The sequence below is a fragment of the Frankia sp. Mgl5 genome (genome assembly GCF_023242985.1).
In the GTDB taxonomy this organism is placed as follows: Bacteria; Actinomycetota; Actinomycetes; order Frankiales; family Frankiaceae; genus Parafrankia; species Parafrankia soli.
In genome coordinates this window covers 1-57671 of the sequence record NZ_JALKFY010000827.1, presented here as the reverse complement: position 1 = coordinate 57671, position 57671 = coordinate 1, and the positions used below count along the sequence as shown (strand labels likewise).

Genomic DNA, 57671 nt, shown 5'->3' with positions numbered 1-57671 from the left:
TCCCGCTCGCCGTCGGCCAGCGAGCGGACCAGCGCCCGCATCTGCCGGATGCCGCTGGGGTCGAGGCCGTTCGTCGGCTCGTCCAGGATGAGCAGGTCCGGGTCGGAGAGCAGCGCCGCGCCGATGGCGAGCCGCTGCTTCATCCCGAGCGAATAGGTGCGGAAGGCGTCGTCGCCGCGGCCGGCCAGCCCGACCTCGTCCAGGATCGCGTCGACGCCGGCCGGGTCCTGCCCGGCGAGCACCGCCAGCGACGCGAGGTTGCGGCGTCCGGACAGCGTCGGGTACAGCGCCGGACTCTCGATCAGCGCGCCCACCCGGGGCAGGTACCGGGCCGGCTCGCCCAGCGGCTCGCCGAGGACCGTCCCGCTGCCCTCGCTCGGCCGGACGAGGCCGAGCAGCATCCGCAGCGTCGTGGTCTTGCCCGCCCCGTTCGGGCCGACGAACCCGGCGACCACGCCGGTCGGCACGGTGATGTCGAGATTCCGGACGACCGTCCGCCGCCCGTAACGCTTGGTCAGCCCGCGGACGTCGATCGCGGCCGGGGGGCCACCCGGGAGCCCGGTGCCCCGGAGGCCGTCCGGGATCTCGGTGAGCGGGGGGTCGACCACCGGGGCCCGTGTCCGGGCGTCCAGGCCGGGGGTGCTCGTCGTTGTCGTCATGCCGATCAGACTGGCCGTAGCGCGATCTCGCGTCGTCCGGCGACGATCGTCATCTGTCTGCGCAGCCGGACGCACTCCCGCGTACGCGGTCGTACGCACTTCGCGGTGCCGAGGCCGCGCCTGGTCGTCGTCTGTCCTCGACGCTGCTCGCCGGTCGTCGCCGGTCGTCGCCGGTCTCGGCCGGCGTTACGGTGGTGGGCGTGGAGACTCCCGGCGCCTCATCTGCCCGGGCCTGGCGGAACAGCCTGCCCCGTAAGCGGATGGCGGCCGGGGTGCTGTTCGTCGACGGCGCCGGCCGCGTCCTGCTGGTGTGCCCGACATACCGGCCCGGATGGGATCTGCCGGGCGGTGTGGTCGAGGCGGACGAGGCACCCCTGGCGGCGGCCCGCCGCGAGCTCGCCGAGGAGCTGGGCTTGGACCGCGCCCTCGGGCGGTTACTGGCCGTCGACTGGGTACCGCCCGGTCCGGAGCGCACCGAGGGTCTGATCGTGGTGTTCGACGGCGGCGTGCTGACACCGGACGAGGCGGCCGGCATCCGACTGCCGGCCGACGAGCTCGCCGCCTGGTCGTTCGTGACGGCGGACGAGCTGCCCGGCCTCATGACACCGCTGCTGGCGCGGCGGGTGGCCGCCTGCCTGACAGCGCGCGCCGGCGGCGCGACGATCTACCTCGAGGACGGCGCGCCGCCGAACTGACGCACCGCCGGGACGTACGCCGCTGGTGCGAGCGTCGTCCCCGGCGATCAGCCGGCCAGACCTGCCTGGTTGGCGAGGACGGCGAGCTGGGCGCGGTCCCGGGCGGAGAGCTTGACCATCACCCGGCTCACGTGGGTTCGTGCCGTCGCCGGGCTGATGACGAGCCGGGCGGCGATCTCGTCGTTGGACAGGCCCAGCCCCACCAGGCCCATCACCTCGCGTTCCCGGACGGTGAGACTGGTCAGGTCCACGGCGGCGGGCGCCGCCGGGCGCCGGGCGAACGTCTCGATCACGCGGCGGGTGATCGTGGGGGAGAGCAGCGACTCGCCGGCGGCGACGACCCGGATCGCGCGGAGCAGGTCCGCGGGCTCGGTGTCCTTCAGGACGAACCCGGACGCGCCGTTGCGCAGAGCCTCGAAGACGTACTCGTCCAGCTCGAACGTGGTGACCATGACGACGCGGGTGTCGGTCAGCGCGGGGTCGGCGGTGATCGCGCGCAGGGCGGCGAGGCCGTCCAGGACGGGCATCCTGATGTCGAGGAGGACGACGTCCGGGCGGGTGCGGCGGACCAGGGCCAGCGCGGCCTGGCCGTCCTCGGCCTCGCCGGCGAGCTCGAGGTCGTCCTCGGTCTCGATCAGGACCTTCAGCCCGAGCCGGATGAGTGGCTGGTCGTCGGCGACCACGACCCGTATCACCGAGCCGCTCCGGAGCGGTGGGGCGCGGCGTCCGGGGTCGAAGCCGGCCCCGGATCCGGGACCGAAACCGAGGTCGAGGCCGGAGCTGGAGCTGGAGCTGAGCCCGAAGCGGAAGCCGCGGTCGCGGACTCGGTCGCGGACTCGGTCGCGGCGGAGGCCGGGCTGGCGGGCGCGGCCGGTGTGGGCAGGACGGTGCGTACGCTCCATCCTCCCCGCGGACACGGGCCCGCGGTCAGGGACCCGCCGAGCTCGTCCACCCGTTCGCGCAGGCCACGCAGGCCGTGCCCGGCCGAACGGACGAGCGGGCCACCGCCGGCGGGCAGGTCGGCGCTCCGCTCGGCGGGCTCGTCGACGATCTCGACCTCCAGCTGATCCGGGGCGGAGCGGAGGGTTACCCGGACGCGGGCCGGGCCGGCATGGCGCAGCACGTTCGTCAGCGACTCCTGGACGATCCGGTAGGCGGCGAGATCGACCTCGGTGGGCAGGCCGGTGAGATCACCATCGGTGACCAGGTCCACGGCGATGCCGCACAGCCGCACCTCGGAGACCAGCCCCGGCAGCCGGCTCAGCCCGGTCAGCGGGGTCCGCAGCGCCTCGCCGGGAGTGCTCCCGACTTCCGGGGAACCCGTCGGAGTGCCGGACAGGGAGGAACGGTCCGGACACCCGGTGCCCGTGCTGGCCGTGGTGCCGGTGCCGGTGCCGGTCGCGGTGCCGGCCCCGGTCGCGGTGCCGGTTCGGGCGTCGCGGGCGCGGGTGAGGGCGAGGGTCGCCCGCAGCTCGTCCAGCGCGTCGACGCTGGTGCGGCGGATCGCCTCCAGCGCGAGCTGCGCCTGCTCCGGCCGCCGGTCGAGCACATGCAGGGCCACCGCGGCCTGGAGCGAGATGATCGAGAGCCCGTGGCCGACGACGTCGTGGACCTCGCGGGCCATCCGCAGCCGCTCCTGCTCGATCCGCCGCCGGGTGGCCTCCTCCTCCGCCCGCGCCGAGGCGAGTCGGCTCAGCCGCAGCAGCGCGCCCAGCAACGCCGGGATGAAGGCCACGCAGAGAACACCGATGCAGGTGTAGGCGAGGTCCCACCCGCTGTCGAGATAGCCGCGGGTGAACGACACGGTGCTGGCGAGCAGCAGTACGACCGCGCACGCCTTCGCCGCGCGGCCGGCCGGCCGCGCGGGCACCCGCACGCCCACGGTGAAAGCGGCCGCGGCGACCGCCAGCGTTGGCGGCCCGTGCGGATAGCCGACGGCGGTGTAACCGCCGATGATCAGGGTCTCGGCGGCGAGCAGGACCCGCGGGGCGTACCTGCGCAGCGGGAAGACGGCCACCGCCAGCGCCAGGAGCAGATAGGCGACCCCGTCCAGAGCGTGCCCGGGCGGGATCTGGTCGTGCGCCGCGTTCGTCGAACCGACCAGCAGGATCAGGCCGACGACGGCGGTGGGCAGGACGTCGCCGGCGACCACGGTCCCCGCTCGGCGGGCCCGTCCGGCGGGGATCCGCGCGATCAGGGCGCTGCCCGGGTAGCGGGGGAAGCCCTCGAGCCCCGCGACGGCCTCCAGACGGTTCCACAGTCCGCGCGCCGCGGTCAGCCGGGCCGCCAGGCCGCGCACCCCGGCCCGCGGCGGGCACTCGGCCCGCGGTGGGTGCTCAGCTCGCCGGGCTCCCTCCACCGCTCCGACGGTAGCGACCCCGGGCCGGGCGGTCATCCGCCCGCGGACGTATCCGCTCGTACCCGAGCCGACGTACGGCGCCGGTTGGCGCACCCGCCCCGGTGCGCCTCGGAACAGCTGCGCCGCGGAACACCAAAACCGTCGGCGGTGCGCCGCGGACGGTTGGCGGCGCCAGGCATGCATGCGGCCAAGCCGCTATGCACGGTGCCGAGCAACCGCGGCGGTTGAGTGACAGCCAGGACTCACTCAACCGCCGCGCATCGCCGGGCGGCGGGGGTTGCCTGCATAACTGGGATTCCGTGGCGCGCCGGTGGCCGCCGTGGTCAGCGGCGGGCGGGGTCGCGCTGCTCGAGGCGCAGGCGGAGGCCTTCGGGGGTCGCGACGACGTCGGCGAGGCGGGTGCCCCGGGGGAAGGAGGGCAGGAGCACGACCGGTTCGGCGAAGACCGCGGTGTGCGCCGGAGTCATCAGCTCGCCGGGTAGTCGCTGGTTGCCCAGGACAATCTCCTCGGGCACCAGTGCGAGCCGGCCGTCCCGGACGAGGGGGGTGCCGATGATCCGGACCGGCAGCGAGCGGTCCGGCAGTTCGATCTCGGTGCCGATGGAGAGCCGTTCGTCCCCGCCGTAGGTGATCTCGGTCCACCGGGTGGGGGATGGCCGCCGCACGCGGCACCCGTCGCCGACGCCGCCACGACCCCCCAGCCCACCGAAGCCCGCCAGATCGTCGAAGCCGTCGAGATCGTCGAAGCCCTCGATGTCACCGAGCCGGTCGAGGGCGTCGAGGATGTCGGGATCGTCGGCGCAGCCGGCCGGGAAGGCGCCCCCGTCGCCACCCCTGACCGTGCCTCGGGCCCGGCCGTCGGCACCGTCCCGGGCCCGGTCGGGGCGGACGACCGGCCCGCAGGAGTCGCCGAACACCCCGGCGTAGCCGCCGAACAGCGACATCAGCGCGAAGGACGGGTCGTCCCAGGTGTTGCCGTGGGCGTCGCAGCCGCTGCGCAGGCGGCGCAGCTCGCCGTAGGTGGCGGTCGCGGAGAGCTCCAGGGTGGACGGCCGTCCGGTGGCGGCGTTGAGCAGGTACGGGAAGCTCGGCGGGCGCACGCGGACCGTCGCGCCGAACTCGCCGAGACGTCCGCCGAGGCGGCGGCTCGCCCGCGACACGGCGATCCGTGCCGCCAGCCGGTCGGCGAGGGTGCCCACCACCGCGCCGCAGATCACCGCCAGCACGGCCGCCTCGGTGCGGGAGCGGCGGACACCGCGCCGCGCGGCCCGGCCCTCGACGGCTGGACGCCGGTCGACCGGGCCCCGGGCGGTCGTGGATGGGCGCGGGCTGGTGGCGGGTGGCGTGGCGGGCGGCATGGCGGCTCCTCGAAGATCCGTGCTGGAGGCCAGGTGCTCGTGTTCGTCTGATCACGCTCACGTCGGCCGGGCTCGGCTGGGTCCTGAGCCGAGCGCACACCGTCCGCCTGTGAGCCGGATGCGAGAAGAAACAGAATTACCTGTGCACCCACTGGTACGTCAGGAGGCCGTGTCAGACCTCACGTCGACCCGGGTGCGCCGCCCAGGGCCAGCCGGCGACTTCGTCCGGACCGCCCTTTCCGCCCCTTTCCGGCGGGCCGGGACGGGCCGTCCGCGGCAGGTCAGGCCAGGTCAGCGGGGGTCTGGTCGGAAACGCCCCCGGGCAGGTACACCCGAAAGGTCGTGCCCCCCTCGGGGGTGCTGCTCACCTCGGCGCGGCCGCCGTGCGCGGCCGCCGTGGCCGCGACGATCGACAGCCCGAGGCCGCTGCCGGAGCGGCCCCGGGCCCTGCTGCCGGCCGCCCGGTAGAACCGGTCGAAGACGTGCCGCGCGACCTCCGGCGGCATGCCGGGCCCGCCGTCCTCGACCGCCAGGACGGCCGCGCGGTCCTGGGCCGGGGTGGCCGCGTCCCATCCGGTGACCCGAACGGTCACCGTGGTGCCCGCGGGGGTGTGCACGCGGGCGTTCGTCAGCAGGTTGCCCAGCAGCTGGCGCAGCGCGTCCGGATCACCGAGGACGTGCCGGCCGGCCTCGGGACCGGCCTCGACCTCGACGGTGACCAGGCGGCCGGGGTCGACGGCCCGCAGGTTCGCCGCCGTGTCCTCGGCGATCGTGACCAGGTCGACGTCCACCCGGTCGCGGGGGCGCAGCTCGTCGAGGTGCGCGAGGTAGAGGAGGTCGTCGACGAGGGTCTGCATGCGGGCGGTCTCCTCGGCCACCCGCCGCAGGGTGTCGTCGGTCTCGGCCGGCGGGACCATCCCGGCGCGCAGCAGGTCGACGTAGCCGCGGATCGAGGTCAGCGGCGTGCGCAGCTCGTGCGAGGCGTCGGCGGCGAAGCGGCGCAGGTTGTTCTGGGAGGCGACCCGGGCGGTGAAGGCGGCCTGGATCTGGCCGAGCATGATGTTCAGCGCCCGGCTGAGCTGCCCGGTCTCCGAGCGCGGCGGGCCCTCCGGCACCCGGCGGGACAGGTCGCCGGCGGCGATCGCGGACGCGGTGCTCGCGACGACGCGCAGCGGGCGCAGGCCGCGGGTGAGCAGCAGCCAGGCCAGCGTGGCGATGGCGGCGAGCACGACCAGCGCCGCGACCGCCGCCGCGACGACCAGCCGGCGCAGGGTGTCCCGGACGGTCGCCAGCGGCTGGGCGATCAGCACCTCGCCGCCGGGGACGTGGTCGAGCACCGCGCGGTACCGCTCGCCACCGTGGGTCACGGTGAACGGGGTGCCGTCGGCCGGCGGCGCGGCCTTCCCCGTGGCGATCCCGGCGAGCAGCGGTTGGGAACGGTCCGCCGGACCCGCCACCCGTAGGATCTCGCCGTCGGTCCGGCGGGCCTCCACCACGTAGTCGGTGGGCGCGATCGCCCGCTCCAGCACGGGCCGGCTGCCCGTGGGCGCCCCGGCCAGCACCGCGGCCAGCGGCAGCCGGGTGACCTGCTCGACGGCCCGCAGCCGGACATCGACGCGGTCGACGAGGTAGCCGCGCAGGGCGACGACCGTCGCGACGATCGTCAGGATGAGGCCGGTGGCGGTCAGCGTCACCAGGCCGAGCATGAGCTTCAGGCGAAGCGTCATCGGGAGTGCTCGGGCGCGGCGCCGGGGCCGGGGCCGGGGCCGGCGGCGGGGGCGGGGGCGGGGGCGCGCAGGGCGTAGCCGAAGCCGCGCTGGGTGTGGATGAGCGGCGGCCCGTGCTGGCCGAGCTTGCGCCGCAGGTAGCTGACGTACTGGTCGACGACGGTCGGTTCGCCGTCGAAGTCGCGGTCCCACACCGCGGCCAGGATCTGGGCGCGGGAGAGCACCCGGTTCGGGTTGTGCAGGAAGTAGCGCAGCAGGGAGAACTCGGTGGGGGAGAGCTCGACCGGCTGGTCCGCCCGGCGTACCAGGTGGGCGTCCGGATCGAGCTCGACGTCGGCGTAGGTGAGCAGGCCCGGCGCGGGCGACGGCTCCGGTGCGGGACGGCGGGTCCGGCGCAGCACCGCCCGCACCCGCGCGATCAGCTCCTCGACGGCGAACGGCTTGGTGATGTAGTCGTCGCCGCCGTAGGTGAGACCGGTGATCTTGTCCCGGTGCGCGTCGCGGGCCGTGAGGTAGACGACGGCTACCTCCGCCCCGTCCGCGCGTAGCCGCCGGCACACCTCGAACCCGTCGGCGTCGGGCAGCATGACGTCCAGGATCAGCAGGTCGGGCTGGTCGGCGGCGGCTCGGGTGAGCGCCTCCTGGCCGGTGGCCGCCGTGACGACGTCGAAGCCGTGGAAGCGCAACGCCATCCGGACGAGGTCGACGATGTTGGGCTCGTCGTCGACGACCAGGACCCGGGGGGCCCGTGGCGGCGTGGCGGTGTCCTCGCCGAACCGCGGCGGCCGCGATGCGTCCCTCATTTCACCCATCCTCGAACAACCGGCGTCCGGGCACGCGCCCCGGTGTGGCGGGCCGGCGGGGGCACGGCGTGCACCGAGGAAACCCGCACGACGTGAGAGGAACGTGTGAGACCGCGCCGACGCCGACGCCGACGCCGGTGCGGTGCGGCTGCGGTGCCGGAGCGTCAGCGGCGGTGGACGGGCGCCGCGGTGTCAGCGGCAGTCGACGACGCAGGTGGGCACGGGGACCGGGGGGAGCCGGAGGTCGAGAACCGGCTCCTGGCGGTGGCCGCCGCCCGGGCGCGGCCGCGGGGAGCGCGCGGATCCCGACGCCCCGGCCGGGCGGGTGCCCGCCGTGGACGTCGAGCCGGCCGGCCGGGTGCCCGAGCCGTCCGCCGCGACGGTCTCGTCGCCGGCACCCGAGCCGGGCGGCGCGGTCCCCTGCTGCTTGGTCCCGGAGCCCGAGCCGGGCGGGCTCGGAGTGCCGGAGGCGGTGCCGCCGGTGGGTGTCGTCGTCGGGGCCGGGGAGGGGCACGGAGTGCCGGAACCGCCGTCACCGGCCTGGCAGGACCGCGCCGCGGCGGTGGATTCCGGGCTGCCGCCCTTCTGACTGAGCAGAATTGCGACCAGCAGGACGATTCCCGCCAGCACTCCGAACGCCGCCTGGATCGGGGAGATCCGGCGCGCGGATCCGCGATGCTCGCTCACTGCGCTCCGTCCGTTCCGTCCGTTGTCGGGCTGATGCGACCGGATGATCCGGCCGACACGCCACGGACACTACGGATGTCGGGCAGCAGTTACGAACAGCGCCCCCTTGTTCCCCCGGGTCGGCTGTTCCCCCGGCTCAGCCGACCGGAACCGCCGCGGTCTGCTGCTCCTGCTGCTCGCGGCCCTCGCGCGCCGCGCGGCGGGCCTGGGCGGCGGCCTTCTTCTCCTCCTGCCGGGTGGCCAGTGCGTCGAGGCCGGCCATGAACGCGCCGATCTCGTCGCGGGCCTTCGCGGCCTCGCCGGACAGCCCCTCCAGCTCGAGGAGCTTCCAGTGCCGAAGGATGGGCGAGACGACGTCGTCGTGATGGATCCGCAGGTCGTAGATGCCCGCCTGGGCGATGTAGCGGGCCTTGCGGCCGAAGTCGCGGATGCCGGTGCCGGGCATCTGGAAGTTCACGATCTCGTCGCGGATGACCGGGACCATGCGGTCGGGCGCCAGGCCCAGCGCCGCGGCCACCAGGTTCCGGTAGAAGATCATGTGCAGGTTCTCGTCCGCCGCCACCCGGGTGAGCAGCTTCTCGGCGATCGGCTCGCCGGTGACCCGCCCGGTGTTGCGGTGGCTGACCCGGGTGGCCAGCTCCTGGAACGACACGTAGGCCATGGCCTCCAGCGGGGTCTTGCCGCCGGAGTCGTAGCCGCGCTGCATCTGCAGCATCCGGTCACGCTCGAGCGTCACAGGATCGACCGCCCGGGTCACCAGGAGGTAGTCACGCATGGCCATCGCGTGCCGGCCCTCCTCGGCGGTCCACCGCCCGACCCACGTCCCCCACGCGCCGTCGCGGCCGAACGCGACGGCTATCTCGCGGTGATAGCTGGGCAGGTTGTCCTCGGTGAGCAGGTTGACCTCGAAGGCCATCTGGGCGGCCTCGGACAGCGAGGACTGGCCGGGCTCCCACGGGGTCGTGTCGAAGTCGCGGCCCAGGCTCCACGGCACGTACTCGTGCGGCATCCACTCGGCGGCGAGCCCGAGATGCCGGTTGACGTTGGTCTCGGCGACCGGTTCCAGCTCACGCAACAAATCGATGTCCGTAGGTGATCCCATAGGTGAACTCTTCCATCGCGCCTTGATTCGCCGCCATGGCCGCAGGGTGTGGAATCCAGGGACGGATCTGTTCCCTGGAAACAGTTCCGGCTGGCTACCGTCCGACCGGTCAGGGACCATCTCGCCATCCCGGGACAACTCGGGGACGAAATGGGGTCCCGCGGAACGCGGAACGGTGCGCCCGGCGTCAGCCGAGTCCGGCGTCAACCGAACAGTGCGCTGAGGATCTTCGGAGCGCCCGACTCGCGGTCGACGACCAGCCAGGGCGCGACCCAGCCGTCGGCGGCCAGCGACAGGTAGATCTGGGCGCAGCGCGCCTGCAGGCCCGCGTCGCTCTCGAAGGTGTCCAACGCCCGGGCGGTGTCCTCCGCCGCGCGGGCCCGCGCCCCGGCCCGCGCCGTCTCCACCGGGACGTCCAGCAGCACCTGCAGGTCGGGCCGGGGCAGGCCCAGCCGCGTCAGCTCGAGTTCGGCGATCCAGTCGAGGAACTCGGCGCGCTCGGGGGCGGGCAGCCGGGCTGCTCCGTAGGCCGCGTTCGAGCCGAGGTAGCGGTCCACGATCAGCACGTCGTACGCGGCCACGCACCTCGCCAGCTCGGGCAGGGCGTTCGCCCGGTCGAGCGCGAACAGCAGCGCGGTCGCGCGGGCCGAACCGGCCAGGCCGGCAAGCCGTTCGTCGCCGTCGAGCATCGCCCGCACCGCCGTGCCCAGCGGGCCCGCGGCATAGCGCGGGAAGGCGAAGGTGCCGGCGGTGCGCCCGGTCGCGGTCACCGCCTCGACCAGCCGGGACGTCAGCGTGTTCTTGCCCGCGCCATCGACCCCCTCGATCGCCACGATCATCGGGCCGCCCGCCTGCCCGGTGCCGGCCACGCCGAGGTCGCAGGGGTGGCCGAGGTGCTGGTCATGCTGGTCAGTCCCGGTGCTGGTCATTAATCCTCAAGCGTAGCGGGAGCCGGCGCGGTGACCCGGGGACCGCCCGACCGGCCGGAGGAACGCGACGACGTGACGGCGGTCGTCTCGCGCCCCGGCTCCGAGAGGCGGTAGACGCGCCGGGCGTTGCCCGCTCCGATGAGCTCGGCGACGCGCCGGGCGTCGTCGTCGGTCCAGTCGCCGTCCGCGATGCCGTCGCCGAGCACGGTGGACAGGGCCTGCCGGAACAGCCGCGCGCCGAGCAGGTAGAGCTCGGCGAGCCCGAACGCGTCGGTGGAGAACAGGAACCTGCTGAACGGGGCGAGCTCGAGCGCCTCGGCCAGCAGCGCCGGGGCGCGGCGCCCGACGTTGTGCACGGCGAGCCCGACGTCCAGGTGGACGGTCGGGAAGACCTGGGCCAGGTACCCCGCCTCCCGGTGGTAGGGGTAGCAGTGCAGCAGCATCACCGGCACCCCGGTCGGCGCGAGGGCCCGCAGCAGGCCGGTGAGCAGCAGCGGGTTGCACCGGTGCAGGTCGAGCTCGGCGTCGCCGTACCCGACGTGGATCTGCACCGGCAGGCCGGCGTCCACGCCCGTCCAGATCAGGAACGCGTGCAGCACGGGGTCGGCGAGCCGGATGGGGACGCCGCGGCGGATCAGGCCGAGCCAGTCGCGGACGGCGGCCGCGACCTCCCGGTCGGTGGGGCGGGTCGCCGGCAGGTCGAGGCCGACCCGGTAGGCGGCGACCGACTTGAGGCCCACGGTCGTCGGGCTCGCGCCGGTCACCCGCTCGCGGACGGTGTCGGCGAAGTGGGTCACCCCGAGCTGGCCGGTGAGGATGTCGACCGCCAGCGCCTCGGCGAGGCGCTCCAGCCGCAGGATGTCGTGGCCCGTCCCGCCGCCGGCGGTGGCGAGCTCGGTCGCCGACGTCAGCGGCTCGGGCAGGTAGCCGGCGTCGACGCAGAACGCGCCGATGCCGGCGGCGCGCAGGAAGCGCCGGTTGACCTCCTCGACGCCGAGCTCCCGGCGTCGCGCGAGGTAGACGTCCGGCGCGGCGTGCCGGGGCAGGTCGAGGACGGGGGCGCACCAGCGGCGTACGGCGAACCCGATGTGGCTGTCGAAGAGGGTCGTCCCGGCCGGGCCCGGCTCGTCGGCCTCGGTGAGCATCCGCTCGAAGTCGGGGCGGTCGAGGTCGCGCAGGAGCAGCCCGTGACAGTGATGATCGACCAGGGAGAGGCTCTCCACGCACGGCAGCACCACATGATCGTGCCCGTTTCACTGCCCGCGCATGCCTGCTGACGGAGGTTAGTCGGCCACCGGCACTCACCGTCAGTCACAGCCTGTGGATAACTTGTGGATTAATGCCCTCGGTCTGGGGACAACCGAACCGCGAAGCCAGCATGTCTGCTGTCTACCGGGGATTTCGGGTGTACCCGCCTGTGGACGGTGCCGGTGTGCGACCGGGCCTGTTCTCGGGGATCATGCCGGTCATGAACCACCACGCGGCTGAGTCGGTGGCGGCCGAACTGACATCCCGGGACGTCGTGGCGGTCGCGCTCACATGGGTGGACAACGCCGGCATCACCCGGATGAAGGGCGTGCCGGTGAGCCGCCTGGCCCACGCGGTGACGCACGGCGTGGGCGCGTCACCGACCTTCGACGCGTTCCTTGTCGACGACTCCACGCTCGTCACCCGGTACGCCGGCGGACCGGTCGGTGACCTGCGCCTGCGCCCGGACCTCGGCCGGCTCACCCGCCTGCACGCACAGCCCGGCTGGGCCTGGGCGCCGGCCGACCGCTTCGACCTCGCCGGCCGGCCGCACGCGCAGGACTGCCGGGCCTTCGTCCGTGCCCAGACCGCGCGGTTGGCCCGGCGCGGGCTGCGCTGCCGCGCCGGGTTCGAGATCGAGTGGACGGTCTCCCCGGCCGGCCGGGATGACTTCGCCCCCGCCTGCTCCGGGCCCGCGTACGGGATGACCCGGGTGGTCGAGCTCTCCGACTACCTGAGGGATCTGGTCGTCGCCCTGACCAGCCAGGAGATCGCCGTCCTGCAGATCCATCCGGAGTACGCCGCCGGGCAGTTCGAGGTGTCGGTCGCGGCGGAGGACCCGCTCGGGGCCGCCGACACCGCCGTGCTGACCCGGGAGACGGTGCGGGCGGTGTCCCTGCGGCACGGGCTGCGGGTCTCGTTCTCGCCCAAGGTCCTCGCCGGCAGCGTGGGTAACGGCGGTCACCTCCACCTCAGCCTGCACCGCGACCGCGACCGCGACCGCGACCGCGACCGCGACCGCGGCGGGGACGGGGACGCGGGCGGCGACGGGGACGGCGGCCGCGCCGGTGAGGTCCGTCGCTCCGGCACCGGCGGGACGAGTCTGATGTCCGGCGGGACGGGACCGTACGGCCTCACCGCGCCGGGCGAGGCGTTCGTCGCGGGCATCCTCGGACGGCTGCCCGCCCTGATGGCTCTCGGCGCCCCGAGTGTGGCCTCCTACCTGCGCCTCGTGCCGTCGCACTGGGCCGGGGCGTTCGCGTGCTGGGGCCTGGAGAACCGGGAGGCCGCGATCCGGCTGATCGTCGGGGCCGAGGGGGAGCCGGGGACGGCGAACGTCGAGGTCAAGTGCTTCGACCTGGCCGCGAACCCGTACCTGGCCGTCGGCGGAGTGCTGGCCGCCGGGCTCGCCGGCCTGGAGTGCCTCGATGATCCGCGCCGGGGGGGCGCCGCCGTCCTGCCGGAGCCGGTCGGGTGCGATCCGGCCAGCCTGGACGACTCGGAGCTCGCCCGACGCGGGATCCGCCGGCTGCCGACCGGGCTCGGCGAGGCGGTCGCCGCCTTCGAGGCGGACGAGGTGCTGCGCGACGCCCTGGGCACCGAGCTGCACGCGACGCTCGTCGCGGTCCGCCGCGGCGAGATCAAGCTGTTCGCCGGAGCGGATCCGGCCGAGATCGCCGACCGGCTCCGCTGGCGTTACTGAGCCGACCCTCCGGTGTTTCCGGGCCGATCGGTCGGCGTCGGGCCGGGCGCGGCGACCGTGCCCGGCCGGTGACGCAGCGCGTGTGGACGGTTCCGTGCCTGACGGCGTGGTTGGGTACCACCGAGTCACGGGTAGGCAAACCCATGCCCTCGGGTGGCGTCACATGTCACGACCTTTGGCGCCCGGCGGGGAATCCGCCCAGAATTGGCGGACCTCGGTCTGTGTGAGACGTACCGCCGACGTTCGTGAGGAGCCGCGCGTGCGCAAGGTACTGGTGGCAAACCGCAGTGAGATCGCGGTTCGGGTGTTCCGGGCCGCGCACGAGCTCGGGTTGCGGACGGTGGCCGTCTACACCCCCGAGGATGTCTCCGCGCTGCACCGCACGAAGGCCTCCGAGGCCTACGAGCTGTGCGAGCCGGGTCATCCGGTGCGTGGCTACCTCGACATCGACGCGCTGTTGCGGGTCGCCAAGCAGGCGGACGCCGACACGCTGCACCCGGGTTACGGGTTCCTGTCGGAGTCGGCGGTGCTGGCGGAGGCATGCGCGGCGGCTGGCGTGACGTTCGTCGGCCCGCCGCCGGCCGTGCTGCGGCTGACGGGTGACAAGGTGGCGGCCCGTAACGCGGCGATCGCCGCGGGGCTGCCGGTGCTGCGGGCCTCGGAGCCGCTGCCGGACGGCGTCGGCGCGCAGGAGGCCGCGGCCGAGGTCGGGTTCCCGCTGTTCGTGAAGGCGTCGGCGGGTGGTGGCGGGCGCGGGCTGCGTCGGGTGCTGCGTCCGGAGGACCTCGCGGAGGCGGTGGCGAGTGCGTCGCGCGAGGCGGCGGCCGCGTTCGGGGACGGCACGGTCTTCCTGGAGCAGGCGGTGGAGCGGCCGCGTCATGTCGAGGTGCAGGTCTTCGCCGACAACTACGGGAACGTGATCCACCTGTTCGAGCGGGACTGCTCGGTGCAGCGCCGGCACCAGAAGGTCGTCGAGATCGCCCCGGCGCCGGCGCTGGACGAGTCGACCCGGGACGCACTGTGTGATGCCGCGGTGCGCTTCGCCCGGCATGTGGGCTATGTGAACGCCGGGACGGTGGAGTTCCTCGTCGGGGCCGACGGCGCGTTCACGTTCATGGAGATGAACCCGCGCATCCAGGTCGAGCACACGGTGACCGAGGAGGTCACCGGTGTCGACATCGTCGCCGCGCAGCTGCGGGTCGCCGCCGGGGAGAGCCTGACCGACCTGAACCTCACCCAGGACGCGATCGCGCTGCGGGGCACCGCGATCCAGTGCCGGGTGACGACCGAGGATCCCTCGGACGGCTTCCGCCCCGACACCGGGACGATCACCTTCTACCAGTCGCCGGGCGGGCCCGGGGTCCGCCTCGACGGCGCCACCTACCCGGGGGCGGAGGTCAGCCCGTACTTCGACTCGCTGCTGGTGAAGCTGACCGCGCGTGGTTCGACGCTGGAGAAGGCGTCCCGGCGCGCCCGGCGGGCGCTGGGCGAGTTCCGGGTCCGCGGCGTGCGCACCAACATCGAGTTCCTCGGCCGGCTGCTCGAAGACCCCGACTTCCTGGCCGGCGGGGTCACGACCTCGTTCATCGACGAGCGCCCCGGCCTGGTGAACGCCCTCGACGACGGGGACGCGACGAGCCGCATGCTGGCCCGGCTGGCGGAGAGCACGGTGAACGGGCATGCCCGTCCGGCGGGGGTCGCCCTGACGGAGCCGCGCACGCTGCTCCCGCCGCTGCACCCGACCGACACCCCGGCGGCCGGGTCGCGTCAGCTCCTGACCGAGCTGGGGCCGACCGGGTGGGCGGCGGACCTGCGGGGGCGGACCGCGCTGGCGGTCACCGACACCACGCTGCGTGACGCGCACCAGTCGCTGCTGGCGACCCGGCTGCGCAGCTTCGACATCCTGGCCGCCGCGCCCGCGCTCGCCGAGCTCACCCCGAACCTGCTGAGCCTGGAGTGCTGGGGTGGAGCCACCTACGACGTCGCGTTGCGCTTCCTCGCCGAGGACCCGTGGGAGCGCCTGACGGCGGTGCGGGCGGCGGTGCCGAACATCTGCCTGCAGATGCTGCTGCGCGGGCGCAACGCCGTCGGCTACACCCCCTACCCGGACGACGTCGTGCGCGCGTTCGTCGCCGAGGCGGCGGCCGCCGGGCTCGACATCTTCCGGATCTTCGACGCGCTCAACGACATCGAGCAGATGCGCCCGGCGATCGCCGCCGTGCTGGAGACGAACGCCGTCGCCGAGGGCACCCTGTGCTACACCGGCGACCTGACCGACCCCGGCGAGCGGATCTACACCCTCGACTACTACCTGCGCCTGGCCGACCAGCTCGTCCAGGCCGGCGTGCACGTGTTGGCGATCAAGGACATGGCCGGGCTGCTGCGCCCGGCCGCCGCCCACGCGCTGGTCGCCGCGCTGCGGGAGCGCTTCGACGTACCCGTCCACCTGCACACCCACGACACCGCCGGCGGCCAGCTCGCCACCCTGATCGCGGCCAACGAGGCCGGGGTGGACGCCGTCGACGCGGCGGCCGCGCCGATGTCCGGCGGCACCAGCCAGCCGAACCTCTCCGCCCTGGTCGCCGCCACCGACCACACCCCGCGGGCCACCGGCATCAAGCTGGGCGCGCTGTCGGCGATGGAGTCGTACTGGGAGGCCGTGCGCGATCTCTACTCGCCGTTCGAGGCCGGGCTGCGCGCCCCGACCGGCGCGGTGTACCGGCACGAGATCCCCGGCGGGCAGCTAACCAACCTGCGCCAGCAGGCCATCAGCCTCGGCCTCGGCGACCGCTGGGCCCAGGTCACCGAGTGCTACGCGATCGCGAACGACCTGCTCGGCAAGCCGATCAAGGTCACCCCGACCAGCAAGGTCGTCGGTGACCTGGCGCTGTTCATCGCCGGCGGCTCGGTGGACGTCGACCGGCTGCGTGAGCATCCCGAGGAGTACGACCTGCCCGCCAGCGTCCTGGGCTACCTGGCCGGCGAACTCGGCACACCCCCGGCCGGCTTCGCCGAGCCGTTCCGGGAGCGGGCGCTGGCCGGCCGCCGTCCCGAGCCGCCCGCGGCCACCCTTGCCACCGAGGACGCCGCCGCGCTGGCCGAGCCCGGCGCCGGCCGGCGGGCGGCGCTGTCCCGGCTGCTGTTCCCCGGCCCGTGGAAGGACTACCGCAAGGCCGTCGCCACCTACGGCGACTCCTCGGTGATCCCCACCGAGGCGTTCCTGTTCGGCCTGGTCCCCGGGCGCCCGGCGAGCGTCATGCTCGAACCCGGAGTCGAGATCATCGTGACGCTGGAGACGGTGGGCGAGCCGGACAGCGCCGGCATGCGCACCCTCTACCTGCGGGTCAACGGCCAGCCCCGCCCGGTTCGGGTCCGCGACAACTCGATCAAGGCGACGGCCACCGCGGCCCGGCGCGCCGACCCGTCCGACCCGACCCACGTCGGCGCCGGCCTGCCCGGGATCGTCACCTTCGCCGTCGCGGCCGGCGACGAGATCGAGAAGGGCCAGAAACTCGCCGTGGTCGAGGCCATGAAGATGGAGGCCGCGGTCACCAGCCCGGCCGCCGGGAAGATCGCCGAACTGGTGCGCGCCAGCGGCGAATCCGTCGAGGTCGGCGACCTGCTCCTGATTCTTCGCCCCTGACAGCACGTTGCCCGCTGGCAGCCGCACTACCCCGTAGCTAGTCGATCTTCATAGGTTAGGGGCTTATCCTTGGGTCGAGGCTGTGATCTTGAAAGCTTAGGAGTTTTCCTGCGACGCGCACCGGGGCTCGGCCCTGGCCGCCGAACCTCGGTGCGCCGACCCGTGACGGACGTCGCGCCGGGACCTTTCACGCCTACCACCCCGACCCGCTGATGCCGAGACCGCTGACCCTGGACGAGCGCGTTTTCGACGCCGAGGAGGTTTTCGAGCTCCTGATCACCGCTGAGCGGCGGTTGGCCAGCACCCGGTGGGACACCCGGGCCTCAGAGCCGGTGCGCGCCGTGCCCGGAGCGGCCCGGGCCGCCGTCCGCTGACGGGCTCGCCCCACCGGCCGGGCGGCGCAGCCGGGACGGGTGGAACACCCAGGCGCGCATCAGCAGGAACCGGACCACCGTCGACGCCAGGTTCGCCAGCACGAGCACGCTGACCTCCGGGAACCGCCCCGGGGAGTCGCTCGCCGCGTGCAGCGCGGCCAGCGAGCCGCTGGTCAGGAGCAGCCCGATGGCGAAGACGAACAGCCCCTGCAGGTGATGGCGGCCGGCGTCGCCGCGGCCGGTGACCCCGAAGGTGAGCCGGCGGTTGGCGGCCGTGTTCGCGACCGCCGTCACCAGCAGCGCGATCAGGTTCGCGGCCTGGGCCCCGGTCGCGGTGCGCAGCAGCACGAACAGCACCAGGTAGGCCAGTGTGCTGGCGATCCCCACCCCGGCGAACCGCAGCAGCTGCCCGGTCAGCCCGGCGGGCACTCCGATCACCGTCGCCCGGTTGCCGACTGCTCCGGACGCTGCCGCTCCGGCCGCCGCTGTTCCGGGAGCTCCGGCTCCGGGAGCTGCTCCGGGAGCTGCTCCGGGGGCTCCGCCTGCGGCCACTCCGCCTCCGCTCGTGGTCGTTCCGGGCCCGGTCGTTTCGAACCGGGCCGGCTGGCCCATGCCCGTGCTGGGCGTCCAGGTCAAGGGAGCACGCCCGAACTCGTGCCGCAGCTGGGCGACGGGTAGCGCACCCGTCCCGAGGGCCCGGGCGAGCCGGGCGACGCCCTTCAGATCCGCCATCGCGGTCGCGAGGACGTCCACCCGGCTGTCCGGGTCGTCGACCCAGTCCACCGGGACCTCGTGGATGCGCAGGCCACACCGCTCGGCGATGACCAGCATCTCCGTGTCGAAGAACCATCCGGTGTCCTGGACCAGCGGCAGCAGGCTCGTGGCGACGTCCGCGCGGATGGCCTTGAAACCGCACTGGGCGTCGGTGAACCGGGCGGCGAGAGTGCCGCGCAGCAGCAGGTTGTAGCAGCGCGAGATCACCTCCCGCTTCGGGCCGCGCACGACCCGGGACGACCGTGAGAGCCGGGTCCCGATCGCGAGGTCGGAATGCCCCGAGATCAGCGGGGCGACCAGGGGGAGCAGCGCGGCCAGGTCCGTCGAGAGATCGACATCCATGTAGGCCAGGACGGGCGCGGCGGAGGCGCCCCAGGCGGTACGCAGCGCCCGGCCGCGTCCCTTCGCTTCCAGGTGGATCACCGAGACCTCGGGAAGCTCCTCCGTCAACGCTCGGGCGATGGCCAGCGTGGTGTCGGTGCTGGCGTTGTCCGCGACTGTGATCCGGAACGGATACGGAAAGGCCCCCCGCAGGTGGGCGTGCAGCCGGCGCACGCAGGGCGCCAGGTCGTTCTCCTCGTTGTAGACCGGGACGACCACGTCGAGCACGGGCTGGCCGGCCGGGAGCAGGCCGGCCCGCGGCCTGGGCACCAGGTCGGTCCGTTCCGCCGTCACCGCGTGGGAGCTGATCACCCTGCCACCGCTGGTCCTGGCATCCGTCGTCATGTTGTTCACGGTCCGCCCAGGGCCTGTGCCCGGCGTGTGTCATCCCTGTGCCCCCGCTGTGAGACCAGCCCCCCCGGGCCGGGCCGGGCCGGGCCGGGGGGGCTGGTCTGGGCGCCTCGGTGCGCCGGCCGTCGGCGGGCTTCGGTCTGGCGGTGAAGGCCCCGGGTCCGTTTTGGTGCTTGGCTACTCGCCGTTTGGTTTCTTTCTCGCCGTTTCAGACGGCATTCCCGGCGAAATTCGCCCTGAAAGGGCGAGCAAGACGCGAAACGGCGAGCAGGCCACCCCGATGTTCGGGGTTTTTGTCCGATAGATGACGGTCTGGCCTTGCCGTGGTGGTGCGGGCTGTGGCTCCGCTGCTCGTGAGCGCGGGACCGCCCCGACACGCTGGCTGGAGTGGGGCCCGCGCCCCGCCCCCGTCTCCCTGGACCGGGCGCAACGATGTGTGGCGGGTGGGTGAGTCCATGGACTCACCCACCCGCCACGGTTGTGTCGAGTCGGGGTCAGGCTGTGGTGGTGCCGCTTGTGGTGGTGGTTGGGGTGGTCAGGTTGTAGAGGGTTGCGCCGTCGACGGCGGTGGCGGTGAAGTTGGCCGCGACCCAGGAGGCGATGTCACTGGACGCCCGGCTTCCGCCGTTCTGTCCGCCGAAGCCGCCGCCGCCGATGAAGTAGTGGATGCGGCCGTCCGCCACGTACTGCTTGAACTGCTCGAGAGTGGGGGAGGGATCGCTGCCGTTGAAGCCGCCGATCGCCATCACCGGATCGCCGCTGGCGAGCTGGTAGCCGGCCGCGGTGTTCGACCCGACGGACGCCGCCACCCAGGTGTAGGACGAGGCGTCCGCCTTCAGCAGCGCGAGGACCTCATCGCTGGGCTTACCGGCGTCGAGCAGGCCGCCCATGCCGCCGCCCATGCCACCGGGTCCGCCCTGCGTGCCGCCCTGAGTCGCCCCGCCCTGAGCCGTGCCACCCGGCGTGGTACCGCCGGGGGCCGTGCCGCCGCCGGGGACCTGCGTCGTGCCCTGCTGGGCCCCGCCGTTGCCGCCGCCGGGACCGCCGAACAGTTGCCGTCCGCCGCCGCCACCCGGCCGTCCGCCGCCGCCCGGGCCGCCGAAGCCCGAGCCTGCCGGACCCGCGGACGGGATGGAGCCGGTGTGCGGGGTGGCCGCGGTCGCGACCGAGTAGCCGAGCGGTCCGAGCAGCGCCGCGACCAGCGCGGCCGCGACGACCACCAGCCGGGCCGCCCGCGGCAGCCGGGAGAGCACGATGAGCAGCAGCGCCGCCGCGAAGCCGACGATCAGCACGACCCAGCGCATCCACGGGTTCCAGTCGGGTGTGCGGTCGAGCAGGACGTAGGACCACAGCGCGGTCAGTACCAGGATTCCGGCCATGGTGGCCGCGGCGATCGGGTGCTCACGGCGGCGCCACAGCGTCGCGGCTCCCATGCCGACCACGGCGCCGACCGCCGGGGCGAGCGCGACCGTGTAGTAGGCGTGGAAGATGCCCTGCATCTGGCTGAACACGATGCCGGTGACCAGCAGCCAGCCGCCCCAGACCGCGAACGCGGCCCGTCCGGGATCGGTGCGGGGAGCGCGCCGGGTGATCCACAGGCCCGCCACCAGCAGAGCGAGCGCGGTCGGCAGCAGCCAGGAGATCTGCGCGCCGACCTCGGAGCCGAACATCCGGCCCCAGCCGGTCGCGCCCCACATGCTGCCGCCGCCACCACCGGCGCCGCCCGGTGCGCCGCCACCGCCGACGCTGCCGGACTCGTTACCGGTCAGCCGGCCGAGGCCGTTGTAGCCGAGAGTCAGCTCCAGGATGCTGTTGTGCTGTGACCCGCCGATGTACGGGCGGGCCGAGTCGGGGACGAGCTCGACGATCGCGATGAAGATCCCGGACGGGACGATCAGCCCGAGCGCGCCCGCTCCGACCTGCCACAGCCGCCGGGTGAACCGCGTCGGCGCGGTGACGAGGTAGACGAGGGCCAGCACCGGGACGATCAGCAGCGCCTGCAGCATCTTCGTCAGGAAGCCGAAGCTGACGAACACCCCGGCCCAGACCAGCCAGCGGGTACTCGCGGTCTCGACGGCGCGCAGCGTCGCGTACGCCGCGGCGACCAGCAGCAGGACGAGCAGGGCGTCCGGGTTGTTGAACCGGAACATCAGCGTCGCGACCGGGGTGATCGCGAGGACGGCCCCGGCGAGCAGCGCCGCGCCGGCGGGGAAGGCCCGGCGCACCGCGGCGTAGAGCAGGCCGACCGTGGCGACGCCCATCAGCGCCTGCGGGACGAGGATGCTCCAGGCGTTCACCCCGAAGACGCGCGCGGAGAGTGCCATCACCCAGATCGAGGCCGGGGGCTTGTCGACGGTGATGGAGTTCCCGGCGTCCGAGGAGGCGTAGAACATCGCCTTCCAGCTCACCGAGCCGGCCTGGACCGACGCCGAGTAGAAGGCGTTCGCCCAGCCGGAGGCACCCAGACCCCACAGGTAGAGGACAGCCGTCGCCACGAGCAGCCCGAGCAGCGCGGGCCGCACCCACCGCGGGTCGTCGGGACGCCCCCGCGCGAACCGGCCGATCCGCCCGTCGCCGGCCAGATGCCGCCCGGGCGCCGCGCCCGCCCGCCCGGGACCACCGGCGGGCCGGTGCGTGCCCGGAACGGTCGCGTGGTCAGCCCCCGCGTAGGCCGCGTGGTCAGCCCTCGGGTAGGCCGCACGGTCAGCCCTCGCGTAGGCCGCGTGGTCGAACTGGTCGGTCGGCGGTGACGGCGTCGGTGAGGTCGGCATAAGGATCAGGGTCGGACGTCGACCTTTCCCGACCTTGTGCCCTGCCTGTGTATGGGCTGTGGGTCTGACCCGCTGGGTTCAGGTGCCTTCGTCAACAGAGGCGAGAACCCGGCGCGGGTCGGCGGCGAACCGGGGTAGTTGCTCCCTGGCCGCGGTGTGCAGTATCTCGAGGTCGACAGACCAGTAGCCGTGGACGATCCGGTTGCGTAGCCGGACAGGCTGCTTCCAGGCGACGTCGGGAAAGCGCCCGGTGATCTCGCCGGAGAGCTGGCTGGCGGCCTCGCCGAGCACGGTGAAGTTCCACAGGAGCGCGTCGCGACGTTGGCGGTCCGCCTCCAGACCACTAATGGTGATCCCGTCGGTGAGTTTCTGTACCTGATCGGCCGCTTCGATCATCTCACCGAGAAGGAGGACGTCACGCCGCATAAACAGGCCGTGCCTCAGCCAGGACGGACGAGCGTAGCAACGGGTGGAGCCCGCGGATGGAGACCAGGTCGACGGGCCGTCCGAACAGGTCGGTGAGGTCATCGGCGAGCTGCTCGATGTCCCAGCCCAGCCGCCGGCCCGGCCGAAGGGTGTACAGGATGTCGATGTCGATGTCGCTGTCGGCGGTCGCTGTGCCGCGCGCTTGTGAGCCGAACAACTGGAGTTCGGCGATCCCGTAACGATCGCAGATCGCCGCCAAGCGGGCCACGTCGATCTCCACTCCCGCGATGGATCTCACCAGGCAAGGGTAGCCGCCCGTAACCGCAGGTCGCTGGCGCTGGCGGCGACGCGGTCCGCGATCGCGGTACGAGCCCACCAGTGGACACCCGCAGCCCATCCCGCGCAGCACACCGCAAGAGCCTGCGACGGGCCGCTGGGGCAGCGGTGTTACGAGTTGCCTGAGCCAGTCCAGGTGCTGGTGACACAACTCGCTTCGAGGGGCGCACTCCGGTGGACCGGGAGACACCGCATCCGCCGGTGCGCCGCCCCGCACCTCAACGCCGCTAATCACGTTAAGTGTCATTATTTGCACCCAGGGTACGCTTGACGGTCACCCGGAAGCCCAAACTTCATGGCCTTGCGCTATAGCCGGGTGAGATCAACCTTGACCGGGAAGGGCGCGACCGCGTCGACGACGCCCTGGAAGACCTGGCCGTCGCGGTACGTCCCGGTCGCCGGGTCAAGGGCGCAGGTATGGACGACCGGGACGCCGGCGGGGGGCTGCTCGACCCGCCAGTAGTACGAGATTCCAGCTCGCGCGTACTGCTCGGCCTTGACCCAATGCCTTTGGGCCTGCTCGGGTCACGTATGGGACAGTCGCCGCGTGGCCGAACTTGATGAGGTGGGCGTGCCGTTCCGGTGGGATCTGGTCACGCCCGACCAGCTCGGCTCACTGCTCGACGGATCGGCCACGCCGGACCTGTGGTTCCTCGACGAACTCGTCATGTGCGCGGGCAAGGTGGTGGCGCGAAGCGGCAACGGTGACCTGGTGTTCGTCGGCCGGTCGCTCGACTCGATGTTCGACCTACTCGGTGGAGCGTTCGCCGAACTGGCCGGAGGGCCACAGCTGATCCGCTTCCCGCTGTCGTTCGCCCAGACGGCGTGGACCGGAAGTGGCTGGACCTACCGACCCCTCACCACCGCCGACCTAGCCCAGGCCCGACGCATCCTGGAAGCCCTCGGCATCACGCCACACGCCCTGGCCCGCCGCGCCCGGCCGATCACCTTTGTCGACGTCGTCGGCAGCGGCTCAACCTTCCGACACGTCTTCGACCTGCTCCGTGACTGGGTCGACGACGAACGGGAATCCTGGCCTGTCATCCGCCGCAAACTGCGGTTCGTCGGCGTCACCGTACGCACGAAGACCAGCCCCAACACCTGGCGCTGGCAGCAACACGCCCCCTGGACGAGGCAACTGCCGGCCACCGCCGTCATCAACGTGTCGTTGTCCCGCGGCTTGTCGTCGTACTTCGGCCACATCCAGGACAAACTCACCCGTAGCTTCCGGCCCGAGCACTGGAGGGCGGAAACCGACGGCGCCGGACACGACGAGCGCACCCGAGCCGCGCTCGCGGAGGCCGTAGCCCTCGTCGCGCACGGCCGCAGCCGCTCCGGTCGACAAGCCCTCGCCGGTGTTCTCAGCGGCGAACCGACCCTGTCCCAACTATGGATGCGCACCCTGGTCCGCCAGCTCAACCGCGGCTGACCAGCGCGTTCAACTGCATCACCTGTGAGGAGTGGTCCCTGCGACCGTCACGGCGGGATCGGCGGCGTCGGGTGCGCAGCTGTCGACGGTGCCTGGCGGGTCGACGGTGTCCGGCGGGTCGAGGGTGCCCGGGTCGGGGGCGTCCAGGGGCAGGACCACGGTGAAGGCGGTGCGGCCGGGACGGCTCACGGCCGCGACCCGTCCGTGGTGCGCCTCGACCACCGCCGCCACGATGGACAGCCCGAGTCCGGTGCTGCCGGCCGCGCGGGAACGCGAGCTGTCCCCCCGCGCGAAGCGCTCGAACACCTTCGGGAGCAGCGCGTCCGGGATTCCCGGCCCGTCGTCGATCACCGAGAGCACCGCGGACGGCTGGTCCGCCCCAGGCTTGTTCGGCCCCGAAGCGGAAGGCCCCGGCTCGACGGTCAGCCGGGCCGTCACGCGGCTGCCCGGCGGGGTGTGCGTGCGGGCGTTGGCGAGCAGATTGGCGAGGACCTGGTGCAGCCGTGCCGGGTCGCCCGCCACGGCGACGGGCCTGCTGGGCAGGTCCAGCTCGAAGCGGTGCTCGGGCGCGGCCACATGGGCGTCGCTGACCGCGTCCACCACGAGCCGGGAGAGGTCGACGGTCTCCCGCACGAGCGGGCGTCCGGAGTCGAGGCGGGCCAGCAGCAGCAGGTCGGAGACGAGCGCGGTCATCCGCGCGCTCTCGGACTCGACCCGGCCCATCGCGTAGGCGACGTCCGGCGGGACGGTGTCGCGGGTCCGCCTGGTGAGCTCGGCGTAGCCGCTGATCGCCGCCAGCGGTGTGCGCAGCTCGTGGCTGGCGTCGGCGAGGAACTGACGCATCCGCGTCTCGCTGGCGTGCCGGGCCGAGAAGGCCGCTCCGATGTGGCCGAGCATCCGGTTCAGCGCCGCGCCGACCTGCCCGACCTCCGTCCGGGGGTCGGTGTCGACGTCCGGTGCCACCGCCATGAGGTCGACGGCCCCCCGGTCGAGCGGGAGCTCGGCGACCCGGCTCGCCGTCGCCGCGACCCGGTTCAGCGGCCGCAGCGTGACCCGGATGATCGCCGCGCCCGCGACGCCCGCGGCCAGCACCCCCAGCGCCGCCACGATCGCGCCGGCGATCCCGACCTCGGTCAGGGTCGCGCTGACCTCGCTCATCGGCACGCCGGTGACGAGCACCGTCTGCCCGTTGGGGTCGAAGTGCGCGACGAGGCGGTAGTCGCCCCGGTCGGCGATCGCGCGGGTGTGCTCCTGGCCGTCGAGCGGGATCTGGGCCACCACGGCGGCGTCCACGCCGGTGAGCGGCTGCACGTCGCCGTCGCTGTCGATGACGGCGACGGCGGCGCTCTCGATCAGGGAGGTCAGGTCCGGGGCCGCCGAGCCCGGCGGTGGCGCGCCCCGCAGCGCCTCGCGCGCCGAGCCCTGGGCGGTGGTGTCGGGATCCCGCAGTTCGAAGACCGCGCCGAGGGTCCCCGGCGGCAGACCGCGAAAGTCCAGGAACTGGTTCACCCGCTCGTCGGCGGTCAGGTCGGGCCTGGGCTGGGTCAGGCCGGGTGTGCCTGCGCCCCCCGGGCCGGCGTTTCCATAGCCGGGCAGCAGAACCAGACCGGACTGGCTGGTCGGCCCCCATCGCCGGCTCGCGTCCTCCAGCCGGTTGTCGAGCTGCTGGACGAGCACCCCGCGCAACGCGACCGCCGTCACGAAGACGATCACCGTGGACATCACGGCGAGCAGCGCGAGGAGCAGCGCGAGCAGCCTGGTACGCAGCGACCAGCCGGCCGGGCCGCGCCGCCGGTGGGTGCCGGTGGTGCCCGTGGGGCCGGCGGTGCCCGTGGGGCCGGTCATCGTCACGGGCCCGGTCAGGTCGCCGGCCGGAGCACGTAGCCGGCGCCGCGCATTGTGTGGATCATGGCGGGCCGGCCGGCGTCGATCTTCTTGCGCAGGTAGGAGACGTACAGCTCGACGACGTTCGCCTGGCCGCCGAAGTCGTAGTTCCACACCCGGTCCAGGATCTGCGCCTTGCTCAGCACCCGGCGCGGGTTGCGCATGAAGAAGCGCAACAGCTCGAACTCGGTCGCCGTGAGGCGGATCTCGCGGCCGGCCCGGGTGACCTCGCGGCTCTCCTCGTTCATGATGAGGTCGCCGACGACCAGCACGGCGCCGTCCCAGATCGTCGAGCGGTGCAGCCGGCGCAGTAGCCCGCGCAGGCGCGCGACGAGCTCCTCCAGGCTGAACGGCTTGGTGACGTAGTCGTCGCCGCCGGCGGTGAGGCCGGCCACCCGGTCCTCGACGGCGTCGCGGGCGGTGAGGAACAGCACCGGTACCTCGGGGCTGTCCGCGCGCAGCTTGCGCAGTACCTCGAGGCCGTCCATGTCGGGCAGCATGATGTCGAGGACCACCGCGTCCGGCCGGAAGTCGCGGGCTACGCGCAGCGCTCCGCGCCCGTCCTGCGCGGTGCGCACTTCCCAGCCTTCGTAACGCAGGGCCATGGACAGCAGCTCCGACAGCGTGTTCTCGTCGTCGACGACCAGAATGCGGGGGCTCGACGGCTGCATTCCGTCAGCATGGGATGCATTCCTGTGGGCTTCCTGAACATCTCCTGTGGGTTGGCTGTGCGCCCGCGCGGGCGACGCGGTGGCCGGGCCCGCTGCGGTGGGCACATAACCAGCGCTCAGCGTCGTCACAGGCTGCGCACAGGTTATCGGCGAAATCTCCTCCCGACGGCGGTGACCGACCCGCCGGGACGAGGAGTTCGGACATGAGCCACGTCGGGCCCGACGACCCGCCCGAGTCCTCGCCGTCGAGCGGGGCGGCCCCGTCACCGGCGGGAGGGAATCCCCAGCCGCCGTCGACGAACGGGCCGCCGCAGGCGAGCACATGGCCGGCGCCGCAGGCAGGCGGTGAGCCGGCGCCGCAGGCGACTGGGAGTCACGCGGTTGGAAGCGGGGCCTCCCAAACGCCCGGCTGGACCGGGTCGCCGGCCTGGAGCGGGCCGCCGCCGCCGTCGCCGGGGCCGGCCCCGGGCGAGGCCTCGTCCCGGGCGGCTGCCTCTCCCGGCGCGCCGGTGCCCGGCGTGAGCCCGCCGCCGTGGGTGGCCTCGGGTGCGCTGCCCCGGTGGAGCCTGGGCCGGACGGCCGTGGCCGGAGCCATCGCGCTCGCTCTCGCCGTCGGCGCGGCGGCCGCGGTCAACGCCAGCAGCCTCGGCTCGGACGGAGCCGGCGGCGGCCCCGGCGGCCTGCGCGGCGGGCCGTTCCAGGTCATGAACCCGGCCGGATCGGCGGTGACGGCGGGCGGCACCGGCACCGGTTCGCTGCACGGGGAGTACGTCACCGCGGACCGCTCCGGCGGCTACACGACCGTCCGGACCCAGTCCGGCGAGGTCACGACAGTGCAGCCCACCGCCGTCACGGTGCGCAGCACGGACGGCTTCACCGCGACATACACGGTCACGGACGAAACGCTCGTGGACGGCCGCACGGGTGGGATCGGCAACGTCGACGTCGGTGACACCGTCGGGGTCACCGCGACCGTGCCCGATGACGATCCGGCCGACGGCACCCCGTCGACGGCCACCGCGACCGCGACCGCGATCGTCGAGGAGGCCACCGACCAGGGCCAGGGGCAGACCCAGGGCCAGATTCCGAGTCAGGGTCAGGGGCAGGGTCAGGGTCAGGGCCAGCCGCCGGGCGGAGCGGGCGGCCTGACGGGGCGCGGCGGGCTGGGCGGGGGCGCGTTCCCCGGCTCGCCGCCGGGGCAGGGTACGGCGTCGGGCGGGACGGACCCCACCGTCCAGGGCGGGGCCGCCCCGGTGCCGCCGTTGCCTGGTATGGCAGCCCCGCTCGCGCGGCAGACCGCCCTCGTCCCGTCAGCCACCCGGCTGGAGGGTGGGCGGGGCGGCACCGAGACCGGCACGGCCGTGGCCACCGCCGCCTAGTTCTGGAACATCATGATCAACCGTGGCCCGCGGTGGCCGCGTCATCGACCCGACCCCGAACCCCTGCCCGGGCCCGAACCCCTGCCCGGGCCTGTCCCGGCGGATGTCGTCGGGACGACGTCATCGTGTCCGTGTGGCCCGCTACGGGTGTCAAGCCGCGCCTACAGTGGACCAATGGCCGTTCGTGTAGTCCTCGCTGAGGACAACGCCCTGCTCCGGCATGGTCTGGCAACGCTGATCGAGCGTGCGGACGGCCTGGAGCTCGTCGGCACGGCGACCGATCGGCCGTCCCTGGAACAGGCGGTGCGCGACCACGATCCGGACGTGGTGGTGACCGACATCAGGATGCCGCCGTCCCGTTCAGACGAGGGCATCAAGGTCGCCGGGTGGCTGCGGCGGGAGCGCCCGGCGGTCGGCGTCGTCGTCCTCAGCCAGCACGCCGAGGCCACCTACGCCCTCGCCCTGCTCGAGGGCGGCTCGTCCGGGCGGGCGTACCTGCTCAAGGAGCGGGTGGCCGGCGTGGACGACCTGCTGCGGGCCATCCGCGCGGTCGCGGCCGGGGAGTCGGTGATCGACCCGGCGGTGGTGGAGGGGCTGGTCGCGGCGAACGCGCGCCGCCAGCACACCGAGCTGGACCGGCTGACCCCGCGCGAGCGGGAGGTGCTGAGCCACATGGCCCAGGGCTGGAGCAACGCGGCGATCGCCGGGACGCTCGTCCTGTCCGAACGGGCGGTGGAGAAGCACAGCAACTCGATCTTCGCGAAGCTCGGCCTGACCGACGAGCCCGACCTGAACCGGCGGGTGAAGGCCGTCCTGCTCTACCTGCACTCGGGGCATCGCCCCGCAAGCGGGTCGACGGGGAAGGTAGCCACACCGACCTGATGACATGGTCGCACCCTTGGGCACCGTGAGCCGCACGGCGAGACTGTGTCCATGAGCTCCCCTCCGGCGGTCTCCGTGCTGGTCGTTGACGACCAGCGGCCCTTCCGGCTCGCCGTGCGCGCGGTCCTGCGCCGTGCCGCCGGTTTCGTCCTCGCCGGTGAGGCCGAGACGGGCGAGGACGCGCTTACCGCCGCCGCCGAGCTGCACCCTGACCTGGTGCTCATGGACGTCAACCTGCCCGGTATCGACGGCGTGGTCGCCGGCGCGCGCATCCGCGAGGACGCGCCCGACACGGTCGTCGTCCTGTGCTCGACGTACGGGCGGACGGACCTGCCGGCGGCCGTCGCGGCCAGCGGGCTGGACTACCTGTGCAAGGAGGACCTGGCGCCGAGCGTCCTACGCGAGATCTGGAGCCGGCGCACCACGCCGTCCGAGCCGCCCCGATAGCCGGCCGCCCCGATACGGGGCCGGCCCGTGCGGGGGAGTCACTCCCCGCGCAGGACGGCCCCCGGCAGCAGCCGCCACGCGCGCCAGGCGGGCAGGGCGGCGACGAGCAGGCCGACGGCGATCGCGGCCGGCGGGAGCACGGCCAGCATCCGTACCGGGATCGCCAGGTCGGCGGACACCCCGGTCGCGGTCGCGATCTCCCACCAGACCAGACGTCCGATCAGCATTCCGGCCGGCAGGCCGACGGCGACGGCCAGCGCCGCGCTCACACACGAGGTGGTCAGCGGGATGCGGGCCGTCTGGGACGGTGTGAAGCCGAGGGTGCGCAGGATCGCGAGCTCGCCGTGGCGGCGCCGCCAGGTGGTTCCGGCGGCGTGGCCCGCGGCGGCCACGGCCAGCGCGGCGAGCACGGTCTGGAGCAGGGCCGGGAGCCGGCCGATGCCGCCCAGGTTGGCGATCTCGGTCGGCGGGCGGCCGACGTCCAGCTCGTACTCGGTGCCCAGCGCGGCGGCGAGGTTCACCGGGTTCACCGGGTCGACGGCGCGGACGAGCGCGCTGCGCAGCGGCTGCGTCCGCTGGACCCGGGCGAGCGTGGCCGGCTCGACGAGCATGCTCTCGCCGAGCCGCTCCCCGCCGGGGACGGGGCCGACCCCGATGCCGACGACGGTGAGCACGGCGTGCCCGCCGTCGTTCGCCGCCACGCTCACCGTGCTGCCCACCCCGAGGTCGAACCGCTGGGCGGCCCGCGGGCCGAGGACGACCTCGTTCAGGCCCCGCGGCGCCGCACCCTCGAAGATCGTCCATCCCACCGCCCCGGTGGACGTCACCGGGCCGGCGCGCGTGGTCGCCTTCGGTGCGAGGGAATAGACGGCGACGTCCTCGCCGGGGCTGGTGTCCCCCCGCCCGATCGCCCCGGGGCCGGCGTCGCCCGGGCCGTCGCCCTGTATGGGGTCCGGCGCCCGCAACGCCCGGCCCTCGGCGTCGACCTCGATGGTCGCGGTCGAGGCGTCGAGCATGCTGACGGCGGCGACCCGGGGGTCGGCCGCGAGCCGGTTGACGATCTCCGGGCGCGCGTCGGTGATCTCCAGATCCGCGTTCCATCCGTACCGCTGCGGCTCGTCGACCAGGCGGTTCATGCCGGCGGCGATCGTCGCGGCGGCGACCAGCCCGGTCACCCCGATGGCCGCGCCCGCGACGGCGGGCCGGCGGGTGGCCGGCGAGCGGTCCCGGCGGCGCCCGAGCGCGAACGCGGTTCCGATCCACAGCCAGACCGGGCCGCGCATGCAGGCCGCGCCGCGGGCCAGCGGGGATCCGGCCCCACCCTGGCCCGTCGCCGCCGGTGCCGCCGCCGAGCCGACCGGTGACAGGGACGACACGGCCGGCAGGGGTGACAGGGCAGACGAGCCGAACCGGGCCGCCGGCCCGAAGGCCCCGGCCGCCAGGGCGGCCATGCCCAGGCGGGGCACGAGGGGTCCCGGGTCGGCCGGGCGACGTCCGGTTCGGGCCGCGGTGCCGCCGGCGAGCAGGAGGGTGATGAGCAGGCCCGCCGCTCCGGCGCCGCACACCAGCGCGACGTGCGGCGCGTAGCCCGGGTGGGGCTCCACTCCGGCGAGTGGCCCGAGCGGTTCCAGCAGGCCCGCGATGAGGGGGCCCGCGGCGGCGGTCACCCCGGCCAGCCCGGCGGCGGGCAGCGCCGCCAGCGTCCGCGCGCCGGCGCGGCCCAGCCCGGTCAGGCCGAGCACCGCCTCGATGCGCTGGGCGTGCGCGCTCGCCGCGTGGTGCCGGTAGAACGCCTGCCCGGCGGCGGCGAGGCCGGCGACGCCGACGACGGCGGCGAAGACGACCAGCCCGGTGACGAGGACGCGCTGGGTCGCGGCGATGCGGGCGTCACCGTCGGTCGCCGGCCGGGACACCTGCAGCGCGGGGAACTCCCCGGCCAGCGGGTCGCGCGCCAGGCCGTCTCCCAGCCGCCGCAGCGCCGTGCTGACGGCCGCGACGGTCCGCGGGCCGGGCTCGAGCCGCAGCATGACCGCGGTGGAGACGGGATCGAGCCGGCTTGCCAGCGCTGGGCTGACGGCCAGCGGCATCTGCCGGGCGTTCTCGCCGGCCATCCTGGTCAGGCCGGTGATCGTCAGTTTCAGGACGGGCCCGCCCGGGGTGCCGAAACCGGTGTCGAAGCTGAGGAAGTCCGACGGCGTCAGCAGCCGCAGCCGCAGCGTGTCGCCGACGCCCACCCCCCACCGGGCGGCCGCCCGCTCGTCGAGGACGGCCTCGTCCGGCGCGGCCGGGTCATACCCGTGACCACGGACCACCACGGGCTCGTACAGGCCGCGGTGATCGGCCGGGCCGCCGATGATGCCGATGTAGGCCAGCGACGGCTGGTCCTCCAGCCGCCCGACCATCCCGACGCCCGCCCACGCCTGCGCGACCCCCGGGATGGCGGCCACCCTGCGGGCCAGCTCCGGATCGTCGCTGAAGTAGCTCACCTGGAGGTCCGCGACCGAGGAGGCGCGCTCGAGTCGGTCGTGCGCCGTGGCGGTGCGCCGGACGAGCGCCGCCGTCCCGGTGACCACGGCGACGACCATGCCGATGAGCACGCCGAGGGCGACCAGTGCCGCCCACCGCCGCCGCAGCTCACTGCGCGCGATCATCCCGATCACGCCGAGGACGGCCATCAGCCGCCACCCACGGGCACGACGCCGATGACGCCCGTCCCGGAGCCGGGAGACGACTCCCAGCGCAGCGTGCCGCCGATCGCGCCGATGCGGTCCGCCATGTTCGTCATGCCGTGGCCACGCGCGGAGCTCTCCGGTTCGAAGCCGGCGCCGTCGTCCCACACGGCGAAGGTGAGCGACCCCTCCCGCTCGCCGAGTGTCACCTCCACCGAGCTGCCGGGGGCGTGCTTGGCCGCGTTCTGCAGCGCCTCCAGGCAGCAGAAGTAGACGGCGGCCTCGACGTCCGGGGGGTAGCGGCCGATGTCGTCGGCCCGCACCGTCACGCCCACCGTGGAACGCTGCCCGGCGGCCCGCAGCGCCTCGGTCAGGCCCGAGGACCGCAGCAGCGGCGGGTAGATGCCGTGCGCGAGGTTGCGGACCTCGGTGATCGTCTCGGTCACCTGCTCGGCCATGGCGGTGAGCAGCTCGTCGGCGGCGGCCAGGTCCTCGTCGCGTTCCGGCGCGCCGGGCCCGGACCCGTCGCCGTCGTTCGAGTCGCCGTCGTTCGAGCCGCTGCCGTGCGAGCCGCTGCCGTCCGAGTCACCGTCCGAGATGAGGTCGCGGACCAGCCGGAGGCCGACGGCGAGCGAGACCAGTTGCTGCTGCGCCCCGTCGTGGAGATCGCGCTCGATCCGGCGCCGCTCGGCGTCCGCGGTGGCGACCAGGCGGGCCCTGGAGCCGCGCAGCTCTTCGTTGGCGTGCCGCAGGTCGGTGAGCGCGTCGCGCAGGTTGGCGTCGAGCTGGCGGTTGTGCAGGACGGTGCCGACCCGTGTCCCGAGCTCGGCGAGCATCCGGTCCTCGGCCTCGGAGAACCGGGGGGCCTCCGGTGGCCGCTGGGCGACGAGCATCCCGAGCAGGGCGCCGCCGGCGCGGGCGGGGACGACCCGTACCTGGGTGTCCAGGTACCGGCGGGCGAGCTGGGGGACCCACAGCGACAGCCACCCGGGCCCCGCCACCCTGGTCCGCGCGAGCACGATGAGATCACCGGCGGTGAGGGCGATCGCCGAGCCGACCTCGGCGGGCCCGCCGGCCGCGGCACCGGAACCGCCCGCGGCGGGCCTACCGGCGTCCTGCCCACCGGCGTCCGGAGCGGCCGCGGGTGGGCTCTCCGGCGTCACGACGGCGGCGGTGAGGCGCCCGGCCGCGCCGGTCCAGATCTCCACCCGTTGCAGGGAGAGGCTGCGCCGCAGGGCGTCACCCAGCCCGGCCAGCGCCTCGTCCAGGCTGGTACCGCGGCTCGCGTCCTCGCCGAAGGTCCGCAGGACGTCGTCGGGCGCGTACCGGGCGCCCCGCACGGCGTGCCGGACGAGCGCCGCCGTCCGGGCCCGCGCCCCGGCGGCCAGGACGGCGGCGAGGGCGGCCGCGATCAGGACCGGGCCGGTGAAGCTCTCGCCGCCGTCCGGCGGACGGTGCCCGAGGGTGGCCAGCGCGCCCGCGAGGCCCACCGCCGCGATCGCGGCGAGGCAGGCGAGGTCGGCGGCGACGGTCAGAACGCGTTCGGAACGGCGCCGCGCGCGGGGCGCCCAGCCGGCGGCCACCCCGGCGGTGAGCAGGATGGCGTCCACGGCCAGCGGGGCGGACCACGGCGGCGTTCCGGCGCCGAGCAGCCGTGGGGCGGCGCACGCGGCGGTCACCGCGGCCCCGGCCAGGGCCGCCGCGGTGAGGAGCTGGCGCCGCGGGTGGGTCACGCCGACACCTCGGCCCGCCCACGGCCGACGCCGGCGCCCGCAACCGCGGCGCCGCCCGCAACCGTGGCGCCGCCGGCCGCACCTGTGCCGGCACCGGCACCGCCGCTCGCGCTGGTGCTGGCGGAGACGCGACCGTCGCGCATGGTGACGATCCGCTGCGCGCCGGCCGCGACCTGCGGGTCGTGGGTGACCATCAGGATGGTCTGCCCGCGCTCGTGCAGCCGGGTGAACAGATCGAGGACCTCGGCGGCGCCGGCGGAGTCGAGTGCTCCGGTCGGCTCGTCGGCGAGCAGCACGGTCGGCTCGTTCGCGAGCGCGCGGGCGATCGCCAGGCGCTGGCGCTGGCCTCCGGAGAGCGTGCCCGGCATCGAGTCGGCCCGCTCGAGCAGCCCGAGCAGGTCGAGCAGGTCATGCCCACGCCGGACGGCGGCGCGCCGGCCCGCCCCCGACAGCCGGGCCGCCAGCACGACGTTGTCCGCCACGGACATCGCCTCGAGCAGGTGGAAGAACTGGAACACCATCCCGACGTGGTGGCGGCGCAGCCGGGCGAGGTCGGCCTCGGACAGCGCGGTCAGCGCGATGCCGGCGACGGTGACCGACCCGTCGTCGACCCGCTCGAGCCCGGCGACGACGTTCAGCAGAGTCGACTTGCCGCTGCCGGACGGCCCCATCACCGCGACGAACTCACCGCGGGCCACGGTCAGGCTGGCGCCCCGCAGCGCGTGCACCGGGGCGGTCTCGGCGTCGAAGGTGCGGTACACCGACCGTAACCGGACGGCAGGCTCCTCCGAACCCGAACCCGAACCCGAACCCGAACCCGTGCCCGTGCCCGGCAACTCCGGCAACTCTGACGGCCCCGACGACCTGGACGGCTCCGGCGATCCCGGCGATTCCGACACGGCAACCGCGCTCCTTCACACCCCGCGCCCCGTGATCCGGACGCCCCGCCCCTGCTGCCCCGATGGCCCGGGGAACTGACCATTTCACCTGACGGCGGCGCCGCGCGGTAGGCGGGCACCCAGCCGGTGCGGGTGGTGGTGGCCTCACCCGTTCCCGCAGGGTGCCAGGCTCGCCGCGCGATGCTCCGCTCCCGGATCGTGACCGCGACCATCTGCCCCGTCCCGCGGCATTCCAGGCGAATGTGCCGCGGCCACGGGCGGTGCGGACCGACCGAGGAGCAGGAGACCCACGAATGCACACCTGGAACCCGTCCGATGTCGACCGGGACCGTGCAGACCGGGACCGTCCGGGACCGTGCGGACCGGGACCGTGTCGACCGGGATCGTGCCGACATCGAGGCCGCTGAGCCGCGTCGCCGAGTCGGGCGGCGGTGGGCCGGATGGTGTCCTCACCCCGGTCCACCAGGTGGCATGTCGCATCTGGTGGTACTGGCATCCCTTGCACCGCAACGTGATCATATGCGTGCAGTGGGTGGGATGTGGTCTGTCGGCAGCCTGACCGGTAACTCGCTCGATTTGGCGGGTTCATCTGCGCAGACTGGGTACGTGCACCCCATGGCCCGCCACCGCAGTCCTGCCTCGCCGCGCCGGTCCACCCGCCCCGGTGGCCACCGGCGTGCCGTGCGTCCCGCTGTCACCGCCGCCACGGTCGTGGCCGCCGGCGCCGTCACGGTCGGCACGGCGTTCGCGGTGTCGGGGTCCACCTCGGTCGCGCCGCCGGTGCCCGCGCAGCGGGTCGGCGTGGTCACGGCGAGCGTCGGCGGGCCCGGCACCGTGGTGCCCTCGGCGCAGGAGTCGTCGGTGATCGTGAACGCGGTCCGGAGCAGCGCCCTCACATCCGCCGTCCCGCCGGAGAGCTACCGGGTCACGGGCACCGTCCTCGCCCGCAGCGACCAGAGCTGGGCCTGGGTCGAGCTCGTGCCCGTCACGGACGAGGTCGACCGGGCCGAGGGCGTCCTGCGCCGTGGCGACTCGGGGTGGGAGCTGATCCAGATCGGCAGCTACGAGGTCGGCTGTGGCATCGTCCCGAGCGCCGTCGCCGCGGATCTCGACCTGGAGTGCCCGAGCGACCAGCCCGGCTTCGACGCCTGACCGGCGCCTCGGCTGAGGCGCTCGTCCGGCGCGTGGCGCCCGGGGTTCGAGGGACCGGCGACTGGAGCCCCGGGTCTGAGGCCGCCGGGCTGGGCCCACGGCGAGCCCAGCCCGGCGGGTCGGCCGTCCGGCCGCCGTCCGTCAGCCGTACTGCGGCGGCTGGCCGGCCAGCGGCGCGGCGGCGGGGTTGTTGTTCGCCGCGAGCAGGTCGCGGATCTCCGCGAGCAGCTTCGCCTCGTCGCTGATCGCCGGCTCCTCCTGCGGCTCCGGTTCCTCGCCGCGTCGGCGCATCTCGTTCGCCTTGGCGAGCGGCAGGACGATCACGAAGTAGATCACCGCCGCGACAACGATGAACGCGATCACATCGTTGATGAACGCCCCGTACCTGAACTTGCTGTCGTTGATGGTGAACGTCAGGCTGGAGAAGTCCGGCTCGCCGCCGATAGCGGCGATCAACGGCGTGAAGATGTTCTTCACCAGCGACTGGACGACGGCCGTGAACGCCGTGCCGACGACCACCGCGATGGCCAGGTCGACGATGTTGCCCCGCATCAGGAACTGCTTGAAGCCCCGCAGCCCCGGAGTGATCAGCCGCGTCGGGGGCTCGACGACACCGCGACCACTACTGACGACCTTCCGCCACCCGAACACGCCTGTTCCTCCACAACCTCGGATCAAGACCAGAACTGCCGAGGGGAGGCTATATCCGGATGATCGTGAGTAAAACCCCAGGTCATCGGATGCGTGAGATCCGGGCCCGCGGCCCGGTCAGCGCGCCGCGTCCGGCGTGTAGGTGATGTCCCACAGGCGGGCGGTCTTGTCCGTGCTGGTGGTGGCCAGCAGCAGGCCGTACGGCGCGAACGCGCAGGCCATGACGGTGCTGCTGTGGCCGGTCAGCGTCGCCACCGCCGTCCCGGTGGCGACGTCCCACAGCCGGGCGGTGTCGTCGGTGCTCGCCGTCGCCAGCAGGACGCCGTCCGGGGAGAACGCGCAGCTCTGCGCCGAGCCGGGCAGGGTGAGCGTGGTCGTCCCGGTCGGGGTGTCGGTGAGGCGGGTGCCGTCGTTGCTGGTCGTGGCCAGCAGCAGGCCGTCGGGGGAGAACGAGCAGCCGTTCGCGAAGTTGGTGTGCCCGGCCAGGCTCGTGATCGTCTCGCCGATCGTGACGTCCCAGAGCAGGGTCGACTCGGCGCCCGCGGTGACGAGGAGCCGGCCGTCCGGGGAGAACGCGCACCCGTACACCGAGCCGCGGTGCCCGGTCAGCGTGGCGATGTTGGTTCCGGTCGAGACCCCCCACAGTTTGACCGTGCGGTCCGTGCTGACCGTCGCGAGCAGGCGGCCGTCCGGGGAGAACGCGCAGCCGTAGACGGGGCCCTTGTGGCCGGCCAGGGTGAGGGCCAGCCGCTCGGTCGTGATCTCCCAGATCCGCGCGGTCTTGTCGCTGCCGGTGGTCGCGAGCAGGTCGCCGTCCGGGGAGAACGCACAGCCGTGCACGGCGGAGATCTTGCGCCCGCTCAGCCGCCCGACGGTGCGGCCGGTGGTCGTGTCCCACAGCCGGGTGCCGTCCTTGCTGGTGGTGGCGAGCAGGCGGCCGTCGGGGGAGAACGCGGCGGAGGTGACGTCGCGTTCGTGCCCGGTCAGCGTCACCCGCGTCGTCACCTCGACGTTGCGGGACGGTCGGTTGCTGCGCTCGAATCCGCGCAGGTCGGCGGGCCGGGCCGAGCCGGCCGGCGCGGGGCCGGACGGCAGCGTCGTGGCCAGCCAGTCGACGTCGCGCACGGCCGAACCCGGCTCGGCGTGGGTCTCCACGAGGCTGCCCGGACCCTCGGCGGCCAGGTCGAACAGCGCGCCGTCGGTCAGCCGGACGCGGGCGAGCACCGCCCCGGCGTCGAAGCGGGCCCCGGGTTCGACCAGCCAGCGGACCATCGTGGCCCGCCCGCCGGGAATGTCCCAGCGGGCCGGCCGCACCACCGGGTCGGGCCGCGCGGCGACGGTGCGCCGGGTCGAGACCGTCGCCGCCCAGGAGGCCGCGCCGAGCACGACGGCCTGGTCCGGCTCCGGCGCGGTGAACACGTGCTGGTGCGGCCAGTCGGTGCCGACGCCGAGCCGGCCCGCGAGGATCTCGGTGACCACCGGCATCCGCGACGAGCCGCCGACCGGCAGCACGCCATCGAGCTGCTCCGGGCTGATGCCGGTGCTCTCCAGCAGGTGCTGGCAGCAGGCCATCGTCCGGGCCAGGGTCGGGGAGGCGAGCTTGTCGAACCGGTCCCGTTCCAGGCTGACGAGCAGGCCGGCGGGGCTGAAGACGTCCTCGACGAAGGCGACATCCGTGAGCTGGTGCTTCACCGCGCGGGCGAAGTCGAGCAGCTCGTGGCGGGTCCGGCTGGCGGCGGTCTGGAACACCTCGCCGACGCCGGTCGGGTTGAGCAGCGGTTCGAGGCCCGGCCCGTAATGGCCGAGGATCTCGTCGAAAAGCAGCTGGTCGAAGTCGCGCCCGCCGCAGTCGTGCAGGCTGGCGTGCCCGAGCAGCTCGTGGCGGCCGTCCTCGCCGACCACCACCAGGGCCGCCTCGAACGTCCCGCCGCCGAGGTCGTAGACGAGGACGAGGTTGCCGGGCTGCGGGCCGGCGGGGCCCATCGGCGCCCAGGCTGCGGCGACCGGTTCGGCGAGCAGGTCGACGTCGACGAAGCCGGCCTCCTCGGCGGCCCGGATCATCGTCCGCCGCAGCGGCCCGGCCGGGTCGTAGCTGGCCGGCACGGTCACGACCGCCCGGCGCAGTGCCTCCCCGGCGAGCTGGACCTCGGCCTCGACGCGCAGCGCCGCCAGCACCGCGGTGACCAGCGCGGCCGGCTGGTGGGCGCGGCCGTCCAGGGTGACGGCGGCGTTCCTGGTCAGGTCACGTTTGACCCCGCCGCGGTAGGCCGCGGGCCAGATCCGCTTGCGGCGCTCGGCGAGAGTGCCGACCACCAGCACCTCACCATCGGCGAACACGGAGGCCGGCCAGCCGGCGGCGCCGCTCGCGGGTTCCCGGACCGTGGCCACCTTGCCGTCGACGACCAGCGCCGCGGACGCGCTGTAGGTGCCGTAGTCGATCGCGAGGATCGGCTCCACCACCGGCACCCTCCCCGTCGACGTCGCAGGCCTACGTAACCGGACAGAGGCGATCCCTCACCGCCGGTCGGGCGTCCGACCTGTTGATCAAGGTGAGTTGTCCGGAGATGACCGAAGCATCCCGGGAATCGTAGCGACGGCCGCCCACGGGCCGCCGGGCGCGTCCCACCAGGGATGTCCGTGACCGCTGGGCGTGGCCGTCCGACGTCATGGCGCGACCGGTCGGGCCGAGGGGAAGCCGCGGTGGCCGACGGGTGGCTGACCGGTGGCCGACGGGTGGCCGCGCGGTCACGGACCGGCCGCACGGGGGTGTGCCCCGCGGTGACGCGGGTAGGCGACGAGAGAGATCACCAGACGCCGGCGCATGGCGAGCGGGTCTGGGGCATGCGGAGACGAGGAGGTTCCGGCCATGTGGACCAGGAGCGTGGGGTTGATCAACAGGGTGGACGTCGGACCGGATGACGGCGGGGGCGTAGCCGCGGGCGGAGCCCAAGGGGGCGCCGCCGGAGCCGCCACGGGTGGTGCCGGGGATGGTGCCGGGGCAGCGGGTCCGGAGTTGATCTGGCGCGCGGTGACGCCGCCCGGCCCGGGGCCCGACCCCGTCCCGCCCAGCCCGGTTCCCGACCCGGTGCCGCCCGGCCCTGGCCCGGACCCGGTGCCGCCGGGCCCGGGGCCCGATCCGGTGCCGCCCGCCCCCGACCCGGATCCCGTCCCGCCCAGCCCGCTGCCCGATCCCGTCCCACCGATGCCGGGGCCGGACCTGTTGCCCGGTGGTGCCCCGGCGTGAGCGCGAAGCGCATCGGGGAGTGGGAGACGCGTCCGCACGGGGTAGTGGTCCTTCATGAGCCACCGCCCCGAGGGAATTCCCGCGCCCGAACTCTCCGACTCCGACCTCGTCCGTGAAGTACGGCATCTGCACCTGACCAGGCACGACACGTTCCTGGCCGGGAGCGAGGACGCCTTCGAGACCCACACTCAGCGGATGCTGGAACTGGAGCGCGAGTACCTGCGCCGGTTCCCCGACGCGGGCAGCCCGGACCCGCGGCGGACGCGGGCCGGCCGCCGCCGCGCCGCGGGCGTCCCGGGTTAGTAACCGCGACCATCGCCGCGATCCGGAGGCGTCACGCGGGGGAGAGGAGCCCGCGGACCTCGTCGTCCGTGGTGGCGCCGAAGTCGCGGTAGTACGGGCCGACGGCCATGAAGCCGTCGGGGACGGCCAGGCAGACGAGGGCGTCGACCTCTGGCCGCAGGGTCTGCGCCCCCTGACCCGAGGCGACCGGTACGGCGGCGGTCACCCGCGCCGCGCCGGCCGAGCGCATCGCCCGCACGGCCGCGACCATGGTCGCGCCGGTCGCGAGGCCGTCGTCGACGACGATCACCTCGCGGCCGGCGACCGCGGGTGGCGGCCGGTCACCGCGGTACGCGTGCTCGCGGCGCGCGAGCTCGTGCCCCTCGCTGTCCGCGATGGCGTCGACGACGCCGGGGGCCAGCCCGAGCCGGAGCACCGCGGGCTCGTTCACGATGCGGATCCCACCGGTCGCGATCGCCCCGATGGCGTACTCGGGCTGGCCGGGCGCGCCGAGCTTGCGCACGGTCAGCGCGTCCAGTTCGGCGCCGAGCCGGCGCGCGACCTCGGCGGCGACCGGCACGCCGCCCCGGGGCAGGCCCAGGACGAGCACGCCCGCGGCGGAGTCGGCGAGCCGGTCCGCCAGCAGCGCGCCGGCCTCGCGCCGGTCGGCGAACAGGTACACGTGGGTGGGCCTACCCCGCCGTGCCCGCCATGACCCGGATGGTGCGATCCGTCGTCCGGTCCGTGGCGCGGCCCGCTCGGCGGTCGCGGGTCGGGTGGTCGCGGGTCAGGACGCCGGCGTCGTGGATGCCGGCTTGTTCGGGCGCCACGAGGTCACAAGGAGGCCAGCCGAGCCGCCGACTCCCAGCACGAGGGCGATGATCGCGCCCACCCAGCCGTTGAGGTCGTCGTCGATCCCGATCGCGTGGTCGAGCGAGGCCTTGCCCGGGCCGAGGATGGCGATTCCCAGGCACAGGACCGCGATCATGAGCACGTACTCGTAGCCCTGGCCCGGCTTGAAGATGAAGAAGCCGTTCTTGCGGTGCGCGGTGATCCCGGCGACCACCATCGTCCCCATGATCGCACCGGCGCTGAACGAGTTCAGGAAGCCGAAGGCGAGCCCGAAGCCGGCCGCGATCTCCACCAGGCCGGACGTCCAGGCATGCACGATGCCGGGCCGCAGGCCCATGCTCGAGAACCAGCCCGCGGTGCCCTGGATCCCGCCGGGCCCGAAGACGTGGTTGTAGCCGTGGGCGACCAGCGTGAGGCCGACGATGATTCTGAATATGAGCGCCGCGGTGTCGGGCGAGGTCACGGGTACTGCCTCCCAGGAGGGGACCGGCCGGTCCGGACCGGTTCGGACCATCGGGTGTAGGTGATCGGTTGTTGGTGCCCGGTGTCGGGTGCCTGTGGAACCGGCGCCGTCGTGGGTCAGGTGGACGATGAGATCAGACGGTAGCGGTACCGCGGCCCAGATTCGACAGCTTGGAGGCCAAAGTAACCGCTCACTCCGATGTCGGGCCGGATGCGGAGGAAGTCGATCGGCACCGGGCGTCAGGCACCGGCCCCGGGCTGGCGCGGCACCCGTTCCGGACGGACCCCGTCGACCTGCCCCAGCGAGGTCAGCGCGGCCACGGTGCGCAGCCAGGACATCGTCAGTTCGGCCCGTGACGCCTCGGACGTGCCCGGGTCGTCGAGGGCGTCCGCTACCGGGCGGACGACGCCGTCCGGCCCTGTCCAGGTCGGGCTGTAGGTGAGACCGACGACCATCCAGCCGAGCGCCGTGCGCCGTATCCGGGCGTGCAGGAGCGCGCCGTCCCGCTCCCGGTCCCGCCCGGCGGCGTCCACGCCCGGTTCGGTGACTGCTTTCCTGCCAGGGCCGCCGCCGGGGACGCCACCGGCACCGCCGCTGGAGCCGCCCGCTGCCGGGACGGTGATCGAGCCCGTCCCGTAGGCGACGTACTTGCCGTCGACGCGTTCGACCGGCAGCACCGTGCCGGTGCCGGTGCCCACGACCAGGTCAACGAGCGGGGAGTGGAGCAGTTCGCGCGCGGTCATCCGCTGCCGCTGCGTCGGCGCCGTCCCCGTCGGCGCTGTTCCTGCCGACGCGCTCCGCGCGGATTCGGCCTGGTCGGGGGCCCAGGACAGCGCGACCACGACGAGGCCGGCGCCGGCCTGGCGGGCGCGGGCGGCGTCCCGCAGGATCCGCGCCGGGTCCAGCTCGTTGACCGTCCAGCCGGGCGGGTCCGCTCCGGGTGAGCCGGGAGCGGGGTCGGTTCCGGCGTCCTCGGTGTAGGACAGCAGCGAGATCTGCGCGCCGCGCACGGGCAGCAGCGACAGGGTGGTGGCGTCCAGCGGCTCGCGGGCCGTGCCGCTGTGGTCGATCGCCGCGCCGTCGAGGGCGTCCAGCAGGCCGCGCACCCCGGCACCGCCCAGCCGGCCCGCCCGGCCGGACGCGGTGGCGCACGCGCCGAAACCCGCCTGCCGCAGGGCCTCGGCGATGACCTCCGGGTGGGCGGTGGGAGCCGGCCCGCGGCAGATCGCGAGGTCGGCGGAGGACAACAGGCTGCCGAGCGGTGCCAGCGCCGCGCGGGCACTGGACGGGTCGAGGACCAGGTCGCCGCTGAAGGTCAGGGTGAGCTCGGTCGTGTCCCCGGCATCGGACGGGTTGCCGGCCCGCGGTGGCCACACCGGCCCCGGCCGCTGACCGGCCGCAGCGCCCCAGGGGGGCTGTTCCGACTCGTCCGCCGTGGCGCCCCGCGTGGGTGGTCCCCCGGCGCTGCCTGCGGGCGGCGGGCCACCGGCCCGGCCAGGGCCGAGGGTCAGAACGTGCCGGGTCAGGACATCGGAGAAGAGCCCGAGGCCCAGCGCCGCCATCGCCAGGACGCAGACCGCCGCCACCAGGAGCCGCGCCTGCGGCGGGTCGTGCCGCGCCTGCGGCGGGTCGTGCCGCGCCGGCGGCGGGTCGTTGTGACCCGCCGCCGGCGGTGACTCGTGGCGTTCCGCGGCTCCCGCCGGCCCGGAACGGCCCGCCGGGCGAGGCGGGCCGCGGCGCGGGCCGCGTGCGGAGCGTCTGCGGGACATCGTTCCCATCGCCTGGGCCTGATCGGAGGGGTGGACCCCTCTCAACCTAGGCGATGGGTGTCGGCCTCACTACTTTTAGTAGCCGGATCCGGTGCTGATCGGATCTTGTCGGTGGTGAGGCCGATCCTGCTGTCAGACGGCGGCGTTCCCCTCGGCCGCCGAGATCGCCGGCACGGACTCGACGATCCGCGTCAGCATGGAGAGCAGAGCGGTGCGTTCGTCCGCCGAGAGCGGGGAGAGCAGGAGGTCGTTCATCCGCTCCACCCGCCCAGCGACGTGGCTGTGCGTCGATTCGCCGCGCTGCGTGAGCCGCAGTACGTTGCGGCGGCCGTCACGGGGATCGCGCACGCGGCGGATCAGCCCCCGCTGCACCAGCCGCGCGACCACGTCGGCGACGGTGGAGCGGTCCAGCGACGCCCGTTCGCCCAGCGTGCGCTGGTCGATGTCGGGGTCGGCGAGCAGGCTGTTGAGAACCACGAACTGTGGCGGGGTTGTCTCGGTGGACACAGTGGCGGTCCACAGTTGATATGTGACCTGCTGCAGACGGCGGGCAAGCTGTCCGGGGTGTGTCGACAGGTCTGCTACGGGCCGCGCGCGGCCGGGGTCGGTCTCCTCGGCCGGCCGTCTCGGTCCCGGGTATCGCTGGTTCACGGCGTCCTCACCGGTTTCGATGGTCACATGCTCGGTTCGTGCGGGCGGGGTCAGGGCTTCGTTCCATTCCGGGCTGGAGGGCGGGGACGTTCGAGCGCGCGACGGCAGGGCTTCGCGTTGGTCATCATCTCGCATCTCTACGCCCGTTGCCGGCAAGCCGGAGGAATCGAGCCAGGACGACCCCCCGGAACGGGTAACTCATCCGGCATGCGTCAAAACATCACTACTCGCCGAAAGATATCCGCCGACCGGTCATCGGTCGCCGCGCCGCGTGTCTCTCGTGGTGTCCGTAGGGTCTCACCGCCCGCGTCGACCGCGCCGCCGCACGGGCCGAGCTATGCCGGATGGACAGTTTCCACTGGCCCGACAGTGTCATCGCCGACAGCTCGGCGTAGCCCGTCAGGGCCGTTGTCGAAGCGCGGGACCAGCGGCTTCAAAGCACGCTCCGGCGCAGCACGGCGGCGTGTGGCGACTGCGGGAGTGCATATGTCCGCGGGACCTATGTCGGGAAATGTCGTCGGCGGCTACCGGATGGTGCGTACACTCCTCGCTCTGAGGGATGCGTACGTCACGCCCGTCCCGCGCGGGAACAACAAGGCGCACTTCTTCGTCTCGGCCGTGAACAACGGCCCGGGCGTGGGCGCCGGAGCGCCTTCCGACCGGCGTTCCGCGGAAGCGGTAGGCGGTGGAACGGCGTCGGCCGTGTGCAGTTGCCGCCGCCGGAAGACCGTGTGCGTACGTGTCGTGAACACGACATGGGGCCGGCTCTGTCACTGAGGTGCTGCCGCGCTGTTGTGTCCGAATTGACGGTGATGCGCCCGCGCGCCGCCCGATGCGGGGGGTCCCGGCACCGGATGCGGCCTTCGGGGAGTCAGGACGATCGGCGCGGGTACCCCGATGGTCATGGATGATGCGCCCCGCGGTCTGCGGGAAAGTCTCAAACGTGTCGCCGTGACGCTGAAAGAGGCGGAGATCCCCTTCGCGCTCGGCGGCAGCTACGCGTGCTGGGCCCGCGGCGGGCCGGAGCCCGTGCACGACGTGGACTTCATGCTCCGCGAGGCGGACGTCCCGCGTGCCGTGGAGGTTCTCTGCGGCGGTGGGCTGCGCCCGGTGGACCCGCCCGAGGACTGGCTGACCAAGGTCTTCGACGGCGACGTCCTGGTCGACCTGATCCATCACCCGGTCGGGCGGGCGGTCACCGACGAGATGCTGGCCCGCTCGAGCGAGATGTCCGTCGACTCGGTCCGGATGCCCGTCCTCGACGCCACCGACTGGTTCGAGATGACCCTGCTCGCCCTCGACGAGCGGTACTGCGACCTCGGTCGCGTGATCCCCATGATCCGCGCGATGCGCGAGCAGGTCGACTGGGAGCAGGTCCGCCGGGCCACCGCCGAGTCGCCGTTCGCCGAGGCCGCGCTGCTGGTCGCCACCCGGCTGAAGCTGATCCCACCGCACGTCGTCACCCCGCCGCGCGTCGCACGCGCCGTGGATGCCGCGGACGGGGTGGGTGTCGTGGGCGCCGCCGAGCCGGTCGCCGTCCTGGACGTCACCGAGCCGGCGGAGTACCTGGCCGGTGACCTGCACGAGCGCCTGGCGGAGGATCCGCGGGTCGCCGAGCTCGGCCTGGACGTCGCCGTCGGCCCGGAGGGGATCACCGTGCGCGGGGAGGTGGCCACCGAGGCCCGCCGCCGCGCGGTCGACGCGGTGCTGGCCGACGCCGTGCCCGGCCGGCCCGTCCGCAACGACGTCGTCGTGTCGAAGCGCGACTCACCGTCGACGATGGAGAGTGTGTCGTGATCCGGATCGCCGCGGTCGGGGACATCCACCTGGGCACCGACTCGCGTGGGTCCTTCGCGCCCTGCCTGGCCGGGATCGGCGACCTGGCCGACGTCCTCCTCGTCGCCGGTGACCTGACCCAGCACGGACGGGTGTCCGAGGCCGAGGTCGCCGCGGGCGAGCTCGCGACGTCGGAGATCCCGGTGATCGGCGTCCTCGGCAACCACGACCACCACAGCGATCAGGCCGACGAGGTGGCCGCCGTACTGGGGCAGGCCGGTGTCGAGATGCTCGAGGGCTCCGCGGCGCTGGTTCGGGCCGGCGGGTGCCGCCTCGGCGTCGCCGGGGTCAAGGGCTTCGGCGGAGGCTTCGCGGGCGCCAGCGGCAGCGACTTCGGAGAGCCGCAGATGAAGGCGTTCGTCCGGCACACCAAGGAGGTGAGCGCGGGTCTGCGAGCAGCCCTGGAGAGCCTGGAGTGCGACGTGCGGGTAGCTCTCACTCATTACGCGCCCGTCCCCGACACCCTCGCGGGCGAGCGGCCGGAGATCTTCCCCTTCCTCGGCAGCTACCACCTGGCGGAGGCGGTGGACGCCGGCGGCGCCCAGCTGGCACTGCACGGGCACGCCCACGGGGGGACGGAGAAGGGGCGGACGGCCGGTGGTGTCCCGGTGCGCAATGTGGCCCGTCCGGTGATCGGGAAGGCGTTCGCGCTGTACGAGGTGAGCGCCCGGCTCGACCCGGCCGCGGCGGTTCCGGCCTCCGTCTAGGCACCTTCCCCCGCGTTTCGGGTACCAGAGGGCTGAGGGCTTCACGAGGAACGCGACGAAGGCATCACGAGGAAAGAGGACGCCGCATGTCGATGGATCGTGGCAGCGCCAAGCACGGGCCCAAGCGCGACGAGCTGATGGCCCACGAGGTCGCGGGCATCGTCCGCGCGCGCCGGGACACCCGAGCAGGGGAATGGAGGTCACCGGAACCGCCTGGCGAGGACGCCCCCGCGCTCGCCTCCCGCCCGGACAGCGCCGGCGTCCTCGGCAGTGCTCCGCCCGGGATGACGACGGTGGACGTCGAGGAACGCTCGGAGCTGGCCCGCTGGCTCGGGCGCGCGGTCTTCCCCGCCGAGCGGGACGAGGTGATGGACCACCTGCGCCACCAGCACGCGCCGGACCGGGTGGTCGACGAGGTCCGCGCGGCGCCCGAGGGGGTCCAGTTCACCTCGCTGGGCCAGCTCTGGCGCGCGTTGCGCGATGACTCACACGTCGAGTCGCACCGGTACTGAGCCCGCGCCGGGCAGGGCACGCGGGCGAGTCGCGGGTGCGGGGCGCTGGCGCCGTAAACCGGGAACCGGGGTGAGGAACGTCGCGGGTGAGGGGGCACATCGGTGGGCGAGGCAGGCATGACGCTCCGGAGCACGGGCACAGACGCTGGCATGGATGGTCCTGTCCTGGAACGACGCTCCCGCCCGCGGCGCCGGCCCTTCGGCGGCCCGCAGGTACCCAGCCCGATCGGCGTGCGCCCCGACCCCGTCGACGCGGAGGGCGCGCGTGCGCCCGCACCGGCCCGTCAGGCACCGGCTCGCCCCGCTTCGGCTGGTGGGGCACCGGCCCGCCAGGCACCGGCCCGACAAGCTTCGGCTCGCCCGGCCACGGCTCGCCCGGCCACGGCTCGCCCGGCCACGGCTCGCCCGGCCACGGCCGGCGCGGCTTCGGCTCGCCGGGTTTCGGGTCGTCCGGCTCCGGCCCGGTCCGCGGCCGCGCGGCGCGGGAACGGGGTGTCCGGGTGGGTGGGCGCGCATCCGGTCGCCTTCGGGCTTGTCGGCGCGGGTGTTCTGCTCGTCGCCTCGGCACTGGTGGGCGCGCTGGACCTGTTCGCGGTGGGGGCCGTCTTCGGATTCTGGACGCTGATCGCCGCGACGGGGCTGGTGCTCGGCCGTCCAGGCGTCGACTGGCGGATCCCGACCGAGGAGATCCGGGCCGGTGCCCGCCGCGCCGCCGTCGTCGGCCGGCGGGAGGCCGCCCGGGTGGCCCGCGGGCTGGCACGGACGGGAGGTACGACAGCCCGCCGCGTCCAGCGCCGGGCACGGCGCGACCGTCCGGCCGGCGACTAGTGGGCCACTGGCGGCTGGCCGGCGACCAGTGGTGGTCCGGTGACCAGCCGTCAGTGGCTGGCCATGGCCCACCCGCCGGCGGGGCCGTTAATTACTTTACGTAGTTGGAGTGGCGCGCAAACCGCCATGCCAAGGCGTGCCGGACCGCAGAGGTGGGTAGGGGACAGCCATGGCTGGGACCTTGGGCGGTGTGTGCGGGCCGGGATCCTCCGACCTGCTGGCAACATTGGCGGACGGCCTCGACGAGCGGGAGCGCGACGAGACCCTGCAGATCATCACCAGGCGGCTCAACGCGGAGCGCGCGGCCGCCGTCGGCGGTCAACGCGACCGCCAGGTGGATGTCGGCACCCGTAGCCGAGCCGCACGCACGCACCGCCGCCCGCCGCCCGCCGCCCGCACGACCCGCCCGCACGACGACGCTCATCCCTAACCGGGACGCACTCACCCCTGGCGTGATTCCAACACAACCGTGGCGGCTGAGTGAGTCCATGGACACTCTCAGCCGCCACACATTGTTTCGGTCGGCCCGACCGGGGCCTGGCTTGACTGCCGGGCCCCGAACCTGCTTGCGGTGGTGTGGCTGTCAGCCGCAGCAGCCGCCGCCGCAGCATGCTCCGCCGCCCCCGGTGGCCGGCGCCGTGGCCATCGCGGGCGCGGACGCGCCGCGGCTCACCGCGACCGCGGAGAAGACCCGTGAGGTCTCGGCGTGGCCGGCGGGGCAGGGCGCCGGTGCGGTCGTGTCACTGTTCATTCCGCGGCGGACCTCGAAGGACGCGTCGCAGACACGGCATCGGTACTCGTATGCGGGCACCGGCCAAGGATAGGCCGGCGATCGGCCGCGGCGCCGGCCGATCGCCCACCCGGAGCATGCGCCTGTCAGGGGTGCCTGATCAGAGGCGCTCGATGATGGTCGCGTTCGCGAGGCCGCCCGCCTCGCACATCGTCTGCAGCCCGAACCGGCCGCCGGTCTGGTGCAGCGCGTGCACGAGGGTCGTCATGATCCGGGCGCCGCTGGCGCCGAGCGGGTGGCCGAGCGCGATCGCGCCGCCCCGGGCGTTGACCTTCTCCGCGGGTGCGCCGATCTCGGCGCGCCAGTCCAGCACGACCGCGGCGAAGGCCTCGTTCACCTCGAACAGGTCGATGTCGTCCAGGCTCAGGCCCGAGCGCTCCAGCACCCGGCGGGTGGCGGGGATGACGCCGCGCAGCATCAGGAACGGGTCGTCGCCGACGACGGCGAAGCTGTGCAGCCGGGCGAGCGGGCGCAGCCCCAGTTCGCGGGCCCGCTCCGAGGTGGTGATCAGCAGCGCGGCGGAGCCGTCGCTGATCTGCGAGGCGTTGCCGGCCGTCACGTTCCAGCCGATCTCCGGGAAACGCGCGGCGGTGGCCTCGTCGTAGAAGGCCGGGCGCAGACCCGCGAGGGCCTGCGTGCTCGACGCCGGGCGGATGCCCTCGTCGGCGGAGAACTCGACGACCGACCCGTCCGGCCCGGTGACCTTCACCGGCGCGATCTCCGGGGTGAACAGGCCGTCCCGGGCCGCGGCGGCGGCGCGCTGGTGGCTGGCGAGGGCGAACTCGTCCATCTCGGCACGGCCGAGGCCCCGCCGCGCGCCGATCAGCTCGGCGCTGATGCCCTGCGAGATCAGCCCGTCCGGGTAGCGGGCGTTGATCCGGGTGCCGTGGCTGTCTCCGGGGAGCGTCGCCGAGCCCATCGGGACCCGCCCCATCGACTCGACGCCACAGGCCAGAACCATGTCGTAGGCGCCGGCGATGACGCCCTGCGCGGCGAAGTGGACGGCCTGCTGGGACGAGCCGCACTGGCGGTCGACGGTGGTCCCGGGCACCGACTCGGGCAGTCCGGCGGCCAGGGTCGCCCAGCGGGCGATGTTCGCGGCCTGCTCCCCGCTCTGGGTCACGCAGCCGGCGATGACGTCGTCGATCAGCGCCGGATCGACGCCGGACCGCTCGACGGCCGCGGAGATGCTGTGCGCCAGCAGGTCGATGGGGTGGACGGGGGCGAGGCTGCCGCTGGCGCGTCCCCGCCCGATCGGGGACCGCACCGCTTCGACGACGACGGCGTCACGCATCGGAGGCTCCTTCTCCAAGAGTGAGTTCGAAAACCAAACTCACTGGTGTTCCCAGTGTGCGCGTAGTTAGTTGGAAAAGGCAACTGATGGAGCCGTGGCCGCCGGCCGGGCGGATCGCTCGGGTGCGGGTCCCGGGCGGCGTCGGGGAGCGCGCATACCCTGATGTGCATGACGGATTCGCGATCATGAACGATTTCGGATCATGAGCGAGTCCGGGGGAGGCGCGGCCCCGCCGGTGGTCGCGTGGATCGAGCGCGACACCGCCACCGACCGCGAAACCGATACCGCCACCGCCACCGCCACCGACCGCGACACCGACACCGGGATGGCCACGGTTCTGATCGAGAGCCGGATCAGGGGGACCGTCGTCGGGCTGGACCCGGCCGGCGCGGTGGTGCTGTCGGTCGGCGACCCGACCGCGGTGATCTCCCCGCGGTCCACGGTGAAGCCGATGCAGGCCGTCGGGATGCTGCTCGCCGGGCTCGACGCGGCGTTCGGCTCCGGTGCGGGCGCCGCTTCCCGTGCTACCGCCGTTTCCGGTGCGGGCGATCCCGCCTCCGGCGTCGGAGATTCCGGCTCCGGCGATCCCGACCGCGGGGCCGCCTCCGAGCGGGGCGACGGAATCCCGTCCGAGCTGCTGGCGATCGTGTCCTCCTCGCACAGCGGTGAGCCCGAGCAGCTGGCGGCCGTGCGGGCCGTGCTCGCGGCGGCCGGGCGCGGCGAGGACGCCCTGGCCTGCCCCGCCGACCTCCCCATCGGGCGGCTCGCCCACGAGCGGCACCTGGCCGCCGGCGGCGGGCCCGAACGGCTGTTGATGAACTGCTCCGGCAAGCACGCCGGGATGATCGCCACCTGCGTCGCGGCCGGGTGGCCGGTGGCCGGCTACACCGACCCGGCGCATCCGCTGCAGCGTCGGATCCGGGCCGTGATCGAGGAGCTCACCGGTGCCACGATCACGTCCACCGCGGTGGACGGCTGCGGTGCTCCGCTGTTCGGCATCCCGCTGCTCGGCCTCGCCCGCGGGATGCGCGAGATCGCCCTCGCCGCCGCCGGCCCGCGCTCGCCTCGGCAGCGCGTCGCGGCGGCGATGCGGGCCTTCCCGGCCCTCATCGGCGGTCCGGGGCGACCGGACACGGAGCTGATGCTCGCCGCCCCGTGGATCATCGCGAAGGATGGCGCCGAGGGGGTCACCGTCGCGGCGACGGCGGCGGGGTACGCGGTGGCGGTCAAGATCGAGGACGGCTCCCAGCGTGCGGCTATGCCGGTCCTGGTCACCGCGCTGCGCCGCATCGGCGCGCTCGACCCCACCCCGGGCCCGGGCGCCGCCGTGGGCCTGGACGCCGGCAGGCTCGACGCCCTGGCCGCTCCCGCGGTGCTCGGTGGCGGGGTGCCGGTCGGTCGGCTGCGCCCGTTCCTGCCGTCCGCCTCCTGAGGTGTTCGGCCGTCCGGCTTGCCGGCCCCGGTCCCGTCGGGGCCCGGCCGTGGTGGTTCAGTGAGTGCCGGTGAGCGCGGGCCGGTGAGCGGGTTCCAGGCTTCCGGCCGCGGTGCCCGTCCGGTGTCCGGGGGTTGGCGGGCGCTTGGTCAGGTGGTTTGACGTGCCTGAAAGCGGTGTCGCGTGCGCGTGATGGCGTGGGTGTGCAATGCTGTCCGTCACATAAGCCTCACTCTGGGACATGGTCTGGGGGCGGGAGTAGCCCGGACGGTTCGTCCGGTGACACATCAGGCGACACGCGTGATCTGCTTTACAGGATGGGGATATGTCCGACAACTCGATGATCGCCGCCCAGGTCGCGACGCTCGTCGACGAACCGGGAGTCACCGAACGCCTGACCGTGACCGGCCCCCCGGACGTCCTGCCGAGCCTTTACCGGGTGACAACCATTGCGACGGCCAGCGTCGCCGCCGCGTCCGTCGGCGCGGGCCGGTTACTGGCCGCGCGCAACGGGAGCCCGTCCCAGCCGGCGGTCACCGTTGACACCCGGCACGCCAGCGCGGCCTTCCGCAGCGAGCGGTACCTGCGGCTCGACGGACGTCCGCTGCCCAACCCCTGGGACCCGATCTCGGGCTACTACCGGACGGCCGACGACCGGTGGATCCAGCTGCACTGCAACTTCCCGCATCATCGCAACGGCATTCTGGAACTGCTCGACACGCCGAACGACCGGGCGGCGGTCGAGCGGTCGGTGGCCCGTTTCGAGGCCGAGTCCCTCGAGCTCGAGCTCCAGGCGATGGGGATGTGCGCCACGATGGCGCGTGACGAGGACGAGTGGCGGGCGCACCGGCAGGCCAAGGCCGTCGCCGAGCTGCCCGTGCTGGAGACCGAGCGGATCGGGGACGCCCCCGCGCTGCGGCCCGAGCCGGCGGACCTGCCGGCCGAGGGTATCCGCGTGGTGGACATGACGCGGGTCATCGCCGGCCCGGTCTGCGGGCGGACGCTGGCCGCCCACGGCGCCGAGGTGTTGCGGGTCGGCGCCGCGCATCTGCCGGAGGTCCGGTCGGCGCTGATGGACACCGGGTTCGGCAAGCGCAACACCTTCCTGAACCTGCGCGTCGCCGCGGACGCCCGCCGACTGCAGGAGCTCGTCTCGACGGCGGACGTCGTGCTCCAGGCGTACCGCCCGCGCGCCCTGGACAGGCTGGGCTTCGGTCCGGACGCGCTGGCGCGCCTGCGCCCGGGGATCGTCGTCGCGACGATCAGCGCCTACGGCCGGAGCGGGCCGTGGAGCGGCCTGCGGGGCTTCGACAGCCTGGTCCAGACGGCGTCGGGCATCTCGTGGGCGGAGGCTGAGGCCAGCGGGGAGGAAGCGCCCCGTCCGCTGCCCGCCCAGGCTCTCGACCACGCGACCGGGTATCTGGCGGCGCACGGCGTGCTGTCGGCGCTGGCCCGGCGCGCGGTGGAGGGCGGCAGCTGGCAGGTGCGGGTCTCGCTGGCCCAGACCGGTCGGTGGTTGCAGAGCCTCGGCCACCACGACACCCTCGCCGCCCCGGACCCGACCCGGGCCGACGCGGAGGAGTTCTGCCGGCGCCTGCGCAGCGAGTTCGGGGAGCTCTCCTACGTGGCCCCACCGGGAACGGTCGACGGCCGGGCACCGGCCTGGACGATGGCGCCCGCCTCGCTGGGCACCAGCCCGCCCGACTGGGAGCCCCGCCCGGCCTGACCGCCCGGCCCGGGCGTGCGGCCCGATCGGGCCGTTCGTGCCATGCGGCAGGTCGACGTCGCGTAGGACTGGGTCTGCGACATCTCGGCGGCGGGTGGGACGGGCTCCGTGGACTCCGGGCCGCGGCCGGGCCTCCCCCTCGGCTCGCCGTCGAGAATCAGGTGCCGGACTGCCCGCGGGCGGCGGTGAAACCGGAGGAGAGACAGCATGATCAGGCGACCGGCCCTGGGCGCGATCGTCGCCGCCGCCATGACGGTGATGATCGTCGCGGCCTGCGGCGGTGACGGTGTCTCCTCGTCCGGCGATCGCCGCCGGACGGTCACCATCGGGTTCCAGGGCGTGCTGTCGGGCGACGACGAGCAGCTGGGCGTCAACGCCCTCTACGGGGTGCGCACGGCGATCGAGGAGATCAACGCGGACGCCAGCCTGCCGTTCCGGGTCGAGCTCGTCTCCTCCGACGACGGTGGGTCACCCGAGCGGGCGCCGGCCGCCGCGCGCAGGCTCATCGACGACTCCGACGCGGTGGCCGTCATCGGCCCGATGCTCTCGGACGCGACGGAGGCCAGCGAGCCGTTCTACAGCGAGGCCGGCCTGCTCTCGGTCAGCCCGTCCGCCACCGCCCCGGCGCTCACCGACCTCGGCTTCACCACCTTCTACCGGGTCGTCGCCCCCGACTCCGTGCAGGGCCGGGCCGCGGCCGACTACATCTCCACCGTCCTCGACGCGGGGAAGGTGTACTCGGTCGACGACCGCAGCGAGTACGGCATCGGCCTGTCGACCGCGCTGGAGGCGGAGCTGTTCTCCGACGGCGTCGACGTCGTCCACGGCGGCGTCGACCCGGCCCGGGACTACACCCGCGAGGCAGCGAAGATCATCGCTGAGGCGCCGGACGTACTCTTCTACTCCGGTCAGTACGCCGACTTCGCGCTGCTCAACAAGGCGCTCGAGGACGGTGGCTTCACGGGCACCGTCATGGGCGGGGACGCGACCCGCGACCCGGACTTCGTCACGCGGACGGGCGCGGCTGCCGCCGAGGGCGCCTACTTCTCGTGCGCCTGCAGCGACGTCGACACCGACTCGGCGGCGAAGGAGTTCGTGGCCTCGTACAAGGACGTCAACGGCGGGGCGTTGCCCGGGACCTACTCGGGGGAGGCCTACGACGCCACCTGGGCCGTCGTCGACGTCCTGAAGCGGCTCGGGAACAACATCAGCCGGGAGTCCGTCGCGCGGGCCTTCCGCACCGTCAGCTGGGACGGCCTCACCAGGAAGATCGAGTTCGAGGAGAACGGCGAGCTCAAGCGCTCGACCGTCTACCTGTACAAGGTGCAGGACGGCGAGATCACGGACCTTGGACGGATCTCGGACCTGATCGGCTCCTGACACTCGTCCGTCGTCCGTCGTCCGTCGTCCGTCGTCCGTCGTCCGTCGTCCGTCGGCGGTGCTCCCGTTTCGGTGCGTGGCCTCGTCTGGCCTGGTCGCTGTTGGCAAGGGACGATGTGCTCTCCGTGTCGCGTCCCGCGGAGAGAGGGCAGGCCGCCGAATGATCGTTCCTACCGAATGATCGCGTCCACGCCCACGGCGGTGCCCTCGGGCACGAGCCTCGGCCGGCTGGCCGAGCTGTCCATCGAGCGGACCGGCGGCACCGGTCCGCTGATCTTCGAGGAGCAGCGCTGGACGGCCGCGCAGCTCGCGGCCCGCGCCCGGCGCCTGGCCGGCGGGCTGCGCGCGGCCGGGCTCGCGCCGAGGGACAGGGTCGCGGTCTGCATGGCGAACTGTCCCGAGGTCGGCATCACCTACCAGGCGGCCTGGTGGGCCGGCGCGGCCGTCACACCGGTGCTGTTCCTGCTCGGGGAGACGGACCTGCGTCACGTGCTGGCCGACAGCGCCGCCTCGTTCGTCGTGACCACCCCGGACTTCCTGGACAAGGTCCGCGCGGCGGCCCGGGGCCTGCCCGCGCTGCGTGCCGTCGTGCTGGCCGAGCAGGCCGAGCCCGCGCCCGCGCCCGCCGACCGCGCCGGGCCACCGGTGCTGCTGTTCGCCGAGCTGGAGGCCCCGGCCGAGTCCGACCTGGTGGACGTCGACCCGTCCGGTATGGCCGCGCTGCTCTACACCGGGGGGACGACGGGGCGCGCCCGGGGCGTGGTGCTCTCCCATGACAACGTCTCGGCGGCCGCGTGGGCGGTGCACTCGATGCGGCTGGGCGAGGGCCTGCCCGGCCTGCTGCCCCTGCCGATGTCGCATGTCTACGGGATGACCGTGAGCGTCATGGCCACCTACGCCGAGACGCCGGCGACGGCTGTCCTGATGCGCTGGTTCGAGCCCGTCCGGTTCCTGGAGCTGGTGGTGGAGCACCAGGTGGCGCAGACGGCGATCGTCCCCGCCATGGCCCGGATGATCCTGGACCAGGATCTCGACGGCTACGACCTGTCGTCGCTGCGCCAGGTGGTCTCCGGGAGCTCGGCGCTGCCGCGTGAGGTGGCCGACGAATGGGCGCGCCGGCTGCCCGGGGTCGAGCTCGTGGAGGGCTACGGCTGCACCGAGGCGTCGGCGATCGTCACGGTGATGCCACCGGGGCGGACCCGGCTGGGCAGCGTCGGCCGCCCGGCACCCGGCGTCGAGCTCCGGATCGAGGCCCTGAACGCCACCGACGGCGACCATGACGGCCCGCCCGGGGGAGCGGGTGGTTCGCCAGTCGGGGAGATCTGCGTGCGCGGGCCGGGCGTCATGCTGGGCTACTGGCGTGATCCCGCGGCGACCGCGCAAACGATCCGTACCGGATGGCTGCACACCGGCGACGTCGGCCGCCTTGACCGGGACGGCTTCCTGTACCTCGTCGACCGGATGAAGGATCTGATCATCCGTGGCGGGTTCAACATCTACCCGCGGGACGTCGAGGACGCGCTGCGGGAGCACCCGGACGTCGCCGAGGTGGCCGTGGTGGGCCGCCCCGACCGCCGGCTCGGCGAGGAGATCGTCGCGTTCGTCCAGCTCGGCCCGGGCCCGGGCCCGGGCGCGGGCGCGGGCGTCTCGGCGGAGGCACTTGTCCGGTTCGGGCGGGAGCGGCTCGGGCCGCTGCGGTACCCGCGTGAGGTGCGGATCGTCCCGGCGGTCCCGCTCACCAGCATGCTCAAGACAGACCGGGCGGCCCTGCGGGCGATGCTCACGCCGTCAGTTCCGCCGGCTTCGCGGGCGCCGTCGGCGCACGGCTCGTCACCCTCGTCGGCCCTGTCCCCAGGGGATTCCGACTCCGTCGCGCGGCACGGCGGGCCTGTTGGACCGGTGCCGCGAGTTTCGTCGTAGGGTGAGGCTGACTGAACCTTCCACTAACGTAAGGGTTATTCGTCTCCCATGGTGCGGTCGCCGCTCAACGGAGTTTTCTCGCCCCCGGGCCGCCTGACGGGCCGGGCGGCCGTGGTGACCGGTGCCTCCAGCGGCATCGGTCACGCGATCGCGCTCGACCTCGCCGCCGCCGGGGCATCCGTCCTGGCCACGGGGCGGGACGGCGCGGCATTGTCCCAACTCGCGCGCACGGCCGCCGCCGGCCGGGTCGACCTGCGCGTCTTCGCCACCGAGATCACCGACGCCGACGGCCGGGAGCGGCTCGTCGAGACGGCCCGGGCGGAGCTCGGGGAGATCTCCGTGCTGGTCCACTCGGCCGGGGTCTACCACAGCGGTCCGATGACGATGGCGAGTCTCGCCGACCTTGACGATCAGTACGCGGTCAACCTGCGGGCCCCGTATGCGCTGACCCAGCTGCTGCTACCCGATCTCACTCGCACGCTGGGCGACATCATCTTCGTCAACTCCACCCAGGGCCTGTCAGCGAGCCCGGAGGTCGGCCAGTACGCCGCGACGAAGCACGCGCTGCGCGCGATCGCGGACAGCCTGCGCGGCGAGCTGGGGCCGAAGGGGCCGCGGGTCTGCACCATCCTGCCTGGTCGGACGGCCACCGCGATGCAACGGAAGATCTTCGAGACGGAGGGTCGGGACTGGGATCCCGAGGCCCTCATGCAGCCCGAGGACGTCGCGGCGATGGTGCTCTCGGTCGTGGAGCTGCCGCGTCGCGTCGAGGTGACCGACATCGTGATGCGACCGGCGCAAAAGGTCTCCTGATCCGGCGAGAGCATATTGTTCTCCGGGTTCGGTGCGAATTACGCTGGAATTCCACGAGGATTTCCGCGGCGGTGCCGCCTCAACGGCTGGTTGGCCGTGAAGGCAACCGTTGGTGAACGTCCCACGGATTCAAAGGGAGCTCCCCGCGGGGGTGCGAGGCTTGCTGCGCTGACCCCGCAACGACAGGAGTTCCCATGTCCAGAGCGGCCAGGATCCTTGGCGCTCTCGCGGTCGCCGCCGCAGCTTTGCTGGGCACGTCGACCGCCGCCTCCGCGGCGACACATGAACCCGTCATCTTCGTCTACGGATTCAACGGATCGACATCCACCTGGACCGACATGGTCGCCGACTTCCAGGCCAACGGCTGGTCGTCGTCCGACCTGGTCATTTTCGGCTATGACTCGCACCAGTCGAACGTGACGACCGCGAACCAGCTGGCCGCCACAGTCTCCTCCGTGCGCAGCGCGACCGGCGCGGCCAAGGTGGACCTCGTCACCCACTCCATGGGCGCGCTGTCCTCGCGCTATTACCTCAAGAACCTCGGCGGGACGTCCGTCGTCGACGACTTCGTGTCGCTGGGTGGCCCGAACCACGGGACCAGCACCGCGACCCTGTGCGGATGGCTCTACACGGCCTGCTCGGAGATGAGCCCGGGATCGTCCTTCCTGAACACCCTGAACTCCGGTGACGAGACTCCGGGCGCGGTCAACTACGGTACGTGGTGGTCGTCCTGCGACGACACCATCAATCCGGATTCCAGCGTCGCCCTCTCGGGTGCCACGAACACCGCCGCCGGCTGCCTCGGCCATTCCGAGCTGCACGACGACAACACCGTGGCCAGCCAGGTCAGAGCCTTCATCGGCTGAGCCGGGCTGAGCCACCGAGCGGGCGGCTCACGAGCGATCCTGGTCCGGGCGCCGGGGGGTGGCGGGCGGCCCCCGGCGGGCGGGGGGGGCGACCCCGACCGGGGGCGCCCCCGCCGCCGCCGTCCGCGCCCGACTGACGCCCTGGGCCTACCAGGCCCCGGTCCTGATCTCCCTGCTCGTCTTCG

General features: G+C 73.8%; 48 protein-coding genes and 1 pseudogene (1 of these 49 running past the window's edge). 21 read left to right on the top strand and 28 right to left on the bottom strand.

Annotated features, from left to right (window positions below; genetic code table 11):
• Positions 1-659, bottom strand: the 5' portion of a protein-coding gene (locus MXD62_RS34125; protein ID WP_248833469.1) for an ABC transporter ATP-binding protein. It extends 502 nt beyond the left edge of the window; only the first 659 of its 1161 coding nucleotides appear in the window; the start codon lies at positions 657-659; its stop codon lies off the left edge, out of view.
• Between the two features lie 191 nt (positions 660-850).
• On the opposite strand from MXD62_RS34125, the gene MXD62_RS34120 reads away from it, so the two are divergent.
• On the top strand, positions 851-1354 hold the full coding sequence (locus tag MXD62_RS34120) for an NUDIX hydrolase (RefSeq protein ID WP_248833468.1): 504 nt from the start codon (positions 851-853) through the stop codon (positions 1352-1354).
• A gap of 47 nt (positions 1355-1401) precedes the next feature.
• On the opposite strand, the gene MXD62_RS34115 is transcribed toward MXD62_RS34120, so the two are convergent.
• From MXD62_RS34115 to MXD62_RS34075, 9 genes are all read right to left on the bottom strand, one after another.
• On the bottom strand, positions 1402-2049 hold the full coding sequence (locus tag MXD62_RS34115; RefSeq protein WP_248833467.1) for a response regulator transcription factor: 648 nt from the start codon (positions 2047-2049) through the stop codon (positions 1402-1404).
• Entirely contained in the window at positions 2046-3713 is a 1668-nt protein-coding gene (locus MXD62_RS34110; RefSeq protein WP_248833466.1) for a sensor histidine kinase, read from the bottom strand. Before MXD62_RS34110 ends, MXD62_RS34115 begins: the two co-directional genes overlap by 4 nt.
• A 323-nt stretch (positions 3714-4036) precedes the next feature.
• On the bottom strand, positions 4037-5071 hold the full coding sequence (locus MXD62_RS34105; RefSeq protein ID WP_248833465.1) for a hypothetical protein: 1035 nt from the start codon (positions 5069-5071) through the stop codon (positions 4037-4039).
• Positions 5072-5352: 281 nt separating this feature from the next.
• The gene (locus MXD62_RS34100) at positions 5353-6798 is read right to left on the bottom strand and encodes a HAMP domain-containing sensor histidine kinase (protein ID WP_248833464.1); all 1446 of its coding nucleotides are present in this window, start codon (positions 6796-6798) and stop codon (positions 5353-5355) included.
• On the bottom strand, positions 6795-7601 hold the full coding sequence (locus tag MXD62_RS34095) for a response regulator transcription factor (protein WP_248833463.1): 807 nt from the start codon (positions 7599-7601) through the stop codon (positions 6795-6797). Before MXD62_RS34095 ends, MXD62_RS34100 begins: the two co-directional genes overlap by 4 nt.
• A gap of 192 nt (positions 7602-7793) precedes the next feature.
• Positions 7794-8288, bottom strand: a complete 495-nt coding sequence (locus MXD62_RS34090) for a hypothetical protein (protein ID WP_248833462.1) — start codon at positions 8286-8288, stop codon at positions 7794-7796.
• Between the two features lie 136 nt (positions 8289-8424).
• Positions 8425-9390, bottom strand: coding sequence for an acyl-ACP desaturase (locus tag MXD62_RS34085; protein ID WP_248833461.1), 966 nt, complete (start codon positions 9388-9390; stop codon positions 8425-8427).
• A 203-nt stretch (positions 9391-9593) separates the two neighbouring features.
• On the bottom strand, positions 9594-10229 hold the full coding sequence (locus MXD62_RS34080; RefSeq protein ID WP_248833489.1) for a dTMP kinase: 636 nt from the start codon (positions 10227-10229) through the stop codon (positions 9594-9596).
• Between the two features lie 89 nt (positions 10230-10318).
• Positions 10319-11542, bottom strand: coding sequence for an amidohydrolase family protein (locus MXD62_RS34075; protein ID WP_248833460.1), 1224 nt, complete (start codon positions 11540-11542; stop codon positions 10319-10321).
• 245 nt (positions 11543-11787) lie between these two features.
• Between MXD62_RS34075 and MXD62_RS34070 the strand changes: the two genes are divergently transcribed.
• Both MXD62_RS34070 and MXD62_RS34065 read left to right on the top strand, forming a co-directional pair.
• Positions 11788-13269: a glutamine synthetase family protein gene (locus MXD62_RS34070; protein WP_248833488.1), complete on the top strand. Its 1482-nt coding sequence runs from the start codon at positions 11788-11790 to the stop codon at positions 13267-13269.
• A 259-nt stretch (positions 13270-13528) separates the two neighbouring features.
• The gene (locus MXD62_RS34065) at positions 13529-16912 is read left to right on the top strand and encodes a pyruvate carboxylase (protein WP_248833459.1); all 3384 of its coding nucleotides are present in this window, start codon (positions 13529-13531) and stop codon (positions 16910-16912) included.
• Positions 16913-17235: 323 nt separating this feature from the next.
• Here the strand turns inward: MXD62_RS34065 and MXD62_RS34060 are convergent, their stop codons facing one another.
• The 5 genes and pseudogenes from MXD62_RS34060 to MXD62_RS34040 all read right to left on the bottom strand — a co-directional run.
• Complete coding sequence (locus tag MXD62_RS34060) at positions 17236-18786, bottom strand: bifunctional glycosyltransferase family 2/GtrA family protein (RefSeq protein WP_248833458.1); 1551 nt, start codon at positions 18784-18786, stop codon at positions 17236-17238.
• 500 nt (positions 18787-19286) lie between these two features.
• The gene (locus tag MXD62_RS34055; protein ID WP_248833457.1) at positions 19287-21563 is read right to left on the bottom strand and encodes a glycosyltransferase family 39 protein; all 2277 of its coding nucleotides are present in this window, start codon (positions 21561-21563) and stop codon (positions 19287-19289) included.
• Positions 21564-21641: 78 nt separating this feature from the next.
• Positions 21642-21989 (bottom strand): HepT-like ribonuclease domain-containing protein, encoded by a 348-nt coding sequence (locus tag MXD62_RS34050; protein WP_248833456.1) that lies wholly within the window; start codon positions 21987-21989, stop codon positions 21642-21644.
• Positions 21979-22287, bottom strand: a complete 309-nt coding sequence (locus tag MXD62_RS34045; protein WP_248833455.1) for a nucleotidyltransferase family protein — start codon at positions 22285-22287, stop codon at positions 21979-21981. Before MXD62_RS34045 ends, MXD62_RS34050 begins: the two co-directional genes overlap by 11 nt.
• Positions 22288-22631: 344 nt before the next feature.
• Positions 22632-22826 (bottom strand): annotated as a pseudogene (locus tag MXD62_RS34040) (Uma2 family endonuclease); the annotation flags it as partial.
• 46 nt (positions 22827-22872) lie between these two features.
• Between MXD62_RS34040 and MXD62_RS34035 the strand changes: the two are divergent.
• Entirely contained in the window at positions 22873-23754 is an 882-nt protein-coding gene (locus MXD62_RS34035; RefSeq protein WP_248833454.1) for a hypothetical protein, read from the top strand.
• 18 nt (positions 23755-23772) lie between these two features.
• Here the strand turns inward: MXD62_RS34035 and MXD62_RS34030 are convergent, their stop codons facing one another.
• Both MXD62_RS34030 and MXD62_RS34025 read right to left on the bottom strand, forming a co-directional pair.
• Positions 23773-25599 carry a HAMP domain-containing sensor histidine kinase gene (locus tag MXD62_RS34030; protein ID WP_248833453.1) on the bottom strand — a complete coding sequence of 609 codons (1827 nt, stop codon included), beginning with the start codon at positions 25597-25599 and terminating at the stop codon, positions 23773-23775.
• Between the two features lie 14 nt (positions 25600-25613).
• Entirely contained in the window at positions 25614-26309 is a 696-nt protein-coding gene (locus tag MXD62_RS34025; RefSeq protein WP_071064827.1) for a response regulator transcription factor, read from the bottom strand.
• Between the two features lie 518 nt (positions 26310-26827).
• Between MXD62_RS34025 and MXD62_RS34020 the strand changes: the two genes are divergently transcribed.
• The 3 genes from MXD62_RS34020 (at position 26828) to MXD62_RS34010 (ending at position 29017) form a co-directional block, all read left to right on the top strand.
• The gene (locus tag MXD62_RS34020; RefSeq protein ID WP_248833452.1) at positions 26828-27688 is read left to right on the top strand and encodes a hypothetical protein; all 861 of its coding nucleotides are present in this window, start codon (positions 26828-26830) and stop codon (positions 27686-27688) included.
• 174 nt (positions 27689-27862) lie between these two features.
• Entirely contained in the window at positions 27863-28570 is a 708-nt protein-coding gene (locus tag MXD62_RS34015; RefSeq protein ID WP_018500389.1) for a response regulator transcription factor, read from the top strand.
• A gap of 51 nt (positions 28571-28621) precedes the next feature.
• Positions 28622-29017: a response regulator transcription factor gene (locus MXD62_RS34010; RefSeq protein WP_248833451.1), complete on the top strand. Its 396-nt coding sequence runs from the start codon at positions 28622-28624 to the stop codon at positions 29015-29017.
• A gap of 38 nt (positions 29018-29055) precedes the next feature.
• Here the strand turns inward: MXD62_RS34010 and MXD62_RS34005 are convergent, their stop codons facing one another.
• Genes MXD62_RS34005 through MXD62_RS33995 form a run of 3 tightly spaced genes read right to left on the bottom strand, consistent with a single transcriptional unit; the run spans position 29056 to position 34318 of the window.
• Entirely contained in the window at positions 29056-31692 is a 2637-nt protein-coding gene (locus MXD62_RS34005; RefSeq protein ID WP_248833450.1) for an ABC transporter permease, read from the bottom strand.
• Positions 31692-33419 (bottom strand): GAF domain-containing sensor histidine kinase, encoded by a 1728-nt coding sequence (locus MXD62_RS34000; protein ID WP_248833449.1) that lies wholly within the window; start codon positions 33417-33419, stop codon positions 31692-31694. The genes MXD62_RS34005 and MXD62_RS34000 overlap by 1 nt, the downstream gene beginning before the upstream one ends.
• Complete coding sequence (locus MXD62_RS33995) at positions 33416-34318, bottom strand: ABC transporter ATP-binding protein (protein WP_368862493.1); 903 nt, start codon at positions 34316-34318, stop codon at positions 33416-33418. Before MXD62_RS33995 ends, MXD62_RS34000 begins: the two co-directional genes overlap by 4 nt.
• Before the next feature lie 681 nt (positions 34319-34999).
• Here MXD62_RS33995 and MXD62_RS33990 point away from each other — a divergent pair.
• Positions 35000-35470, top strand: coding sequence for a hypothetical protein (locus tag MXD62_RS33990; RefSeq protein ID WP_248833447.1), 471 nt, complete (start codon positions 35000-35002; stop codon positions 35468-35470).
• A 141-nt stretch (positions 35471-35611) separates the two neighbouring features.
• Here the strand turns inward: MXD62_RS33990 and mscL are convergent, their stop codons facing one another.
• Together mscL and MXD62_RS33980 are read right to left on the bottom strand one after the other, a co-directional pair.
• Positions 35612-36121 carry a large conductance mechanosensitive channel protein MscL gene (mscL, locus tag MXD62_RS33985; RefSeq protein WP_248833446.1) on the bottom strand — a complete coding sequence of 170 codons (510 nt, stop codon included), beginning with the start codon at positions 36119-36121 and terminating at the stop codon, positions 35612-35614.
• Positions 36122-36238: 117 nt separating this feature from the next.
• Positions 36239-38581 (bottom strand): Hsp70 family protein, encoded by a 2343-nt coding sequence (locus MXD62_RS33980; RefSeq protein WP_248833445.1) that lies wholly within the window; start codon positions 38579-38581, stop codon positions 36239-36241.
• Between the two features lie 406 nt (positions 38582-38987).
• On the opposite strand from MXD62_RS33980, the gene MXD62_RS33975 reads away from it, so the two are divergent.
• Both MXD62_RS33975 and MXD62_RS33970 read left to right on the top strand, forming a co-directional pair.
• Complete coding sequence (locus MXD62_RS33975) at positions 38988-39365, top strand: hypothetical protein (protein WP_248833444.1); 378 nt, start codon at positions 38988-38990, stop codon at positions 39363-39365.
• A gap of 54 nt (positions 39366-39419) precedes the next feature.
• Positions 39420-39668: a DUF6158 family protein gene (locus MXD62_RS33970; RefSeq protein WP_248833443.1), complete on the top strand. Its 249-nt coding sequence runs from the start codon at positions 39420-39422 to the stop codon at positions 39666-39668.
• 31 nt (positions 39669-39699) lie between these two features.
• Here MXD62_RS33970 and MXD62_RS33965 read toward each other — a convergent pair whose 3' ends face one another.
• From MXD62_RS33965 to MXD62_RS33950, 4 genes are all read right to left on the bottom strand, one after another.
• Positions 39700-40329 (bottom strand): phosphoribosyltransferase, encoded by a 630-nt coding sequence (locus tag MXD62_RS33965; RefSeq protein WP_248833442.1) that lies wholly within the window; start codon positions 40327-40329, stop codon positions 39700-39702.
• A gap of 105 nt (positions 40330-40434) precedes the next feature.
• Positions 40435-40962 carry a DoxX family protein gene (locus tag MXD62_RS33960; RefSeq protein ID WP_020463893.1) on the bottom strand — a complete coding sequence of 176 codons (528 nt, stop codon included), beginning with the start codon at positions 40960-40962 and terminating at the stop codon, positions 40435-40437.
• A gap of 239 nt (positions 40963-41201) precedes the next feature.
• Complete coding sequence (locus MXD62_RS33955; RefSeq protein WP_248833441.1) at positions 41202-42731, bottom strand: CapA family protein; 1530 nt, start codon at positions 42729-42731, stop codon at positions 41202-41204.
• Between the two features lie 132 nt (positions 42732-42863).
• Entirely contained in the window at positions 42864-43238 is a 375-nt protein-coding gene (locus MXD62_RS33950) for a MarR family winged helix-turn-helix transcriptional regulator (protein WP_230202790.1), read from the bottom strand.
• Positions 43239-44333: 1095 nt separating this feature from the next.
• Here MXD62_RS33950 and MXD62_RS33945 point away from each other — a divergent pair.
• The 5 genes from MXD62_RS33945 to MXD62_RS33925 all read left to right on the top strand — a co-directional run bounded on the left by MXD62_RS33945 (position 44334) and on the right by MXD62_RS33925 (position 47695).
• Positions 44334-45179 (top strand): phospholipid-binding protein, encoded by an 846-nt coding sequence (locus MXD62_RS33945; protein ID WP_368862492.1) that lies wholly within the window; start codon positions 44334-44336, stop codon positions 45177-45179.
• Entirely contained in the window at positions 45176-45925 is a 750-nt protein-coding gene (locus tag MXD62_RS33940) for a metallophosphoesterase (protein WP_248833439.1), read from the top strand. Before MXD62_RS33945 ends, MXD62_RS33940 begins: the two co-directional genes overlap by 4 nt.
• Positions 45926-46011: 86 nt before the next feature.
• Positions 46012-46437, top strand: a complete 426-nt coding sequence (locus MXD62_RS33935; protein ID WP_248833438.1) for a DUF2795 domain-containing protein — start codon at positions 46012-46014, stop codon at positions 46435-46437.
• Between the two features lie 504 nt (positions 46438-46941).
• The gene (locus tag MXD62_RS33930; protein ID WP_248833437.1) at positions 46942-47265 is read left to right on the top strand and encodes a hypothetical protein; all 324 of its coding nucleotides are present in this window, start codon (positions 46942-46944) and stop codon (positions 47263-47265) included.
• Between the two features lie 169 nt (positions 47266-47434).
• Positions 47435-47695 (top strand): hypothetical protein, encoded by a 261-nt coding sequence (locus MXD62_RS33925; protein WP_248833436.1) that lies wholly within the window; start codon positions 47435-47437, stop codon positions 47693-47695.
• Between the two features lie 153 nt (positions 47696-47848).
• Here MXD62_RS33925 and MXD62_RS33920 read toward each other — a convergent pair whose 3' ends face one another.
• Positions 47849-48076, bottom strand: a complete 228-nt coding sequence (locus MXD62_RS33920) for a zinc ribbon domain-containing protein (RefSeq protein WP_083391270.1) — start codon at positions 48074-48076, stop codon at positions 47849-47851.
• A gap of 79 nt (positions 48077-48155) precedes the next feature.
• The gene (locus tag MXD62_RS33915; protein WP_112105686.1) at positions 48156-49349 is read right to left on the bottom strand and encodes a thiolase family protein; all 1194 of its coding nucleotides are present in this window, start codon (positions 49347-49349) and stop codon (positions 48156-48158) included.
• 202 nt (positions 49350-49551) lie between these two features.
• Between MXD62_RS33915 and MXD62_RS33910 the strand changes: the two genes are divergently transcribed.
• From MXD62_RS33910 to MXD62_RS33885, 6 genes are all read left to right on the top strand, one after another.
• Positions 49552-50781 (top strand): asparaginase, encoded by a 1230-nt coding sequence (locus tag MXD62_RS33910; protein ID WP_248833435.1) that lies wholly within the window; start codon positions 49552-49554, stop codon positions 50779-50781.
• Between the two features lie 325 nt (positions 50782-51106).
• Positions 51107-52507, top strand: coding sequence for a CoA transferase (locus tag MXD62_RS33905; protein ID WP_248833434.1), 1401 nt, complete (start codon positions 51107-51109; stop codon positions 52505-52507).
• Between the two features lie 207 nt (positions 52508-52714).
• A complete protein-coding gene (locus tag MXD62_RS33900; protein ID WP_248833433.1) occupies positions 52715-53887 on the top strand; it encodes a branched-chain amino acid ABC transporter substrate-binding protein in 1173 nt (390 codons plus the stop codon).
• A 177-nt stretch (positions 53888-54064) separates the two neighbouring features.
• Positions 54065-55807 carry a class I adenylate-forming enzyme family protein gene (locus MXD62_RS33895; protein ID WP_248833432.1) on the top strand — a complete coding sequence of 581 codons (1743 nt, stop codon included), beginning with the start codon at positions 54065-54067 and terminating at the stop codon, positions 55805-55807.
• A gap of 48 nt (positions 55808-55855) precedes the next feature.
• Positions 55856-56620, top strand: a complete 765-nt coding sequence (locus tag MXD62_RS33890; protein WP_248833431.1) for an SDR family oxidoreductase — start codon at positions 55856-55858, stop codon at positions 56618-56620.
• A 194-nt stretch (positions 56621-56814) separates the two neighbouring features.
• Positions 56815-57486, top strand: a complete 672-nt coding sequence (locus tag MXD62_RS33885; RefSeq protein WP_248833430.1) for a triacylglycerol lipase — start codon at positions 56815-56817, stop codon at positions 57484-57486.
• The last annotated feature ends 185 nt before the right edge of the window (positions 57487-57671 follow it).

Coding starts and splice junctions, on each gene's coding strand:
- MXD62_RS34105 (WP_248833465.1), bottom strand. CDS start 5,071: ATGCCGCCCGCCACGCCACCCGCCACCAGCCCGCGCCCATCCACGACC.
- MXD62_RS34100 (WP_248833464.1), bottom strand. CDS start 6,798: ATGACGCTTCGCCTGAAGCTCATGCTCGGCCTGGTGACGCTGACCGCC.
- MXD62_RS34095 (WP_248833463.1), bottom strand. CDS start 7,601: ATGAGGGACGCATCGCGGCCGCCGCGGTTCGGCGAGGACACCGCCACG.
- MXD62_RS34085 (WP_248833461.1), bottom strand. CDS start 9,390: ATGGGATCACCTACGGACATCGATTTGTTGCGTGAGCTGGAACCGGTC.
- MXD62_RS34080 (WP_248833489.1), bottom strand. CDS start 10,229: ATGATCGTGGCGATCGAGGGGGTCGATGGCGCGGGCAAGAACACGCTG.
- MXD62_RS34070 (WP_248833488.1), top strand. CDS start 11,788: ATGAACCACCACGCGGCTGAGTCGGTGGCGGCCGAACTGACATCCCGG.
- MXD62_RS34060 (WP_248833458.1), bottom strand. CDS start 18,786: ATGACGACGGATGCCAGGACCAGCGGTGGCAGGGTGATCAGCTCCCAC.
- MXD62_RS34055 (WP_248833457.1), bottom strand. CDS start 21,563: ATGCCGACCTCACCGACGCCGTCACCGCCGACCGACCAGTTCGACCAC.
- MXD62_RS34050 (WP_248833456.1), bottom strand. CDS start 21,989: ATGCGGCGTGACGTCCTCCTTCTCGGTGAGATGATCGAAGCGGCCGAT.
- MXD62_RS34030 (WP_248833453.1), bottom strand. CDS start 25,599: ATGACCGGCCCCACGGGCACCGCCGGCCCCACGGGCACCACCGGCACC.
- MXD62_RS34025 (WP_071064827.1), bottom strand. CDS start 26,309: ATGCAGCCGTCGAGCCCCCGCATTCTGGTCGTCGACGACGAGAACACG.
- MXD62_RS34015 (WP_018500389.1), top strand. CDS start 27,863: ATGGCCGTTCGTGTAGTCCTCGCTGAGGACAACGCCCTGCTCCGGCAT.
- MXD62_RS34010 (WP_248833451.1), top strand. CDS start 28,622: ATGAGCTCCCCTCCGGCGGTCTCCGTGCTGGTCGTTGACGACCAGCGG.
- MXD62_RS34005 (WP_248833450.1), bottom strand. CDS start 31,692: ATGGCCGTCCTCGGCGTGATCGGGATGATCGCGCGCAGTGAGCTGCGG.
- MXD62_RS33975 (WP_248833444.1), top strand. CDS start 38,988: ATGTGGACCAGGAGCGTGGGGTTGATCAACAGGGTGGACGTCGGACCG.
- MXD62_RS33970 (WP_248833443.1), top strand. CDS start 39,420: ATGAGCCACCGCCCCGAGGGAATTCCCGCGCCCGAACTCTCCGACTCC.
- MXD62_RS33955 (WP_248833441.1), bottom strand. CDS start 42,731: ATGTCCCGCAGACGCTCCGCACGCGGCCCGCGCCGCGGCCCGCCTCGC.
- MXD62_RS33935 (WP_248833438.1), top strand. CDS start 46,012: ATGTCGATGGATCGTGGCAGCGCCAAGCACGGGCCCAAGCGCGACGAG.
- MXD62_RS33925 (WP_248833436.1), top strand. CDS start 47,435: ATGGCTGGGACCTTGGGCGGTGTGTGCGGGCCGGGATCCTCCGACCTG.
- MXD62_RS33915 (WP_112105686.1), bottom strand. CDS start 49,349: ATGCGTGACGCCGTCGTCGTCGAAGCGGTGCGGTCCCCGATCGGGCGG.
- MXD62_RS33910 (WP_248833435.1), top strand. CDS start 49,552: ATGAGCGAGTCCGGGGGAGGCGCGGCCCCGCCGGTGGTCGCGTGGATC.
- MXD62_RS33905 (WP_248833434.1), top strand. CDS start 51,107: ATGTCCGACAACTCGATGATCGCCGCCCAGGTCGCGACGCTCGTCGAC.
- MXD62_RS33900 (WP_248833433.1), top strand. CDS start 52,715: ATGATCAGGCGACCGGCCCTGGGCGCGATCGTCGCCGCCGCCATGACG.
- MXD62_RS33895 (WP_248833432.1), top strand. CDS start 54,065: ATGATCGCGTCCACGCCCACGGCGGTGCCCTCGGGCACGAGCCTCGGC.
- MXD62_RS33890 (WP_248833431.1), top strand. CDS start 55,856: ATGGTGCGGTCGCCGCTCAACGGAGTTTTCTCGCCCCCGGGCCGCCTG.
- MXD62_RS33885 (WP_248833430.1), top strand. CDS start 56,815: ATGTCCAGAGCGGCCAGGATCCTTGGCGCTCTCGCGGTCGCCGCCGCA.